Source organism: Enterobacter cloacae complex sp. P18RS, from assembly GCF_014982105.1.
In the GTDB taxonomy this organism is placed as follows: domain Bacteria; phylum Pseudomonadota; class Gammaproteobacteria; order Enterobacterales; family Enterobacteriaceae; genus Enterobacter; species Enterobacter hormaechei_C.
Genome location: NZ_JADCKV010000017.1, coordinates 170,851 through 228,521, shown reverse-complemented (window position 1 = coordinate 228,521; position 57,671 = coordinate 170,851). Strand labels below are relative to the sequence as shown.

Sequence of the window (57,671 nt, the reverse complement as noted above, 5' to 3'; positions counted from 1 at the left end):
CCTCCGTCAGCGTCATTGTGAATGCGTTGCGTCTGAAAAGTGTCAGGCTCGGGAAATAACACTGAGTGAAGGGGCTGTTACGAACAGAAGGAGTCCAGTATGAAAAGTACCACCTATGCGCTTATTGCTGTCGCCGCGATCGCGGCATTTGCCCTCCTGCGCGAACACTGGTCACATGTGGCAGGTTACTGGCCATATCTGTTATTGCTGGTCTGCCCGCTAATGCATCTTTTCCACGGCCACGGAGGGCATGGAGATCATCAACATCAAGGAAGTGAAAACGATAAAAAAAATTAATCCGGCAGACGGGGCCGCGTCGCGGCCCCGTTATCAGTCCAGGTATCGTTCGTAGTCTCTGGCATGCGCAAAGGCATGCTGTTCAAGTTTGTTATCAGCGGGTGCCGCTGCCCGGAACGCCAGTGAGTTAACAGGATTGTTATTGATGACCAGCTCGTAATGCAGATGAGGACCGGATGAACGTCCGCTGTTACCGGATAACGCAATAGCGCCTCCCCGGGTAACCCTGGCCCCTTTAGTAACGAGTATTTTATTGAGGTGGAGATAGCGAGTTTTAACACCGGCTTTTCCTGTTACTTCAACAAAATATCCCATGGTGCTGTTGTATTCGGCCCGGGTGATTTTTCCGTCGATGACGCTGACTATTTTCGTGTTCATGGGCATGGAATAATCAATGCCATTATGGGGACTCACTTTTCCCGATACCGGGTTAAGTCTTGCAGGATTGAAAGGCGAACTGAGTCTTGCTGTGGCCGGTAACGGATAATCGAGACTGCCTTTCCCGGAAGTATCGGAAAGGTTATAGAACTTTTTATCTGATATACGATACGCCGTGTAATTAAATGAACCGGACGTAAATTTATAGGCCACGACACGTGATTTTCCCGCTTTCTTTTGCAGTACGAGTTTTAATGATTCATTTTTTTTCAAATGCCGCAGATTAAACCGGGAAGGCAAGGAGCGCTGAAGAGTAGCGATCTCGTTCGATTCCAGCCCCGAGCGGGTGGCTGAAAGGTAGGCATTTTCTTTTACGACATCGGTAGAATACATTTACTGGAATTCGCCGTTAGCATGAACACTGCGGCGTATGCTAGGGGTTTTCAGGAGGCGTGTCATCTGTCAGTTAATCGGGAGCACCGTTGATGGTCGTCATTTTTGTAACATATCTTGTTTCCCGTTTGCTCCTGAAGCTCTGGGAACTGTATGACCAGCCCGACGGTGATGATTAACGGGACTGAAACAGGTTACGGCAGAGCAATATGGGGCTCATGTCCTGCTACGTAACCCGTCAGTAAAGCCCTGCTGCGCACCTGATGCTAAGCACTAACCCGCCTGCAGTTACCTGGTCGAATACAGCCCGCGAAGCTTTCTTGCCTGCGTCTGATGTGCTTCCGCACCGGCATTATTGACCTGCTCATGCACGAGAGCGGCTTTTTCTCCGGCATTCAGTTCGTTAAAAGAAGAAGACGAGGTCTTTGAATTTGCATCACTGCCGGACAGCATTTTTTTATGTTCCTCAATCATTTTCTGATGCACATAGGACGCGCTGTTGTTCATAAATGAATGAGCAACAATGGCCCTTTCATGTTCATTCATTTCAGAGAATGAGGGCGTGTTGTTTTTATTAACCCTGTCCGGTAAGTTTTCATGCGTCGAGGAGTTCACATGACTGACGGCTGAGGCATTATTAACAAATCGATGTGCTTCATGGGCAATATCACTGGACTGAGCAAAAGCTGCCCCACAAAATAAAGCTGTAAACGCAGTGGTCGTGATTAATATATTCATGTGTAATTACCTTCTGAGGTACATAAAAGATGTCCTTATGATCATATATAAAAAAATCAACCTGTGGGGAAGATGACGTAAATGTAATACAGCCACGTACATTACACGATTGTAATGAATTTGTTTCTTAAGGTGTGCTAGATTCATTTCATTGTAAGTGGATGAACCAGTAATTTAATTTAAATCGGTTCTCGAATTCTGTCAGTAACCATACTTTAAATAAGGGAATGCGCATGCTGTTGAAAACGTCTCGACGAACTTTCCTGAAGGGGTTAACCCTCTCTGGCGTAGCCGGAAGTCTTGGCGTATGGAGTTTCAATGCGCGTTCCAGTCTGAGCCTGCCAGTTGCCGCATCCCTGCAGGGTACTCAGTTTGACCTGACCATTGGTGAAACGGCCGTCAATATCACGGGCAGTGAGCGTCAGGCCAAAACAATCAATGGAGGCCTGCCGGGGCCCGTTCTTCGCTGGAAAGAAGGTGACACCATTACCCTGAAGGTCAAAAACCGTCTTAATGAACAGACGTCCATTCACTGGCACGGCATTATTCTTCCGGCCAATATGGATGGTGTTCCGGGGCTGAGTTTTATGGGCATAGAGCCTGATGATACCTACGTTTACACCTTTAAGGTTAAGCAGAACGGGACTTACTGGTACCACAGCCATTCCGGTCTGCAGGAACAGGAGGGGGTATACGGTGCCATTATCATCGATGCCAGGGAGCCAGAACCGTTTGCTTACGATCGTGAGCATGTGGTCATGTTGTCTGACTGGACCGATGAAAATCCTCACAGCCTGCTGAAAAAATTAAAAAAACAGTCGGATTACTACAATTTCAATAAACCAACCGTTGGCTCTTTTTTCCGCGACGTGAATACCAGGGGGCTGTCAGCCACCATTGCCGATCGGAAAATGTGGGCTGAAATGAAAATGAATCCGACTGACCTCGCGGATGTCAGTGGCTACACCTACACCTATCTCATGAACGGGCAGGCCCCGCTGAAAAACTGGACCGGACTGTTCCGTCCCGGTGAAAAGATACGCTTACGGTTTATCAACGGCTCGGCAATGACCTATTTCGATATCCGTATCCCCGGGCTGAAAATGACGGTCGTGGCTGCAGATGGCCAGTATGTAAACCCGGTTACCGTTGACGAATTCAGGATTGCCGTTGCCGAAACCTATGATGTCATTGTGGAGCCTCAGGGTGAGGCCTATACCATCTTCGCACAATCCATGGACAGGACCGGTTACGCTCGAGGGACACTGGCCACGAGAGAGGGGTTAAGTGCTGCCGTTCCCCCCCTCGATCCCCGTCCTCTGTTGACCATGGAAGATATGGGTATGGGGGGAATGGGACATGATATGGCAGGAATGGACCACAGCCAGATGGGAGGCATGGATAACAGCGGAGAGATGATGTCTATGGACGGTGCTGACCTTCCGGATAGCGGGACATCCTCCGCGCCCATGGATCACAGCAGCATGGCCGGTATGGATCATTCCCGGATGAAGACCTTCCCGCATCCTGACTCACACAGCGATCGACCTTTTGTGTCCTGCCCTGGACCCGTCGGTTGCCGGAAGCGCCTTCATGCGAGGCATCTCCTCACCGATGCGCGTGACTCAAGAAGGGCCTGACGGCTTGTCTCGTTACTGTCCTGTCCGGGTTATCTGTCTGGAGATTCAACTCTGTTTCCTCACAGGAGCTCTGTCATGGTTGATAAAGTTACCGAAGCTGCCGTTGTGGGTGGCGTGGATACACATAAAGATTTGCACGTTGCCGCTGTCGTAGATCAGAACAATAAAGTCCTTGGGACTCAGTATTTCTCCACAACACGACAAGGTTACCGGCAGATGCTGGCATGGATGACCTCGTTTGGGACATTAAAGCGAATTGGTGTTGAGTGCACAGGTACCTATGGTTCCGGTTTGCTTCGTTATTTTCAGAACGCCGGGTTAGAAGTTCTTGAGGTGACTGCTCCAGACCGGATGGAGCGACGCAAACGGGGTAAAAGTGACACAATTGATGCTGAATGTGCCGCTCATGCAGCATTCTCAGGCATCAGGACAGTTACTCCCAAAACGCGTGATGGCATGATTGAGTCCCTGCGGGTATTAAAAACTTGCCGAAAAACAGCAATATCAGCCCGCAGAGTCGCTCTCCAGATTATCCATTCAAATATTATCTCTGCCCCGGATGAATTACGTGAACAGCTCAGAAATATGACGCGCATGCAGCTCATCAGGACCCTGGGTTCCTGGAGACCTGATGCCAGTGAATACCGCAATGTAACCAACGTTTATCGCATTTCATTAAAGTCCCTTGCCCGACGCTATCTCGAGTTACATGACGAAATCGCTGATCTGGATGTCATGATTGCGGCAATTGTCGACGAGTTGGCACCTGAGCTGATTAAACGTAATGCTATCGGATACGAAAGCGCTTCACAGTTGCTGATCACTGCCGGAGACAATCCTCAACGGTTAAGATCAGAATCAGGATTTGCGGCACTGTGTGGTGTCAGCCCGGTCCCCGTTTCTTCTGGAAAAACGAACCGTTACCGACTTAATCGTGGTGGAGATCGTGCTGCAAATAGTGCACTTCACATCATCGCCATCGGACGCTTACGAACTGACGCAAAAACAAAGGAATATGTCGCCAGGCGTGTAGCCGAAGGACATACAAAAATGGAAGCGATACGCTGTCTAAAGCGATATATCTCCCGCGAAGTTTACACGTTACTGCGCAATCAAAACAGGCGGATCAACAGTATCCCGATAACAGCTTGACTCTTAGAAGGGCGTCAGTAAGTTGGCACCCTTACCCTGTATAGGTACTCTCTGTTTTTCGTGGCCTGCCTCGCCCACGAATTTCGCCAGTCATGACTTTGCTCCTGCATTTTATTAACGGAAAAGAATAAGTGATTTTGCGCGGAGGCTTCAATCAGTTTATCCCCGGCGGTGACGAGGTGGCCACCTATGCCGACTGGACAGGGGACTGACTATTGCCATAACGCCATCGCAGGTTGCTTCAGTAAACCTGCTAATCCCGTACAATGGCGAATTCGCTATATCCGCTTCTCGCACTTAGCTGCCATAAATCGGCCAGGCAATCACAGGTCATTTCTGTCTCGCAAAGAAGGTGCCGTTTCTGCTTTGCGTTGACACCCCTAAATATTAGAATTAAAAGGAGAGAGTTACTGGAAAAAGGCAGCGGAGGCAGTGACAATCGTGGCTTGAAGCCACTACTCGATGGATGCGGACATGTAGTTGGCGTCATTCGACAAAACTAGCAAACTTCTAATAGTCACCATTTCTCCCGTCTGGCGGGAGTGCTGTCAAATGCCCCCCTCATCTCTGTGTGGGAAATGAAGGGTGAAGGGGAAATAGATGACAGCGTTATTTCTACGCCCAGAATACTGAATACCTTGTACAGACGATCAATACTGGCGCTAGCAGGGTTTGCTTCCAGGCGGGCATAGGTTTGCTGCGTTACGCCAAGCCTCTCAGACACATCTTTTTGCGTGAAGCCCTTGATTTTGCGAAACCCGATTAGCACAGGTCTGAGCTGGTTCAGCGTTTTTATCGGGAACTGATTATTCATAAGTGACCTGCCTCGCAGACTGAGTAGGGAGTACCGCCCTGTAATACAGCAGGTAAGGTGTATTTTGTGTTATACAGACTATAGGCTGTAAAACCTTTATTGAAAAGATGCTGATGTTCCAGGGGCATGCCGAGCATGGACGATTTTCTGCGGGGCGGTATTTCGCTACGGGGGAGATTGCGTTCGGGCAATGTACCGGTGTAAAAAACGTCAATTTTTCAAAACCGCTGTTATCGGGATAAGCTGAAAACTCCGAAGGCAGACACAGCCACGAATAATGTCAGACTTAAGCTCTGTAGCTGTCTTCTTTTGCCTGTAAATAACGTCTAGTTTGACTCTGATGAAGGCTGTACCAGGCAGAGAACATGTCACTCTCGGGGCCGGATGATAAAATGTGTTCAACTGGCTGGGCAGGGTAATAGCGAAGAACGTTCTCTGAAATTCGATTCAGCTCAGCGTAACGTGCGCTGTAGGTATGTATAATCCATTGCATCAATTTTGCATCCGTATTATTCGCAGATTACACACAAGAAGCTTAACAATGGCTGAAAGAGTGAGCAGGGATATGTAACAAAAACAAGGGCTTCAAGATGAACTGGATAAAACCGGAGCAGAGCAAGCCCTGTTCCGGTTTGTCAGGCTTTGGAATTTCTTCCAGGCCCCTGCAGCTAGTCACAACAAACACATTAATGTTTTCATTGCTTCAATTCAATATTATTGTGTGAAAGGGATTCCATCGAAATCGGCTTATGCATGCTTAAAACTAAACTGCCCCGGCTGCAGTCATTTGGTTGCTGTGGGCTCTGTACTGTGTCTAATAGTGAAAGAATCTTACGTTATAACGAAGGAAATTGCTGAATGACTCTACGATTGCAGACGGAATCACCCGCTGACCAGGATATGTTTAGAGGCAGCAGTCATGAAAAAGTTGCAGAGAATGTGGCTCAGATCATCAGGACACCTGATGTCAATATTATTGGTCTGGAAGGTGAGCTGGGTTCAGGTAAGTCAACAATATTGAAGTTCCTGCAGAAAAAGCTTAAAGATGATTTTACGTTCATTAACTTTGATGCAGAACGTTACCATCATGGCTCAACTAAAAAAGCGCTTATCGATGTCATCCACCACGGGGTCAGCCTACAATGTCCGGGCTCCCGGGATGTGTTGGATAAGTATAAAAATCTGGCTCTGGGTAACATCGTTGAATACGACAAGAGGGTCAGCAGCAGGCTAAGCTGGTTGACCGTCGTTTTTATTTTACTGTCATTGCTTTCCGTGCAGATGCTTCGTTATGTGCTAACAGACCTTAATCAATATTTTACTAACAAGGAGTCATTATTAGGGTGGCTTTTTTATGTTGAGGTGGCCGCGTTTCTTTCTCCTGCCATTATGGTCGCAGGACTGGCATGCCTGCAGAACATGGAATGGTACAGAAAGAAAGGGTATTCGAGTATTGGTGATTTGTTCAAACGCAACAGTACTGACAGGATTGAAGAGACTTGGCTAGTTAATAAGGAGGTCGGAGCTATTGAGCTGGCTGAAGCTCTGCAGGGATTTACCTCCAAAGAGGTCATTTCCCATGGAGATCGCTTCATCCTTATCATTGATAATCTGGACCGAATCAGTGCAGACAAAGTGAAAGAGCTCTGGAGTGATATGGAGCTTATTGCCGGAGCCACTCATGAACACTTCAGGATAGTGGTGCCCTATTCGGCAAGACAGGTTTCAGCCTCACTTTCTGTGGCGGGTTTCAGCGGGCGTGAGTTTATTGCAAAGCGGATTCCTGTAAGTTTTCAGGTTCCTCCTCTTATTTCGGCAGGATGGCAGGAAGCGTTAAGGCAGTACTGGAAAGAAACAGTAAATGAGGATGCAGGGATAGCGTGCCGGGAAGCAACGGTGTTGCTTGAGCGCTGGAAACCCTCTGAGTATCCTCGTATCACACCGCGATTAATGAAGAAGTTTGTTAATGATATTCATATTCTGAACCTTACCGTTCCTGCAACAGAAGATCATCGCCATATTCTTATTGCTCTCTACTTACTGGTGGTCAGATACGGGGAGCGAGATATTAAAGTATTACTTCGCGATCCCAAAGCTAGTCAGACCGAACCCGGTATTGCTCCGGATGATTTTGACGAGATGCTCTCGCTAACTTATCAACAAATATCCCGAATTTTTAATAACGATACAGAAAGATGGAGCGAATTTCTGATGAGCATCCACTATCAGTCCACGGTGGAGCTTGCCAGGAGCGAGTTGCTTGATACGCCTCTTAAAGACGCGATTGGTGCTATAAATATCCCACGGCTTGAAGAACTGACGGCCTTGTGGGGTTTCGCTGAAGCATGGCAGCGAGTGGCACCACATATTCAGATGCGAGACTGGCTGGTTTCTTATAGCCGGATGGATGAGAAGTGTCAGGCTCTCGCCGAACCGCAACTCAAAGTCGCAGTGCAAATGCTGAATCAGAGTTATGCTGTTTCACTCAGAGAAAAGAATGATGAAGGTTTCGTATTGAGTCTGCAGAAACTGATGGCTGACGGGCGGATAAGCCTAGAGCCTTTCGTCGAAAGGCAAATATCGTTTATTGTGAGTAAACTTGATGAAATTCAGGATTCAGAAAAATTGGAGGCTGAATCCACGAAGACGTTGCTGCAGGAAGCTGATTCATACTCTGTTCTGGCCGGTGAATCACTACTGAATAAAATGGAGAATTTTGTAGATGGCGTATTTTATGTGGAATACCTTGTCAATAATGAAGAGACCTTGTCAAACCTGAAAATTGGCACACTAGATATCGGAAATCACGGTCGGGAGGAGATGTTACGCTATGGAGCTGAGCAACCTCAGATAGACCTTTTTAATCCGGGAATTATCCGGCATATCAATATTGCATCGAAGGCGGTACAGAACGTAATTGGAAAGAATGATGGTACAGGTGGGGCTCAGGTTAGCTCTGCAATAATGACGCTTAAAAATCGTCAGGTTGTTGAGGACGTTATCCATTTCAGAAAAATTGTTCTGAGCCCGGACTGGAATAATAATGTTTTAAATCAATATTATCTTAATAATACGGCGACGAGGAATCTCTTCCCTGCGGAATTTGCTGCACAGGCTGTTGCTCACATGGTGCTCCATGGTAACTATGCCGGTATCGAGTCGTACAGTGAACATATTGGTGAGGAACGGTTTGACCTGGCTTTGGCTGCATATCTTCGTTATCTACGTACTGCCGAGAGTATCTTTATAGCACTTAAGGATAAAAATGTTCTGCCGTACATCAAAAATGCTGTTGGCAGGATTGTTGATTTAGGTCTTCTGGTGAATATACCTGTCCTGAGCTTTGTTAAAGGTCAGTATGACGTCATCAAAGAAGCTACAAATGCAACCTCTCTTTTAATATTTGTGCGAGAGCGTCAAAAAGCACTGTCAGAGAAAATAATTGAGTCTGATGTGAATGCTATGGGTCCAGTATTTCTCCATGACGTATATCAGTCAGGTGAGCAGTTTGATATTTTGAAGAAAAAGCTGAACGCCCTGGCATGTGGAGTATTTAGTTCTTCTGAAAGGCTTATTGAGTGTTTTACGGTTCTTCCTGTGAACATGCGCTTTATCCTTGAACAAATGCAACTTCAGGGGCAGCATATCCGGATGGAAGGTAGTGTGGGTATCTTTGCATCATGGTTCCGTGATGCAGAGCCAGACGTTGTCACAAATGCCGAGAACATTCATTTTCTGTGGTCTTGCCTCGACGATACCCAGAGAGAGACTGTACTTGATGAGTTGCACGATGTCTTACTTGAAAGACATATTCGTATTGACAGCCGTATTGCGATTATTACCCGTTTTCATAATGAGTTGTCGTTTATTGAACCTGAGAAGGCCGTTGAACGCAGGGCTATTGCGGCGCTGTTTAGCGCTTCTGTTGATAATGTATTATTGTCTCAATGGCTTGACCGTCAGACGTTTTCATTTTCATCATGGTCTCCGGAGGACGCCCGTACGGCAACGAGTTGTATAATGAATAACTCGGAGATTTTTCCTCTCATCTGCAGGAATTCACAGTATATTAAAAACAGAATGTTACCAGAGAAAGCGGACGTTACAGAAGATAGTGATACGTTTCCGGACTGAGTTCGTTCTTTAAATCCTATACCTGAAGACCACAGCGGTGGTCTTTGGGAGTTTTTTTATTGCCTGATATACATTAAGCATGTTATATCTTGCTAAGAAATAATCATTCAGGGATTAATCATAACTACTGAAGTTATGTTGTGTTCTTTTCTTTTAAAAATAAATTATTCAGATTTATTTTCTATTGATTTAATGAGGTAGGGAATGACAGAAAGTGCTTTGCTTTTGCGAGAGGCATTTAATGAATCGGTTAACTATATGACATGGTCTTTTTATTCACTGATAACTGCTTACGTTTCGATGGCTTTTTATGATAGAGTTGAGGTTAAGACCCGAATAAATAATTATCTGAATAAGTTACTTTTCGTGATTGCTATGTCCGTTTTTATCCCAAATATGTACTTTGTTTCAATGGTGTTCAGTCAGAAGTTAGGCACCGCAGCTGGCGTTGCGTCATTCATTATTGGGCTACTTTTCATGATGTTAAACTTGGCACCTGTAATTACTGGTATCGTACAGCAGCGCAAAGATTGAGTTTTATGAGTATAGTCAGTTGGGTTTTCATCTGTTTTATCAGACTTAGAAAAATGAAATCTTTCAATTCATTGATTTTAAACGCAAAAAAATTTCTAAATGATCAGAATTATAGGGTGCTCGCTCTGTTCGATCACCGAACACGAAGGCCGTATTATTCAGAGCCGTTCCGAAGAGTCGATTGTTAACGAGATCGAAGCGATTCGCGACACGGTGCCGGGCTTTACCGGCGTGATCTCCGATCTGGGAGGTCCAACGGCCAACATGTACATGCTGCGCTGTAAATCGCCGCGCGCCGAGCAGACCTGCCGTCGTCTCTCCTGCGTCTATCCGAGCATTTGCGAGCATATGGACACCAACCACGAGCCGACTATCAATCTTTACCGTCGCGCCCGTGACCTGAAAGGCATCAAGAAGATCCTGATCGCCTCCGGCGTGCGTTACGACATTGCGGTGGAAGATCCGCGCTACATCAAAGAGCTGGCGACGCACCACGTTGGCGGTTATCTGAAGATCGCCCCGGAGCACACCGAAGAAGGCCCGCTGTCCAAAATGATGAAGCCAGGCATGGGCAGCTATGACCGCTTTAAACAGCTGTTTGATACCTATTCAAAACAGGCGGGGAAAGAGCAGTATCTGATCCCATACTTCATCTCCGCACACCCCGGCACCCGTGATGAAGACATGGTGAACCTGGCGCTGTGGCTGAAGCAGCGTCGATTCCGTCTGGATCAGGTGCAGAACTTCTACCCGTCGCCGCTCGCCAACTCGACGACCATGTATTACACCGGCAAAAACCCGCTGAGTAAGATTGGTTATAAGAGCGAAGACGTGGTGGTGCCGAAAGGGGATAAACAGCGCCGTCTGCATAAAGCGCTGCTGCGCTATCACGATCCGAAAAACTGGCCGCTGATCCGTCAGGCGCTGGAAGAGATGGGGAAAAAGCACCTGATCGGCTCGCGTCGTGATTGCCTGGTGCCAGCGCCAACGCTGGAAGAGATGCGCGAAGCGCGCCGCCAGAACCGCAACACGCGCCCGGCGCTGACCAAGCACACGCCTATTGCGCATCAGCGTTCGAACGGTGTTGCGGGAACGAAGAAGAACGTAAAACGTAAGACCGGTTAAACCTGTAACAATGCCCGGTGGCGCTGCGCTTACCGGGCCTACAGGTCTAACCCTCTCCCCTCCGGGGAGAGGGCAGGGTGAGGGGATCACCCGCCAAACTGATCCGGGTCCGGCCCAAGCCGTTTGCCCTGATCCAGCTTCGCAATTTCACCCAGCTCGTCTTTATCCAGGCGGAAATCCCAGACGTCGAAGTTCTCGGCGATACGCGATGGCGTGACCGATTTCGGGATCACCACCAGACCGCTATCCAGATGCCAGCGAATGACGATCTGCGCCGGGGTTTTACCGTACTTATCCGCCAGTTCACGGATGATTTTCTGGTCAAACACCCCTTCGCCGCCCTGAGCCAGCGGGCTCCAGGATTCGGTCTGGATCTTGTGCGTGGCGTTCCATGAATGAAGCTGGCGCTGCTGCATCAGCGGGTGCAGCTCAATCTGGTTAATTACCGGCGCGACGCCCGTTTCATCAATCAGGCGTTGCAGATGATGAACCTGGAAATTACAGACGCCGATGCTTTTTATCAGCCCCTCTTTTTGCAGTTCAATCATTCCCTTCCAGGCATCAACGTAATGGTCGATAGCCGGTACCGGCCAGTGCATGAGATAAAGATCGACGAAATCGAGCTGGAGTTTCTCCAGACTCTCCTGCAACGCTTCGCGGGGACGCTTTTGATCCTCGTTCCACAGCTTGGTGGTGATGAAAAGCTCATCCCGGGGAACGCCGGCGCTGGCAAGCGCTTTCCCCACGCCGTCCTCGTTTTTATAGGCGGCGGCGGTATCGATGGACCGATAGCCGACTTCCAGGGCTTTATGAATGGCGGAGACGACCTCGTCGTTACCGGCTTTCCATACACCTAGCCCCAGCTGGGGCATCACGTTGCCGTCCTGTAGCTTGATTACGGTTTGGTTTGCCATTTTTCCTCCTTCAGGTGCTCATCGCCGGAGGGAACCTCCGACGATGTGATGTGCATTAAGTCTGGACGAAATGTCAAAAAACGAAAGTCAGGATCCTAAAAACGCTTAGCGTGCCGCTTCGTAAATACGACGGCTGACGTCCAGGGTGATGTCGCCATGCTCGCCGATCTGCGTCATACCGTGTGCTTCCAGTTTCGCCAGCAGGGCAGGGATGGAACTGCCGTCCAGGCCATAGCCAGAGAGACGCGTTGGCACGCCCAGGCTTTCAAAGAAGTGACGGGTGGCTTCAATCGCGGCATCGATACGCGCATCGTCGGAACCGTCGGTGATGTTCCACACGCGTTCGGCATACTGGAGCAGTTTGGCGCGTTTAGCGTCACGTTTTTCGTTCCACAGCGCAGGCAGAACCACCGCCAGCGTCTGGGCGTGATCCAGGCCGTGCATCGCCGTCAGCTCGTGGCCGAGCATATGGGTAGCCCAGTCCTGCGGCACGCCTGCGCCGATCAGGCCGTTCAGCGCCTGGGTGGCAGCCCACATCACGTTGGCACGCACGTCGTAATTTTCAGGCTCTTTCAGCGCTTTTGGACCTTCTTCAATCAGCGTCAGCAGAATGCCTTCCGCGAAACGATCCTGAATTTTGGCGTTTACCGGGTAAGTAACGTACTGCTCAACGGTGTGAACAAAGGCGTCGACCACGCCGTTCGCCACCTGACGTGCAGGCAGGGTATAGGTGTAAACCGGATCGAGGATCGCGAACACGGGCTGAACGTGTTCGTTCATAAAGGCCTGCTTGTCACCGGTGGTTTTACGGGAGATGACCGCGCCTTTGTTGGACTCTGATCCGGTGGCCGGCAGCGTCAGCACGGAGCCCATCGGGATCGCACTGCTGATGTCGCTGCCGCCCGTTTCCAGAATATGCCACGGGTCGATGCCGTCAGCGTAATGGGCCGCCGCCGCGATGAATTTGGTGCCGTCCAGCACGGAGCCGCCGCCCACCGCCAGCAGGAAGGTGATTTGCTCCTCACGGGCGATTTTTACCGCGTTCATCAGCGTTTCATAAGACGGGTTAGGCTCGATACCGCCGAACTCGCGCACGTCCAGACCTTCCAGAGCGCTGTACACCTGATCCAGTACGCCGGTTTTTTTCACGCTGCCGCCGCCGTAGGTAATCAGGACGCGGGCGTCAGCGGGGATTTGCGCGCGCAGGTCGGCGATGGCGTCTTTACCAAACAGAATGCGGGTTGGGGTATGAAGATTAAAGTTGTTCATGGCTTGTTCCCTGTAGTGGGTAAAAAATCGTGGTGGCGCAGAAGGCAACCTGATGCTGCTCATTGTGGCGGGCAGGCGCTATCCTCTCAATGCACATTCCTGCCGATGTCTTGCCCATTTCTACAGCGCGCTGGAGAAACGGTAAGAAAATGCGCACACTGTCAGCGTCGGAAACCGTACCCGGAGTAACTGAAAATGAACCGTGATGCCATCTGCCGCCAGCTAACGTCGCAGATTAAAAGAATGATAGATAACGGAAATGATTCGGCTGAGCTGCTGCCGGATATCCGATTGCTGTACGGTACCCAGCCCGGGACGCGCACCCCGGTGATGTATCAGCCCGGCATCGTGTTTCTCTTTTCTGGCCATAAGATTGGCTATATCAATGAGCGCGTGTTCCGTTACGACACCAATGAATATCTGCTTCTGACAGTACCTTTACCCTTCGAATGTGAAACTTTCGCGACAGAGGAGGTACCGCTGGCCGGGATCCGCGTCAACGTCGACATCCTCCAGTTGCAGGAGCTGCTGATGGAGATTGGGGAGGACGAACTTTTCCGGCCGTCAATGGCGGCAAGCGGTATCAACTCCGCGACCCTGTCGGAGGAAATTCTCTGCGCGATTGAACGCCTGTTAGACGTGATGGAAAGGCCGCTGGATGCGCGTATTCTCGGAAAACAGATTATCCGCGAAATTCTTTACCATGTGCTGCTGGGACCGGGCGGCGGGGCGCTGCTGGCGCTGGTAAGCCGGCAAACGCACTTCAGCCTGATTAGCCGCGTGCTGAAGCGCATCGAGAGCCAGTACACGGAAAACCTCAGCGTTGACCAGCTGGCGGCGGAAGCCAATATGAGCGTCTCGGCGTTTCACCATAACTTTAAATCTGTCACCAGCACGTCACCGTTGCAGTACCTCAAAACCTACCGTCTGCATAAGGCGCGGATGCTGATGATCCACGATGGCATGAAGGCCAGCGCCGCGGCGATGCGGGTCGGGTATGAAAGCGCGTCGCAGTTTAGTCGGGAGTTTAAGCGCTACTTCGGCGTCACGCCGGGGGAAGATGCGTCACGTATAAGAACCATGCAGGGAGCCTGAGGGGAAACGGAGGCCGGGTAAGCGGTAGCGCCACCCGGCTTTTATTTATGCGCTGCAATACTTTTTCTTAATCACCACCGCAATGGTACCCACCAGCCCTGCAACCAGCAGGAAAATCGGCAGGATCATCAGGAAGGTCATCACCTGGTCTTCATGGCGCTTAACAAAGGGGATCATATTCAGCGCGTAGCCGAGCGTGGTGACCACGCCTACCCAGAGCAGGGCGCTCAGCCAGTTGAAGAACTGGAAGCGGCGGTTAGAGAGGCCTGAAATACCCGCCATGGTAGGCAACAGGGTACGAACAAACGCCAGAAAACGCCCGGCAAGTAACGCCAGCAGGCCGTGACGGTCAAACATGCAGGTCGCGCGCTGGTGATATTTATGCGGCAGCTGCGCCAGCCAGCCTTTCACCACGCGAGTGTTTCCAAGCCAGCGCCCTTGCAGGTAGCTCAGCCAACAGCCGAGACTGGCCGCAGAGGTGAGGATCACCATTGTCGGTGCGAAGTCCATCACGCCCTTGCCGATTAACGCCCCTGCGAGCAGGAGCAGGCTGTCACCGGGTAAAAATGAGGCTGGCAGTAATCCATTTTCCAGAAACAGCGTCGCGAACATCACGAAATAGACAATCCCGACGACATGCGGGTCCGCCAGCGCGGCAAAATCGTGTTGCCAGAGCGCCGTGATGATATTTTGAATAACAGCCATGGACTTTCCTGTGGAACAGCAGATATAACGCTATTGTACTCCCAATTTTGCCTGTCGGGGTTGATCGCAGGCGCATCTCATACAGACTTTTCTGCTTGCGGTGTTCAGAATAGCGTCCGGGGAGTACATTTCAGCCAGCACTTTACACGATGCGCTCAAATCCTGCCGATAAATCCGCAATTAAATCGTCCACATTTTCCAGCCCGATATGCAGGCGGATTAAGGTCCCCTCGAAGTCCACCTCGCCGCCTGGGCGCAGGGCCGCAATCTGCTCCGGCTGGTTGGGCAGGATCAGCGATTCAAACCCACCCCATGAATAGGCCATGCTGAAGAGGGTAAAGTTATCCAGATAGCTTGCCAGTTCGGCGTCATTCAGGCGCTTTTTAAGAACAAATGAGAACAACCCGCTGCTGCCCGTAAAGTCACGTTGCCAGTATTCGTGGCCCTTGCTGCCCGGCAGCGCCGGATGGTTAACGCGCTCCACCTGCGGATGCAGCGCCAGCCACTGTGCAATTTGCAGGCTGCTTTCGTGATGCTGACGCAAACGTACGCCGAGCGTACGGATGCCCCGGCTGGTCATGTAGGCGGTATCGGCATCCACCATCTGGCCCATCAGGTAGGCGTTTTCACGCAATTGATCCCAGCAGCGGGCGTTAGACACCGCCGTACCGATCATGCCGTCGGAATGGCCAATCAGGTATTTGGTCGCCGCCTGAATGGAGATATCGATGTCAAATTCCAGGGCTTTAAACAGCACACCTGCCGCCCAGGTGTTGTCGAGCATGATGATCGCTTCCGGCGCTATGCTGCGCACCGCCTTCACGATGGCCGGGACGTCATGCACTTCCATGGTGATGGAGCCGGGAGATTCCAGGAACACAACGCGCGTGTTGGGCTGAATAAGCCCGGCAATACCGGCTCCAATCAGCGGATCGAACCAGCTGGTGGTGACGCCGAGCTTGCTGAGTATTTTGGTGCAGAAGTCCTGGCTTGGCTCGTAGGCGGTATTGGTCATCAGGACGTGGTCACCCTGTTCCACAAACGCCAGAATAGTATTGGCGACCGCCGCCGCGCCGCACGGGAACAGCGCGCAGCCCGCGCCGCCCTCCAGTTCGCACATGGCTTCCTGCAACGAGAAATGGGTTAACGTGCCACGACGACCGTAAAACAGCCCGCCCTTCGCGCGATTACGCGTAGCGATTTTTTTATCTTCAACGGTATCAAACACCAGCGAGGAGGCGCGCTGGATCACGCTGTTGACCGAGCCCTGCGTGTATTTCTTACTGCGTCCTGCCTGCACCAGCGTGGTCTCAAGCTGCTTTTTAGTCATGTTCGCTAACCCTTTTTTTATACGTCTGGACGTCCAGACTACCACGATTGTCAGAATGTGCATCCGGATGCTTATCGAATAAGCAGAAAATATTATCAAAAATTCGCATAAGAAATTTTTACTGCGTAAGCGCAAGGAAAGTGAGCGAAAATTACGGCACTATGTAAATACTAATGAGAACTACTATCAATTCGACGACGTTTTGATATTATTACGTTCAGATTTTGTGATTTGCGTCCTGGAGATACAGAGTGGGTAATAATTTGATGCAGACGGATCTCTCCGTTTGGGGCATGTATCAACATGCTGACATCGTAGTTAAGATTGTGATGATCGGCCTGATTCTGGCGTCCGTGATCACCTGGGCTATCTTCTTCAGCAAGAGCGCCGAACTTCTTTCACAAAAACGCCGCCTCAAGCGTGAGCAGAAGCAGCTGGCGGAAGCCCGCTCTCTGGATCAGGCTTCTGATATCACCTCATCCTTCCATGCGAAAAGCCTGACTACCCTGTTAGTGAACGAAGCGCAGAACGAGCTGGAACTCTCCGCAGGCAGTGAAGATAACGAAGGCATTAAAGAGCGTACCGGCTTCCGTCTGGAGCGTCGCGTTGCGGCCGTGGGTCGTCATATGGGCCGCGGTAACGGCTACCTGGCGACTATCGGCGCCATCTCCCCGTTCGTCGGCCTGTTCGGTACCGTCTGGGGCATCATGAACAGCTTTATCGGTATCGCCCAGACGCAGACCACTAACCTTGCGGTCGTCGCGCCGGGTATCGCAGAAGCGCTGCTGGCCACGGCTATCGGTCTGGTTGCCGCTATCCCGGCGGTTGTTATCTATAACATCTTCGCGCGCATGATTGGCAGTTACAAAGCCACACTGGGTGACGTTGCCGCGCAGGTTCTGCTGCTGCAAAGCCGCGATCTGGACCTGAACGCCAGCGCCGTTAAACCGGTACATGCGGCGTCCAAACTGCGCGTAGGTTGATTGTATGGCAATGCGTCTTAATGAAAATCTGGACGATAATGGTGAAATGCATGAGATCAACGTGACGCCGTTTATCGACGTCATGCTGGTTCTGCTGATTATCTTTATGGTTGCCGCACCGCTGGCGACGGTGGACGTGAAGGTGAATCTGCCTGCGTCCTCCAGCCAGCCGCAGCCGCGTCCGGAAAAGCCTATCTACCTGTCCGTGAAGGCCGATAAGTCCATGTTCCTGGGCAACGACCCGGTGACGGATGCCTCGGTTATTCCGGCGCTGGACCAGCTGACCGGCGGCAAGAAAGACACCACCGTCTTCTTCCGCGCGGATAAAACCGTCGATTATGAAACCATGATGAAGGTAATGGACACGCTGCATCAGGCGGGATACCTGAAGATTGGTCTGGTCGGCGAAGAGAAAGCGGCCGCGAAGTAAAACGAAGGCTTTTGCAGCCTTCCCTGCCGGGTGGCGGCGTCGCCTTACCCGGCCTGCATTCCGCAACAATCATTGTTGACTCACACTGAAGGCGCCGTCGGCGCCTCTTCATCAAGCGCTACACAGGTCACGTTTGAAGTTCGGTAATGACCTTCCGAGAGTTTACGGGTCAGGCGCAGGGTGGCTGTCTCGCGTGCCAGCAGGTACTGATAGTTCGCCTCCAGTCGCCCGAGGATCTTCTCTTTAAGCTCAGGGCGCTGTTCAATAATGGCGTTCATCACCGCGCCGTAAATCTCCTCCTTGGCCTGCAAGGCGTAAATCTCCCGACGATTCTGCCATTTCAGGCGCACCAGCGTGGCCGGAATCGAAACCAAATCCTGCGTAATTCGCGTCATCTCGTCATTTTTTATCTTTTTCAGGGCGTCGAGATTCTGCTTTAAGATAAATTCATCGCTTTTCTTATCATCTAAAGTCAAATAAACGTTATTACCGCTGTCATCATTCACGTTAATCTTCCCCCAGGTTATAAAAAATGGGATTGTTTTTTTCACGCGTAATTAAATTAAGCCAAATTTCATTGCCGGCCTCATTTATTTGCTGCGTTTTCTCGGTCATTATTTGACTGAGCCTCTGGGCGTCTATTTCCCCTTCGGCCTGTAAATCATTCAGCAGATGAACTAAGGCTTCAATCTTGATGGCGCGAAATAAACGCTCTTTTAAATGGCGATCGTGCTCTTCCAGCACCATATTACGGGATTTGCCGGTGCGTGAAACACCAATTAATATGTCGGCTTCATAGTCGGAGAGTTTTCTTTTTCCTTGAGTGAAATTCGCCTCTTTATCTGCTTCCGTCGAAGGCTGTTCCACAGGCGTAATGTGGTACTTTGCCGGGACAAGATTGTCGGGCAGCATTTTAATTTCCTTTAATTTCAAAAAAGGTGGGGGTGGAAAAAGGGTGAGATTCGTTGACAATAACATGAGGCAATTTTAAAATCAAAAAAAATGGAGCCTACCCATGAACAGCATTTTCTTTACGGTCATAACGTTACTATTACTGACCGCTGGCGTGCTTTTATTGATGCAAGAGTTAAATAAAACGAAAGCGTCAAAAGACGTCAGTGAACCGCCGCAGCCTGAATTGATGTCGAAAGAGGAGGGGGAAGATCATTTCTCCGTATTGATGAACGCCGTGACGCCGGTCTGGTACTGGCGGGTAAATCACGAATATATCGATTTTCTCCATGCGACAATTAAGCGAATGAAAATGGCTGAAATTAATGATACGCCCGGCCTGTTCGACGCGCAGCGCCGTTGTAGCGACCTTAATTCGGCGGTTTATAAATATTACGACAATATCAAAAAGCGCTGTCTGAATGGCGAGAAGGTGTCGTACTCCGATTTAGACGTATTAAATCTGCGCCAGTGTTTTCGCGAGTTTAGCCTGGAAGCCTACCCGGAACTGGTCGCGCTGGTCTGGCCGGAGTATGCGCGTCCGGATGTGGATCCCAACGAGGTATAGTTGAGATATACTGAGCGCTGGTTTCGTTTGCAGACAGGATTTTATGGAACGCTTCTTTGAAAACGCAATGTATGCCTCTCGCTGGCTGCTCGCACCCGTCTATTTTGGTCTCTCCCTGGCGCTGGTCGCCCTGACGATCAAGTTCTTCCAGGAGATATTTCATGTCCTGCCAAACATTTTCTCCGTGGCAGAAGCCGATTTGATTCTGGTTCTGCTGTCGCTGGTGGATATGACGCTGGTGGGGGGGTTACTGGTGATGGTGATGTTCTCCGGTTATGAGAATTTCGTCTCTCAGCTTGATATCGCCGAGCACAAAGAAAAGCTCAACTGGCTGGGGAAAATGGATGCCTCATCGCTGAAGAATAAAGTCGCGGCGTCGATTGTGGCGATTTCGTCTATACACCTGTTACGCGTCTTTATGGACGCGAAAAACGTCCCGGATAATAAGCTGATGTGGTATGTGATTATCCACCTGACGTTTGTGCTGTCGGCGTTTGTGATGGGGTATCTGGATAAGATCAGTAAGAAATAAATTCACCATGCCCCTCACCCTAACCCTCTCCCACAGGGAGAGGGAATATCAATCTCCCTCTCCCTGTGGGAGAGGGCCGGGGTGAGGGCAGCAGGCCGCACTATTTATTTATCCGACGACGCCTGCCACAAATTCAGCTCACCATCCGCAACGTGCTGGTCAATCCGCGTCAGTTCATCTTCGCTAAAGCGCAGGTTATTCAGCGCCTGAACGTTCTCTTCCAGCTGCTCCGGGCGGCTCGCGCCAATCAGCACCGACGTTACACGCTCATCTTTCAACAGCCAGCTTAGCGCCATCTGCGCCATCGTCTGCCCGCGCGCGTGCGCCATCTCGTTCAGCAAACGAAGGCTGCTCAGGTTGGCTTCCGTCAGCATTTTCTCCGTCAGGCCGCGCACTTTTTTCCCTTCGCGTTGCATACGTGAACCGTCCGGAATACCGTTCAGGTATTTTCCGGTGAGCAGGCCCTGTGCCAGCGGGGTAAAGGCGATACAGCCCGTTCCGTTTTTCTCCAGCGCGTCCAGCAGGCCGGTCTTGTCGACCCAGCGGTTAAGCAGGTTGTAAGACGGCTGGTGGATCAAAAGCGGGATCTTCCACTCGCGCAGCAATTCGGCCATTACCGCCGTGCGTTCCGTGGAGTAGGACGAAATGCCGACGTACAGCGCTTTTCCGCTCTGCACCGCGTGCGCCAGCGCGGAGGCGGTCTCTTCCATCGGCGTGTTTTCGTCTACGCGGTGAGAATAGAAAATATCCACATACTCCACACCCATGCGTTTCAGGCTCTGGTCGAGGCTGGCGAGCAGGTATTTACGTGAACCGCCCGAACCATAAGGCCCTGGCCACATGTCGTAGCCCGCTTTGGTGGAGATGATCAGCTCGTCACGATACCCGGCAAAATCCTCCCGCAGCAGACGGCCAAAATTCTCTTCAGCGCTGCCTGGTGGGGGGCCGTAGTTGTTGGCAAGGTCAAAGTGGGTAATACCGAGATCGAAGGCCTTACGCAGCAGCGCGCGCTGGGAATCGAGCGGCTGAACGTGACCGAAGCTGTGCCACTGGCCCAGCGACAGTGCCGGTAAGCGCAGGCCGCTTTTGCCGCAGTATCGGTACTGCATGTTTTCGTATCGGCCGGTGTAAGGGTGCCAGGACATGATGTCTCCTTTCTTGTCGGTGAATTTTCGAAACAACGTTTTCATTCTATGCCGACTCGATAACAAAAAAGTATATTTTCTGCGGTATCTGCCGATAAAGAGGGTAGTACTCGCCTCTGGGCGAATTCACCCTCACGGCAAGGAATACTCAATGAAGATGCTTCGTAATTTCACCATCCGTTTCGTCATGCTGACGATACTGGGGATCTTTTGTGTCATGTGGGCAGGCGTGGGGCTTTACAGCACCTGGTCTCTGTCTCGTGTTTCTGATGGTAATGATGTTGACCGCCAGCTGGTCCGGCAAATGACGGTGCTGAGCCAGGGCAACGATCAGTATTTCCGTTTCGTCACCCGCCTGAGCCGGGCGATGGAAGTTAAAGCGGCGGGCGGCACGCCGGACCTGGCTCCTGCTCAGCAGGCGCTGGATAACATGAGTAAAAAGCTGGCAGAGATGAAAGCTATCTCTCCGGGCCCGATGGATGAAAAGGTGTCTGCGCAGGTGATTTCCACCTGGCAGGCGCTGCTCGATCGGGGCGTGACGCCGCAGATGGCGCAGGCGAAGCAGGCGACGCTCGAAGGCTATCGTCAGCATGCCAACAACGTCACGCCGCCGCTAAGCCGTGCATTCGGGGCAGCGGCTGAGAACTTTAACAACACCGCGGCGAAGGCGCTCGACAGCACGCGCGTGGTGGTCGACGGCCTCACCAGCATGACCCGGACGGTGATTATCACCGCCACGATCGTGGGTCTGTTGATCCTACTGTTCACCGACCGCTACCTGGTGGCGATACTGGTAAAACCGCTGGATCGTATCCGTCAGCAGTTCCGCCAGATTGCGCAGGGCGATCTCAGCCAGCCGATTGAATCCTTTGGCCGCAACTGCGTGGGGCAACTGGTGCCGCTGCTGAGCGCCATGCAGGACAGCCTGCGGGAAGCGGTCAGCACGATTCGTTCCGGCAGCGAGAATATCTGGCGCGGGGCAACGGAGATCTCCAGCGGGAATAACGATCTCTCTTCGCGTACCGAAGAGCAGGCCGCCGCGCTGGAAGAGACCGCGGCCAGCATGGAGCAGCTAACCGCAACGGTGAAGCTGAACGCCGAAAGCGCGCGCCAGGCCAGCCAGCTTGCGGATGTCGCCTCCAGTACGGCCAGCCGCGGCGGCTCGCTGGTGGAAGATGTGGTCACAACCATGAGCGGCATTTCGGACAGCTCGAAAAAAATCGCTGAAATCACTACCGTCATCAACAGCATCGCCTTCCAGACCAACATTCTGGCGCTGAACGCCGCGGTGGAAGCGGCCCGGGCCGGGGAGCAGGGGCGGGGCTTTGCGGTCGTGGCGGGTGAGGTGCGTAATCTGGCCAGCCGCAGCGCGAATGCGGCAAAAGAGATCGAAGGGCTGATTGCAGATTCCGTTGCCCGCGTGGAGCATGGGGCGCAGCTGGTGAACGATACCGGCACCACGATGGAAGCGATCCTGCGCGACGTGACGGAAGTGACCGTCATTATGAAGCAGATCGCCACCGCGTCAGAGGAGCAGAGCAAAGGTATTTCTCAGGTCGGCGTTGCCATCACGCAGATGGACGGCGTGACCCAGCAGAACGCCTCGCTGGTGGAGCAGGTTTCCGCCGCCGCCGCCGCACTTGAACGGCAGACCGAAGAACTCCAGCGCTCAGTGCAGAAATTCCGTCTCACCGCGTAACCTCTCGTGTCAGGCCGTCTCTGGCGGCCTGACGTTTATCGCTCTGAATAATCTGTGTCACCTGCGACAGCTGACCAATTTTCACTTCACTTGCCCGCATAAATTTACTTTTGTCGATCAGCAGCAGCGACTGGCTGGCGCGGTTTAACAGCAGCGCCTTAAAGCCCGCGTTGTGCTCGGACGGATCCCAAAGGACGCCATGCTCATCGACCCCTTCACACGAGAAGATGAACAGATCGATCTCCAGCCCTTTTAGCTGCGTCACCAGCGCCGGGTTAACATAGCAGCGATACTTACGCTCAAGCGTTCCGCCGGAGCAGATAAGCGTGATCCGCTCGCGCTTTGCCATCTCGTGGCAGATAGGCAGACTGTTGGTAAATACGGTGAGGTCGATGTCCGGCAACTGGCGCGCCAGATGAAAGCAGGTTGAGCTGGCGTCGAGGGCGATGGTCATCCCTTCGCTGATCCAGCCCAGCGCGTGGCGGGCAATATCGGCTTTGTCGGCATAATGGCTTTTCAGGCGTGCGCCAAAGGGTTCACCGCTGTCGCGGCTGTCCGGATGAATCAGACGCGCGCGCCCGTGCTGGCGCAGCAGCTTCCCCTGCTGCTGCAACGACTTCAGATCCCGGCGGATGGTCTCTTTGCTGACGGAGAGCTTTTCAGCCAGCACATCGGTAGTCAGCCAGTCGCTTTTACTCAGCAAGGTGATAAGACTCTGCTGTCGGGTCGCTTTTAGCGTCTGGTCTGACATACGAGGCTCCTTGCGCACGCGTGCTGACGCATTTTTCTCATCGCGGAAGAAGGGCGGCGAACCGCCCGGTCATGGATCAACCCTGACGTTTATCTTCCGTCTGGGTATCGAAGTCGCTTGCTGAATGACGCTCATGTAACTGCTCGTTCAGCTCGCCGTTGGTACGGTTAACAATGCGCCCGCGTTTAACGGCCGGACGATTCGCCACATCTTTTGCCCAGCGCTGCACGTTGGTGTACTTCCCGGCATCCAGGAACTCGGCGGCGTTATACACGCTGCCCAGCGCCACGCAGCCAAACCATGGCCAGACTGCCATATCCGCAATGGTATATTCCTCACCCGCTACGTAACGACCGCGCGCCAGCTGTTTGTCCAGCACGTCGAACAGGCGTTTAGCTTCCATGGTGAAGCGATCGATAGCGTACTCAATCTTCACCGGTGCGTAGTTATAGAAGTGGCCAAAACCGCCGCCGAGGAACGGGGCCGCGCCCTGTAACCAGAACAGCCAGTTCAGGGTTTCCGTTCGTCCTGCCGGATCTTTTGGCAGGAAGTGACCAAATTTCTCGGCCAGGTAGAGCAGGATATTGCCGGATTCAAAGACGCGCGTCGGCGGGGTGGTCGAGTGGTCACGCAGGGCCGGGATCTTCGAGTTCGGGTTCACGTCGACAAAACCGCTGGAGAACTGATCGCCCTCACCAATGCGGATTAACCATGCGTCGTATTCCGCGCCCGTCACGCCCAGCGCCAGCAGCTCTTCCAGCATGATGGTAACTTTCTGTCCATTCGGCGTACCGAGAGAGTACAGCTGGAGCGGGTGCGCGCCCACAGGTAGCTCTTTCTCGTGCGTCGCGCCCGAGACGGGACGGTTGATATTGGCGAACGCGCCGCCGTTATTCTGTTTCCATTCCCACACTTTCGGTGGCTGATAGGTGTTATCTGACATGTTGGCCTGCCTTTTTGGTGTTGTGTTGAGGCAGTGTAGCAGGAGATGCAGGAACCGTTTAACGATGCGAGCGTAATGGGCAGGGCGGGTGTATGATAACGCCACCTCTGTCAGTTAATTACAACGTGCAGACGACGACAACCCAACAAAAAAATTGCCGCCTGCCTGTTTTAGGTTGGACACATGCGTAAAGGAACGTTAAGCAGTGACGCACCCTTCGGGACGTTATTAGGTTATGCGCCGGGTGGCGTGGCGATTTACTCTTCAAATTACGGCAGTCTCGATCCGCGTCACTACCCGGAAGACGCGGAATTCCGCAGCTATATCGGCAACGAATACATGGGCCATAAATGGCAGTGCGTTGAGTTTGCGCGCCGTTTCCTGTTTCTCAATCACGGGTTTGTTTTTACCGACGTCGGGATGGCGTGGGAGATCTTCTCCCTGCGTTTTTTGCGCCAGGTGGTAAACGACAATATTTTGCCGCTACAGGCCTTTGCTAATGGCTCAAAACGCGCGCCGCAGGCCGGTGCGCTGCTCATCTGGCAAAAGGGCGGTGAGTTTCATGAAACCGGCCACGTCGCCGTCATTACCCAGCTGCTGGATGACAGAGTGCGCATTGCCGAGCAGAACGTTATTCACTCCCCGCTGCCGATGGGGCAGCAGTGGACGCGCGAGCTGCGTCTGAGCGTGGAGGACGGTTGCTATACGCTTCATGACACGTTCAACGATACCGAGATCCTCGGCTGGATGATCCAGACGGAGGAGACGGAACACAGTATTCCTCAGCCGGAGATCAACGGTGAACTGCTGAAAATCAGCGGCGCGCGATTGAAGAACAACCGTCAGTTCGACGGAAAATGGCTCAATGAAAACGACGCCCTGCAACAGGCGTACGTTCGCGCCAATGGCCACGTTATCAACAACGATCCCTGCCAGTACTTCACCATTACCGAAAGCGCCGAGCAGGAGCTGATCAAAGCCACCAACGAACTGCACCTGATGTACCTTCATGCCACCGACAAGGTGCTGAAAGACGACAGCTTACTCGCGCTTTTCGACATCCCGAAAATTCTCTGGCCGCGTCTGCGTCTTTCATGGCAGTGGCGTCGTCATCATATGATCACCGGTCGTATGGATTTCTGCATGGATGAGCGCGGCATCAAGGTTTACGAGTACAACGCGGATTCCGCCTCCTGCCATACCGAGGGCGGGCTCATTCTTGAAGAGTGGGTGAAAAACGGCTATCGCGGCACCGGCCACAATCCGGCGGAAGGCTTGCTGGAGGAGCTGACCGGCGCATGGAAGCACAGCCACGCGCGGCCGTTCGTCCATATCATGCAGGACAACGATATCGAAGAGGATTACCACGCGCTCTTTATTCAGCGCTCGCTGATCCAGGCCGGGTTTGAAACCAAAATCCTGCATGGACTGGGGGCGCTGAGCTGGGATACCGCCGGGCAACTGATTGATGATGAAGGCCGTCACGTCAACTGCGTATGGAAAACCTGGGCGTGGGAAACGGCGATTGAGCAGATCCGCGAGGTGAGCGAAACCGAGTACGCCGCCGTGCCTATCCGCACCGGTCACCCGCAAGGTGAAGTGCGCCTGATTGACGTCCTGCTGCGCCCGGAAGTGCTGGTCTTTGAACCGCTGTGGACGGTGATCCCTGGTAACAAGGCGATCCTGCCGGTGCTGTGGCAACTGTTCCCGAACCACCGTTACCTGCTGGATACCGATTTTGAGGTCAACGATCTGCTCAAACGGACCGGTTATGCCGTTAAACCGATCGCCGGACGCTGCGGGAGCAATATCGATCTGATCGGCGCCCAGGACGAACTGCTGGACCAGTCCAGCGGCAAGTTTGTCGACCGTAAAAACATCTACCAGCAGCTATGGTGCCTGCCGAAAGTTGACGGCAGATACATTCAGGTCTGCACCTTTACCGTGGGCGGGAACTATGGCGGAACCTGTCTGCGCGGGGATGACTCGCTGGTGGTGAAGAAAGAGAGCGATATTGAACCGCTGATTGTGGTGAAAGATAAATAACGTCTCCCTGTTATAAAAACGCCCCCGCAGGGCATGTTGCGGGGGCGTTTCATTACTGCTCTTCCTCTTCCTGCTGCTCGCTGATCTTCAAATCAATGATCCGGCCAATCTGGTCATGGTAAACCGTCAGCAGGTTGTACTGGCTCATCTCGGACATAATTTGCGGCGTGACGTTAAAACTTTGGGCAAGCTCGTCATGGCGCAACATTTCCGGATGACGCCGCCTCACATGCGCGCGGCGGCGATTGTACTGATACCACAGGATCAGCAGCCAGCCGTTGAACGCCGCAATCAGCAGATAGACCAGCACCGTATTAAAAGAGGCGATAATCACGCTCCAGCGGTGATCGCCCTCCTCGGTTAACTGCATCCACAGCCTGGCGTACAGGAAAAACAGGAATCCTCCCCAGGCTATCAGCGTTAATGCGGCATCGAAAAGACGCGGTGCCAGCCGATGTTCAGTCAAAATTAACGTATTCTCGTTCATTGAATGCTCCCTTTACCCCGGTCCGGACTGATCCAGCGCGCGCGGGCGCGTTTACGTTTAAGCATGACTTTCGGAAATGCCACAAGGGTGGTAAACAGGCCAATCATCCAGTACACCATCGGGAACCAGATTACCCAGAACAGCGAGCCTGCCACTTTCCGCTCGTAGCGCCGCTCGATATACAAACTGACGAGGAATTGCAGCAGGCACATCACACCCAGCAGCAGCCCGGTAAACGCCGGGGGAAACAGGCTCGCAACGGCCAGGTTCGCGGGAAGAGGGATAATATGGCTGAGAATGAACAACACCACGGTTGCCCCATAGGCAAACGCCCACAGCGTTGATAGCGCGTACTCAAGAAACAGGGGCCACATGCGATGATGCTCCCAGCGGGCCATCTTGCGCAGGTTAACCAGAAACACCTCTGCCCCCCCCTGCGCCCAGCGCAGACGCTGTTTCCACAGCCCCTTTAGCGTCTCCGGCATCAGGATCCAGCACAGTGCCCGCGGCTCGAAAAAGATATCCCAGTGGCGAAGCTGAAGCTTCCAGCTTATGTCGATATCCTCTGTGATCATGTCCGGGCTCCAGTACCCGACATCCGCCAGCGCCTGTCGGCGAAAGGCGGCGATGACGCCGGAGACGGTAAAGACCCGGCCATAGATCCGCTGCGTTCGCTTGATAAGGCCAATAATGGAAGAAAACTCGCCCACCTGAATGCGGCCAATCAGCGTTGAGCGCGTGCGAATACGCGGATTCCCGGTGACGGCCCCAACGTGGGGATACTGAATCAGCGGTGCCACCAGATACGCCGCGGTGTCGCGGTCGAGCAGGGCGTCGCCGTCAATGCAGACCAGCAAATCGCCCCGGGCCGCCGCAGCGCCAGCCTTGAGCGCCACGGCTTTCCCCTGGTTCTCCGCGAGATTAATCACCCGCAGGCGCGGTTGCTCTCGCGCCAGCTGTTGCAGTACCTCCGCCGTGTTATCAGAAGAACCGTCATTGATGGCGATAACTTCCACATTCCAGTACCGCTGACCCAGCGCGGCGCTAATGGTCTCCCGTGCGTTGCGTTCCTCATTGAAGCAGGGAATAAGAATCGAGATTAACGGCTCACCGGCTAAGGCGGGGGCGGGTGTTGCGTTATCCCACGACCAGTGCCGTTCAAGCTGAAACCAGAAATAGAGGCCGCCGGTTACCCAGAGCACGGACATAAAAAGCGGCCAGAAAAAGACAAAGTCCAGAATCAGTTCGCCGGTAAACAGCGCGGCTACGCCTAACGGCAACCCGAATACCAGACACAAAATAGAGAAGGCGATAATGCGATCAGTCATTGTCAGGATACCAGTACGAAGAAAATTCAGGTCTGATACGTGAAATATCAGGTTGGTTGTTGAGGAAGTCGTCGGGGTAATAACCGTAATTTTTGATGCCGTTCAGCTGGAGCACCCGCATCCACTCCATCAGACGTTCATCGGCTACGGCACGCTGCGGTTTCTGTGCCCAGTCCCTGGCCTGTAGCTCAAAAATCGTTTTATTCAGCGCGCCGGGGCGTGCGGCGACGGCTTTGACTAAACGCGTCAGCCAGGCATTGCTCTCTTCTGCCGGGACGGACTCCATCAGCGGCATTGCCATCGGCACCGTCCAGTCGTAGGCCGCCAGAAAATCATCGAGATTTTGCGCAAACCATGCCTCGCTTTCCGGCTCGAGAATGGGCAACGCGAACATGTTCCGCGCGGTTTTGATCTGCGGGCCACGGATGTTTTTCACCGCCTGGCTCAGGGTGCGGGTAAAGCCGATAAGTCGCTGACTCTTCTGTCGGGTCGTGTCCTGTCCGGCATCGTCAACGTCCGTCAGCACCGCGTCGTCATGAAATAAGATGCCATTGAAGCTGGCATAGCGGGCCAGATCTTCATAGATCTCCGTCACCTGCTGGCGAACCTGCGGACTCCAGGGGGAGAGCCTGATATAGGGCTCGGCGGCCACGGTCAACTCTCCCGTTTGACGATCCCGGCGCTGCACGCGCGGCAAGGCTGGACTGAGATCGAAAGAGAGAACCGGCATCCACGCGAAGACTTTCACTCCCGCGCGGGTTTGTAGCTGCCAGGCGACAAAATTAAAGAGATCGGCCCGGACCGGGAGCCGACGGTTGGGGAAATAGAGCGCATCGATCCTGCCGTCGCCCCGCGGATCCGAAAACGCCTGGAGAAACACATGGCTGATTTTCATGTCGTAGACCCGCTGGACGAGTTTGTTGATGTTTTTCGTCTGCTGGGCCGGATCGGGATCGTAGACGTAATCGAGATCGACATGCATGACGCGCACCGGGTCAAACTCCTGAACGCGGCTAATTGTGTTGGCAAAGGTTTTTATCGACGGATTTCCGGCGATCAGCAGGCGCGGGATATTGCCGAGGTCGCGCACGTTTCCCAGCCCGTCCTCCAGGGTAAAGGCCAACTGATAGCCCTGTTTCTGGGCGATAGCGAGCGACGTACCGTTGGCAGCCCCATAGGGCCACACCCAGGCACGCGGCGCTTTTCCCGTCACCTGGGTGATTTTATCGGTGACTTTGCGTACGTCTGCGGCGATCCGCTGGTTGAAGTGTTCATCGGTTTCGTAATGCCCCGTCGCGTTATCATAAAAACGGCTGGCGATGGCGGGTTCACGGCTTCCCTGCGGGTTGGCCGGAATACCGTAATGCGAGGCCCAGGTATGCGAGCCAATCTCAACCAGCGGGGACTGGCTGAGCTCGCGAACCATATCCCAGGTGGCAAAGCGATCGCGAGGCGTCATCAGGCCGCCGAAGTTAACTTTTTGATTTTCCGGCGTATCCACCCAGCTGCCCACCGGCGCCCACAGCGCAGGAACGTTCCAGGCCTGAAGCAGGGGCCAGACCCGGGTGTAAAAGCTGCTGTAGCCGTCATCAAAGCTGAGCAAAAAGGCTTTCGGCGGCAGCGCTTTTTTCCCTTCATGCGCATCCAGAATGTCCTGCACGCTGATGGCGTGATAGCCGTTGTGCAAAAGCCAGCTTATCTGCTCGTTTAACGCGCTGGTGCGAACGGAGAGGTAGCGCTGATCGGCGGCATCATCTTCGACGTCGTGGTAGGCCAGGACCAGAAACTGATTCTCCGGCCAGGGTTTGCTGGCCTCCAGCTGCGGCCTCTCTTCAGGGGCCATAAAGGAGAGCGGCTGTGCGCAGAGGCTCGCACTGAGGCAGAGCCAGCCGATGACGATCAGGCTTACAGAAAAACGTGTGTTCAGCATATTCATCCTTAAAAGCGTAAAGTCGCATCTAACGTGACGGAGAGATTGCTCTCGCGTTTGCCGTCGTAAGGGCGCTTATCCCAGTTCAGCATCACGCCAGTATCGACAACGTTGTTCCACTGGATGCGTTGCCCGTAACCCATCAGGGTAATGGCGCCAGGTGACTGATTTTTCTGCCAGTAGCTGCCGCCGCCTGCCACGAACTGCTGGCTCCAGAGGGTGTCGTAGTGGCGGTACATCTCATGGTCAACGGACAGGGCAGCCGTCACGGACAGATCCCGTGCCGGGTTGTAATAGAGCGTATTCCGCAGGCTGTTTTTACTGGCGGCGATCCCCGGTTCGAGATCCAGCGTCAGGGTCGGGGTCTGCCAGAGACGCTCTTTCCCAGAGAGGGTGTATTCCTGACGGCGGTTGTGGTCTGAGAAGCGGCTGACGGCGGCGTTGAACTGGTATTCACGTCGCTCGTTTTGATACCAGCGCCCCCCCCCTTCACCCCGGTTGGCGCTGATCCCATTGCGTAATGCCCGTAAGGGTGTGGCGCGTGACAAGCGTTCGAGGTTACCGCTGACCTGCCAGTGATCACTCAGGCTGTAGGTTGTTGAGAGCCGTGCGCCCGGCCTGTTTGTACCGTGATAGCGGTTGCTGGAGAGCTCGGCTTCGAGCGTGAGGTCACGGGGGCGCCACTCAACGCCGCCCAGCAGGTGGCGGCTGATGCCTTTACCTTCGTCGAAATTCCCCTGAGCATAGCGGGCGCCGGCAAACAGCCGCCAGTTATCCGCCACGGGCGGGCCATAGAGCGTGGCGTCCCAGTTCATGTCGTGGCTACCGCTGACGGGGTTATCTGAGTGCAATCCTTTACCCGCGTTCAGACGCAGCTCAGACATATGGTGGACCGCTCTGAGTCTGTCCAGGCGACGGGCGCTGCGATCGGCGGGGGCGCGAGCAATTACGTCAGCAGCCAGTAAATCCATCTGGCGCCACTCCTGAAGGTCCATTGCGACGTAAGCCTGCTGTTTTTCAAGCTCCAGATTCGCGGGTTCAAGCGCCTCTGCTCGTTTAAGCTTTTGCTCGGCCGCGCGCGGCAGGCCTCTGGCCTGAAGCAGGGCGGCATAATCAATCTGTAACCCCTGATTTCCCGGCGCCGTTGATGCCAGACGATACGACAGCTTTTCGGCCTCCGGCAGGGCGTTGGTCGCCAGCAAATAGTTAAGTTTGAGAGACTGTCCGGTGAGCCACCGATCGTTCGGCTGAGCGGTCGGGGATCCGAAATCGTAGCGGGTCCAGGGAACGCTGCGGGTCTCGCGCTCAACGTAGTGGCGGGCGGTCTGATACTGCCCCGTATCCAGCCAGGCGTAGAAAAGCGCATGCTCCTCATCCTGCGGATCGGAGGCGTAGTGTGGATAGCGTTGCACAAGCGAGAAGGCGGCGACGGTGTTTTTCTCCTGCAAATATGCCGAGATCACCCAGCCGATGGCCCAGTCCGGTACCGGATGCTGTGCGGCCGTCAGCGCCTCATATTCGCTAATGACCTGCCGGTAATTACCCTGCGCATACAGGGCGCCAAGCCGATCGATACGTGCAAGGACGACGTCTTCAGCCGCCTGCGGTTCGTTTTGCCAGCGGGAAAGCAGGGCGTGATAGCGATCTAACGCGTTTTGTGCCAGCCGCAGGCGCTCTTTCTCCGTTCTGCCAGGCACATCCGCCAGGCGTACCCTTTCAGCCGCGGCGTTACGCTCAAGGCGGCGGCGCTCCGCGGGAGACATCGCCGCGCTTTGCGACAGCCAGAGTGCAGGCGTGCTTACCCGGTTTTCCGTTAACGCATCGATCGTCTCGCGAAGAAGGGCATTATTCCCGGGAGCGGCGTTCAGTGCGCGCATGTCCGCCAGCAGCCGGTCCCCGTTTTTTCCCTGGCGCATCCAGACATAGGAGAGCGTCTCAAGGTGCGCGGGAGAAGGATCGTCCTTAACCAGCTGCCGGGCTTCCGAAAGCGCGAGGCGATCTCTGCGGGCATCGGCCAGGGTCTTAACATAGCCGATGCGGTAATCGTCGTTATCCGGCGCAAGGCTGAGCGCCTCTTTCCACAGCGATAAGGCGGATGGCCAGGCTTTTTGGTTTCTTCTGGACCGGGCGACGGCAGCGATGGCGCGAGCGGGCAGCGGCATATAAATACCATAACGCTGCCAGACCCGGATAACCTCATCATCGCGTCCTGCCCAGGAGGCTACCTGTAACCAGTCCGCAACCTGTCCGGGTGTTAAAGCATGCTGTTGCTCATAGCGCTGTAGGTAATCAAGAAACAGAGCGTAATTACCGTTACGTGCCTGTTGTATCTGATGCTCATAAACGGATTCATCAGCCTGAACCAGAACAGGAAAGAGTAAAAGCAGGAGCAATAATATTGTGGTGCGATAAAAGAATAACGTAGTGAAGCTAAGCGATCTTTCCATATCTATTTGCCATTTGTTTATCGTGAATCCATTGCATAACACGGCCGCCTTTTAACTCTGTGTTAAAGGGCATAAAGGAGAACATTAAATCTGAATGATGCTACGTTATGGGGTACTTACTTAAAGGTAATTATGAGCCCTCATCTCAGTGGTCTGATTGGGCTTAATGTACACCCGATATGTTGGGGGATAAATAAGTTGAAAAGCGGCTGGGAGGTTTTGAGATAATTCTGGAAGAAGTAAGTTTTTTAGATAATTCAGTGCAGGATTGTTCTTTTTAACTGATTGATGTTAAATGTTTTTTCTTTTGCTGCTTCCTGTTTTTTTATATTAGAAATGAAGTTCTGCTGAGTTAATTAAAGTACTTTCTGGTGCATGTTTGGGAAGTTTCATGACAAAAATTCTTAATGTTCAGAGAAGTGACTTTTCTGAAATTCTTTTTTATTTATAATTAACGCCAGGCATTGAGTGATAGTCTACAAAAAGTCTAGCTCACCAATGTCATATTGAGGGATGATCAAAGCCAGAAAACATTTGCCGTTAATGTAAAACGCTATAAACGAAAGCGTTCTTGTTTCTTAAGAGGCGGGCTTGCTTTAATCTAAAAGGGATGGTTAGTGGCGACTACAATAGTGTTAGTGACTCAGGATTGTTTCCTTGTCAGGGGGATGCGGCTATTTTTCCCGGATATAATTTGCCTCAGTTCGATAGACAGAAACATATTTGATACCGACGCAAATGAATATACTGTACTGATTGATAGCCGTACGCCGCTCCGTTTATATGATTACCTGATACGCCATCCGGCCAGAACGAGAAAAACGATCTGCTGCGTTATGCTGGATATGCGTCCTCGAGAGGAGGATCTTCTCAGTATGAAGCTGTTTATGAACACGTCGCTTACGGCTCCGGATATGGCGTCGTTATTCAATCTGGTGCTTGATATGAAAGGCAGGCGTCTGACAACCAAATGGCTGCTTAACTTACGGCTGAGTCGACACGAAGCGATAATGATCAGGTTGCTGAAGGCAGGGAGGTCAATGGAAGAGATTGCAGATAAGCTGAATATGTCGGTTAAAAGCCTCTATCGCAAGCGAACGGTGCTGTCGGAGCGGTTAGGAGCAGGTAACTTCAACGAGGCGTGTTTGTTTATCTTTAAAAACAAACTGCTGGACGTGGTTGGGAACGATCCCTAGCTTCGTCAGAAGCCAAAAGCAGAAACCCGCCACGAGGGCGGGTTCTTTTAATGGAAATAATTCAGAACGACCAGCGCAGATTGGCGTTAACAGAGTTGACGCGGGTATCCGCACCATATTGTCCCTGGTAACCCACATCCAGCGTCGCAGCACGCGACAGCTGTACGCTCACGCCGATATCACCGACCATCACATCCTCATCCACGGCCTGTCCCTGAGTAATGAACGCGTCGCTGCCCGCAAACGCCATGCGCGAAGAGGTATTCTTATCGCCATAGGCGTGCTGCCAGCCCAACGAACCGTAGAGGTTAACGTGCTTCGGCAACTCGGTCACACCGCGCAACCCGAGTGTCGTATAGAAGGTGTTCATCGTTTCGTTACGGACGCTCAGCGCAGCGGCACCGCCGTCTTCCCTGAAGCTGTCGGTATGCAGCCGGATGTACGATAAATTGACGAACGGCTCAATATTCCTGTCTGGCTGGCCGAAACGGTAGCCCGCTTCGGTGAACGCCAGCAGGGAGTTCGCGTCGTAATCTGACTTCAGCCGATCCGAGAAGCCGCTGAAATCAACATTGCGCTCGCCTTCGATCTTGTGCCAGGTGTAACCCAGCGCGCCGCGAAGGGAGAACGCATCCTGTTGACCCGCCGCATACAGACCAAGGTGATAGTTGTCGGTATCCGTTGAGGAGCGACGGCTGTCGACGTCATAATCACCCCGGCTGTAGCCGAAGTAGCCGCCGACACGCACGTTATGGTCCGCCAGTTTGCGATCTGCCCCCAGCAGGAAGCCGGTGGTGTTGCCGTCCAGCTTGCCCACGTTACCGTCGCCGCTGTTTCGGCTCCAGGAGCTGAAGGTCTGGCCCCAGACGCCATTGTTTTGCGGCTCCGGCTGCTGCACCAGCGACATGGCTAACGGTGGTATCGGCAGGCTGTCGTTATCAAACGCGCGCTGCATCCGCTGGTTTAACACGTTAAACACCTGCGTGCTGCCAGCGATCAGGTTGGACTGCATTGACGGATAAACTTCACCAGAAAGCTGGTTGAACGCCTCGCGCGCTTCCGGTGCGCTTAGCAGAAGCAGCGAGTTATACAGCGCCAGCGACGGGCCGCTTTGCGTCAGCGTGGAGAGCGCGCCAGCGGTATTCCACTGGTTGCTGCTTTGGGCCACGGTCTGGAAAATGCCCGGCTTGCCGCTGCCCGGGTTTTCACCGCCAGGATTCTCACCGCCCGGGTTTTCACCACCAGGATTTTCGCCTCCGGGGTTTTCACCGCCAGGATTCTCACCGCCAGGGTTTTCGCCTCCGGGGTTTTCTCCTCCAGGATTCTCGCCACCGGTCTCTTTCTGCGCGATGGTCAGATCGACGGCATTGGTGCTTTGCTTAAGCGCCACGTCGAGGAATGCGGATTTGGAGATCGCTCCGGCGAACTCACCGTCGATTCCCCCGTCGGAGGTCAAAATGCGGTAGCTTTGGCCCGTTTTATAGCTGGTTTGCGGATCCAGCGCGGTGACCTGTACCTTAGCCTGATTGCTGATGGTGGTTTTGCCCGATACCAGTAGCTGGTCGCTGCGGCCATCTCCTGCGATATCGACGTCATAGAAGGATTCGCCGATAAAGTTCAGATAGCGTTTCAGCGTCAACGTACCGATATTGCCGTCGCCGGGCGAGATATGTCCGCCGGACAGGATCTCGGTCTGGCCCAGCGTCCCGTTGCCGCCCAGCGTTCCGCCGGACTTGATTGACGCGGCGCTGCTGTAACCCACCCCGTTGCTGACGTCTGAACCCGCCGTCGCATTGAGGATCAACGTGCCGCCGTTCTCCGCGCTAAGGGTCTGGACGTCAAAGATATCGTCTTCTGGCTGGGTATTAATATTGCTGGCAAGGATGACTTTACCGCCCCGCGCGGTTACGTTCGCCTTGAGTGCCGAAAGATCGCCGTTCAGCGTCGTCTGCCCGGAGGTGTTGATCACATCACCTTCACCGCTCATCGTGTTGCTGAAGAGGTAATTTCCGTCGGTATGGTTGAAGTAGACATAGCTGCCGAACAGTCCGCCACGAAGGCTGATTGCCGTCTTCGCATCGAGGGTACCTGCGCCGCCCGCCGTGCCAAGCGTTGGCTCAGTTAAACCCGTGCCGGTGTCCATATTGCCGCGGCTGCCGATGATGAGCGCACCCCGGTTCGAGCCGGAACCCGATGTCCCCACGATCAGCGCATTGCTGCCAGCGGAAAATGAACCGCCGTCAATCACAGACAGCACGCCATTGCCGTAATCGCCCACGCTCACGCTGCTGCCGCTGGTAAAGCGCGAGTCCTTGCCTGCAATAACCAGTTCGGCAGTTTTCCCTGCGCCGGAGACGCCCGCCACCTGCACGCCGCCAACGTTAACCGTTCCGCCGTTCAGCACATCCAGGTCGCCATATAGCGTCAACGTACGGCCAACGTTCCACTGTGACCCGCTCCCCGTGACGGTGGCTTTCGGGCTCAGCGTGTCGGTTTCACCCGGCCCGGTACCGTTGCCGATGCGCGCATCGTAAGCGGTGCTGAGCGACGCGCCGTCTTCAATCGCAAGCGTGGAGCGTGCGCCCAGATCGGTGCCTACACTGAGAAAATTACTGGTCACACGAGAGCCGGCACCCGTGGCGATTAGGTGGCTGTCGTAGCCGCGGGTGGTGCCGACAACGATCTCCTTTGCGCTCGCCAGCGCGCCCTCTTCGACTCGCAGGGTGCCGAGGCCAAGATTCAGGTCGCCGCGAAGGACGTACCGATCGTTCACCGCGTTAAGCTCAGCGTCTGGCCCACGGACCGTGACCACGCTTTCATAAATTTTGCCGTCGAACAGCCGACCGATATTGATGTTATAGGCGGTGATTTTGCCATTATCGATCAGCAGGTTTCCGCGTTGGTTACGTCCAACATAAACATCTCCGGTGTAACCCAGCGTTTCGGTAATACGCGACTCGCCATCAAAAAAGGCATCGGCTGCACGCGCGACATCGGCAGGTAAAAAAAGTAACAGCGGCGCGGAAAATAGAGCGAGGTAAAGTCTGGAAAGCGGTGTCTTAACCGCTAAAGAATGTGATGTAGAGTTATTCACGGGCTATCTCCGTACTCATTAGCATGATGTCAGGAACATCGTTTTTATATGAAAACTCAGATACGTCAGATAACGTAAAAGGCGTTATTTCAGTACGCCTTTTAATGCGGTGCTAATTATTTATGTGTGACAACTGGTGTACAGGTTGGCGCGCTCAGCGTCGGTGCAGATCCTAAAATTCCCGGCATCATCATCGATGAACAATCGAAAATACGCCCTTTTTCTGTCGTGGCGCGATAAGAGAGTTTTTGTCCTCCCAGTGCGTCCGGCTGGGCGCCATTAACGTTGGATACGGTTATTTCATCCGATGAGCCCAGTCCCAGCATTTTAGCGGTCTCCGCCTGTAGGAGTGGAATAGCCTGATCGGTTTTCAACGTGGAACAACCGGCTAGCATCAACGTAACGGTTAAAACGATGAGTGGTTTTTTCATAAATTATCCTTGATATCCAACCAGTTAATTTCACTGATTGTATTTATGTTTTCTTTTACCCAAATCAGCGAATAATATATTTCTCTTTCCTAATCGAAAAAACCCTCCTAAAGTAGGGTGGGTAGATAATAATTCATCTGTACTCTAAGATATGCGAAGGTAAAAGGAGGCTCCTTTGGGACAGAATTATGCGTTAGTCGTTGATGACCATCCATTGGTAGCAAGCGGCATCGCCAATTTTCTGATTACACATTGCCATTTTAAGCAGGCGTGTGTGGTGACGAATGAGGATGATTGCTACCGCCAAATTAGGGATCATGGCCCGCCACGTTTGCTGGTAATCGATTTTTGGCTCTCTTCCGGAACGGCCCTGAAATTACTCAAAGAAGTAAAGCAACTTTACCCACAGGTACGACTCCTGGTGGTCAGCGGGGATGACAATAATGATATCTGGCGCAAAGTTAATGCCGCCGGGGGACACGGTTTTGTATTGAAAAGCGAGCCACCTGAGATGTTCTCGCGGGCCGTTTTCGCACTCACTGATAATCAGACATGGTTTCCTGAGGGAAACGAAATTTCCGTTAAGACGAATAATGAGAAGTTAAGTAAATTTAACTTAACGCCGCGACAAATAGACGTATTAAATATGATTATGCGCGGCCTGCCAAATAAACGCATCGCCGCCCAGCTTTCAATTTCTGAGCCCACGGTCAAAGAACACATCAGCAATATATTGAAAAAGATAGGCGTTAACAGCCGGGTCGAAGCCATCACGCTTCTGCATGGCAAGCAGGAACCGTCGGAATGAGGTTTTTTCAGAGCTTACAAAATGATGGTATCTCTCCTCCGGCGCAGATCCGTTTGCTAAACAACACCTTTCTGCGGCTGGTATTTAGCTTTAGTGCAGTGCCCTTTGTTGGTATTCCTTTCGCCATCTGGATTTATATGCTTGGGGACGACCTCGGCCCAACGATTATCTGGATAATTATTTATCTGCTATGTGCCGTGGCGATACGAATATTGCACCGACGCTATCAGCGTGAAGCGAAAGAAAACGGTGAAAGGGACGTTCTGCGACGCTGGCTTCCGCGTATTAATAATATTGCCTTTATTCACGGGCTGGGAATTTCATCACTCTATTTAATTACGCCACAGACGCAGAATTTTGACTTTTTCCTGTTACTTAATATCAGCATTGCCGCCATCGTCGCCGCCAATGCGACGCATCTGACGCCTGTCATCAGTACCTTTACGCGTTTTTTCTTCGCCTCCTGGGGGGTGCTGAACCTCGGTATTATCTGGCGGCTGGATGAGTTGATGTTCATCGTGCTCATGCTGAATCTGCTTTACGGCTTCGCGATTTACCGCCATGCGTTAACTTCCCATGCGTTCTTTATTCAGCAAGCGCTGCTTGAGGAAAAAAGCTCACGCCTTGCGGAACAGTTTCGTCAGGCCAAAGAGGACGCGGAGCAGGCACTGCTGGATAAAAATCAGTTTCTGACCACCGCCAGTCACGATCTGCGCCAGCCCGTACACGCAATGGGCTTTCTGATCGAAGCCATCCTCCACCGAAACCGGGACGACAGCCTGACGCCGCAACTCCTTGACCTTCAGCAGAGCGTTCGCTCGGTGCATTTAATGCTCAATTCTCTGCTCGATCTGAGCAAAATAGAATCCGGGAATGTCCTCTCTGCCCCGACCAAAGTGGATATCGGTGCTCTGCTCGACTCGGTCATCACGCTGTTTCGTGAAGAGGCCAACAGCCGCGCGCTTAGGCTGTGTATCCGGCGGCCTAAACGCCGTATCGACGTGATGGGCGATCCGCTGCTGGTGCGACAGTCCCTGATTAACCTGATTCAAAACGCCCTTCGCTACACGCTCCAGGGCGGGGTGCTGGTCGCCATCCGACCGCGCGGTGACGAGTGTATGGTGGAGGTGTGGGACACGGGAGTCGGTATCGCCGATGAAGAGAAGGGCAAAATCTTCTCACCTTACTACCGCCCCGAGCTGGCATGGAAGATCGACAGCGCCGGACACGGGCTGGGACTGGCCGTCGTTGCCCGTTGTGCCAAGCTGATGAAGGTGAAATACGGGATGCAATCCATTGAAGGGAAAGGCTCACGCTTCTGGATGCGCTTTACCCAATATGCTGGCGAAGACATCGCGCTGGATGCCCCGCCAGCCGCTGATAACACCGCCACGCCGGTACGCTATGCGCCGCTGCACGGTTCCTGCCTGGTCGTTGATGACGACCCGCTGGTGACGTCTGCCTGGGAGAGCCTGATGAGCGTCTGGGGAATCGACGTACGCTGTGCGGCCTCGGCTGAAGAAGCGTTTGCCATAATCGACGACGGCTTTACGCCGTTCGCCGTGCTGTGCGACCAGCGCCTGCGATCGGGCGAAAGCGGCTTCGACATACTGAAAGCGCTTTTTGACCGTCTGCCGGATATGAGCGGCGCGATAGTCAGCGGCGAATTTAATTCACCGGTTCTGCTGGAGGCGGAGCAGGAGGGATACCTGGTGCTCCGCAAGCCTCTGGAGCCGGCTAAACTGCATGCGCTGCTGACGCAGTGGTCGGGATGTCATTAAGGGAATGCAGAAGTGTCGATTCTGGCGGGTTCAGAATGCAAAAACGGACCTCCGTGGAGGTCCGTTAATATAAATTTGGTGCCCGGACTCGGGAACATATCCACGATTAACATGCTGTTTATTATTGGTTTTGTTGATATTTCTCGCAAACAGCGCCCCCACGAAGGCCCCATAAAAAATCACTTTGGTTTTGTGAGGGTTATCACGAAAAATCATTATTTAGCGAATTAGGCTTCGTTATGTGTGGAGTTAGGTCCACACATAACGGTCTGAGGTCCACATATAGTGGATGGAACTCCACACATAACGCCCGGAACTCCACGCATAGCGGCGCTAAAAAATCCATGCTGCATTGCGCAGGCAAACTCTATCCCCCTTCGCATTGAACATCTTTCAAACTTACATTTGATATGTTGGAATAACGGTTTTTGAGATAATTAGAAACGGTGCTCTTTCTAATCTATGGATTATATTAATATTTTTGCTATACTTTTGAGATATCTCCATACACCAGTTGAGATAACTAAACATCATGGCTCAATTCAATCATTTTGAACTCTCACTTCTGAACCCCAGCTTTGACTCCCCTTTGGTCGACGCGTTGACGGAGCTGGAGCTACTCCGGCACCTGCGGCTGGAAACCGACGTTCATCCTATCCTGTTTGCGCAGTTGAAGGCCGTATTCCACATGCTGGAGAGTCTTGGTTCTGCAAGAATTGAGGGAAACCACACCACGCTTGCCGACTATGTTGAAAGCAAGGTTGAAGGAACGCAGAGTTCGACGGATCAGCTCAAAGAAATCAACAATATTGAAGCCGCGATGGAGTACATCGACGGATATCTGAGCAACGGCGATGAGATAACGGAATATTTTATCCGCGAGTTGCATAGTCTGGCGGTAGCCGGATTGCAACAGGAAGGCGACAGAACGCCCGGTGCATATCGGCAACATAACGTCAGCATCGCTCAGTCTGAACATTTGCCGCCGGACCACATCCGCGTCCCTGATTATATGGCGGAACTGACCTCCTTTATTAACCGCGCCGATAAGCCAAAGTATGACTTGATGAAGATTGCGCTGGTACATCATCGTTTCGGCTGGATACATCCCTTTGGCAACGGTAATGGCAGAACGGTCAGATTGCTGACCTATGCGTTGCTTATCAAGTATGGTTTTAACGTTCAGACAGGTGGTCGGGTTCTCAATCCGACAACCGTATTCTGTAACGATCGGGAACGCTATTACGCCATGCTTTCGTTAGCCGATAAGGGAACAGAGCAGGGGCTGGAAGAATGGTGCTTATATGTGCTTTCGGGGATCTCCTCTGAGCTGAAGAAAGTCGATCAACTGACGAACCACGCTTTCCTGAGCGAAAAGATCCTGTATCCGGCCATCGATTTTTCGTCGGAAAGAGGGTTGATAAATCCGCTGGAATCAAAGGTTCTGAAACGTGCGGTTGAACTGGGGACGATAAAAGCGGGCGATCTACGTGCTGTGTTGCCTGATCTGAAACCGACGCAGGTGACTTACCAGCTTGGTAAACTAATTGAACGGGGACTGCTCCAGCCTGTAGAAGAAGGGGCGCGTACCTATACGGCGAAATTTTCTAATTCGTATCTGATACGTGGAGTGATTAAGGTTCTGCGGGAAGAAGGGTTTATTCCTGATTTGTGATATCAAAAATATATTAGTGGATTATTTACACTTTTATATGGTTATTTTTGATGAAACATAGCAGCTATTAATATAGCTGCTATACATCTGATTTTTTTTGGGGGAAATTTAACTTTAATTAGAAGCTTCATTTGCCATAGTTGAGTTGGCCCCGAGTGATTCTTTTGTTTTAACGTCATTTATTAGTTTGTTCATATAGCTAATATCAAGAAAATGGCCCTGTGCAAATGAACTGAAAATTGAAAAAATAAATGAAATAAATCCTTGAGGGTATATACGGTCATCAACAATAAGCTTAGTAAATGTTACTAAACGTTCCTCTGCGGTACGTCCATCGGAAGCATTAACGACACCTTGGCAACAAGTATTGAATAATACAATTATAGCGTTATCCAGAGATAATGGTCTTCTTTTCTTATAATGGTTGATATAAACTGAAAATAATGGCAAAGAGACAGCATGAGTAAACAATGAACATAAGCTATTAAAGTTATTAAATGGATTGGCGTGTATTTGAAATATTTTAGTCACTAAAGTGACATGTTGTTCATCATCTGAATTTGCCAATGCAATACAATCCTTGTAGCTTATATACATAGGAAGATAAGTTTCTACATGACATTGGAAATTTTTTAACCTTATAGGTAGCGGTAGATGCTCTAAGAGATGGGATGTAAACACTATCGAATTTACTATCTTTATTTCAGAGTCTAAAGACTTTGTCAGGGCACTAAAGGAGTCATCAATAATAAAATATGGTGTTTTTGTGAACAGAACATATTTCATTGTAGAATAGACAGATGCGTCTAAAAACTCTTTTACATTTAATAAAGTATCTGGCGTATCCGCTACCGGAACTGAGTGAACTTCGCAGTAGTCAAGTAAGTTATTCAGGGAGTCACGAATGGATGCTGTTGAACTTTGAATGTCTTCTGCCGTTATCCTAAAAAGATGATCATCGCGCACACCGATAGATAGATAAGAAGGATTTTCAACTTCAGTTAACCAATTATCAATGCAAGTTTTAGTCTCATTTGTGATTATTAGTTTGGATCTACTTTTGCGTAATGTTATGTCTGAATGCGTTAAAGCGAAATAAATGATACCATGAATATCAGTAATAAATTGTTCTGGATGATCGACTTCACCCTCGGGTAATGATAAAGATTTATTGACTCTCTGAGAGGTTAGTAGCTTCAAAATAGATTTTACAGGTTTTCCTTTTTCAAGTTCATTAGCTTTAAGATATAAAGGCACATTCTGACAATTAATAATATGTTCTTCTCTTGATTGATGATCATATTGCGAAAATTCGTCTTTTATTTTTTGAAACATTAACTCTGGGTCTGAAGGAACTTCTATCTTTTTTATCGGGAAGTTAATGTCTGGTTTTTCAGAGACAACATTTAGTGCATATCTGAAAATAACATGATAAGGATTTAATTCTTCTATTATTTTTACTCTATCCATGACATAAACATCTTCCTCATCTATAGCTAAATTAGCAAGAAGATCTCCATATTCAGTGTGAGCAGATAATAAGGCACCTTGTTCTTTATCAGGTGTTATATCAAGAATAACTTTCTCTTCTTCCACTCCATTACGGATCAGTTTTATAGCTCTTATAACTTTATCTGGATATTGCGTGTTTAATTCATTAGCTTTTTTAGCTTGATAACCTGTTAAAGATGAAAAATGTGTTTGTAAAAGAATAGATGCAAATTTTTGTGGCGAGCTAATAAATTTCTCTGAAATTATTTTTTCTGAAAAATGAGGATCTACTTTATTTGAGATAAGTCTCAATAATGACAAAGTATGAGTATCGAAAGATGAGAAAACAGTTTTCGGTATTCTTTCTAGAATAGTAATGGCTGTAGCTGGAGCAGTTTTTAAGGTACAACGAATCAGTAGAAGCCAAGGGTATGAATTATCATCATTTTTCTTAATAGCCTCTTCTAGGGCTATTATTGCCTGAGGCCAACTGTTATATGCAATATCTATTCTGGCCTGAAGGAGCCATGTGTAGTGATCCCATAATGTTTTATCTATCCTGCTCAGGCATTCTGTTAATGTAGTTAGCTTTTCTGCACGAATAAGTGACTCAAAATAGGCTATAACTAAGCGTGACGGCCATAAATTTTCAGGTAAACGAGGTTCGAGAAGATCACAGCTCTCTTTAGCAAGATCTAACCAGAGTAGATCATCACATAAATTAACTAAGCCATTGCCGGAAAGAGATGTTTTATCTTTATGTGCTAATGGAATGAAAATAGCAAGATCTTCTTTGATTCTATTTTTATTAATGTGATCATTACTATCATTTAATAATAGTTTAGCTTTTAACGAGATGAGTTGATAGTTGAAAGGCAAGTTTTTAATATAATTATCTTGTTTTAAATCAGTATTCAGAATAAGCTGCTTTATATTTTCCTTAATATAAGTTCCTTTTGCAGCGGCCTCTAATAATACAATCAGAGAGCCTGATGTTAACTCATCATCTTCTTTAATATCACGTAAAGTGAGAGGAGCTGTTTCATCGAAAGAGAATAGCATATCAACAAAGTCAGTAACAGATTGGTTAATGGCTGATATTTTATCCTTATATTTAGCTATTGTTTGAATAAGTTGATAATGATTTGCTTTAACAAGCATAACTAAATTACTTAAAGAATAAAGCAACCATTTGTTCTCTGGATATGCTTCTAAGAATGTGATTGTGTCATTTATGCAGCTAATTACTTGATCATAGACATCTTTATCCAGAGATAGTAAATCTATATTGTGATATTTTTCTGCAAGTTCCAGTACGGTAATATAATTAAGCAGAATAGAGTTTATAGGTGTTGGTGCTCTTTCAACTAAGATCGTTGCAAAATTTTTTGCTGATATTTGATTTTTTACCCGGCTGGCACCTATAGATATTGCATAAAGTTCATCTACACTAACGAGAGGCTGGTTCTCATTCCAGAAATCGTTAATTTCATCTTCAGTTGCAAGGCACTGAAGATAAAACATGTGTGAGTATTTTTTCTTTGGAGACTGTGAGTATATGGCTATAGCATTTTCATGATTGTTATTTTTAAACTCTATAAGCATAATAACAGAAAAAACAACGTCTCTTAGTTTATCTGATAAATCATCTTCTTTGGCAAGAGTATACAGTTCATCAATTCCAGAGGTGAAAGCATTTTCTGATGCAAGAATTGCTGTATTTAATACATCTACAAATTTTCTGGCGACAGGTGTGGCAGGTAATTTTTTTATAGCGTCTATAATGGTCTTGGCCGTGGCTATATCGCTGTTACGTATCTTTCTAAATATGTCCTCTGCAATAGGGAATAGGTTTTCGGGGGTAAGTTCTGATGGGTATGTTATTTTATTACCAAGGACAATGTCACCAGAACCGTAATGTGAAGAGCGCAATTCATTATTCATTTCTGATGACCTTACTTTTAGTTATTGATGATTTTATTACCATGCACGATATCGCCGCTACCATGATGAGTACTAACATGGTTAATAGTCTGCGGTGCAGTTTTAATCTCCATTAATAGCCTCAATAACTCAGGATCGTTATCAATTCTGGTTTTTATTGCTTTTCCACTTAAATCATCATTTATGCCCAGTTGAGTAATTTTATCCGCCATTATTTGCGCAGTATTATCGTCAATCAGCCAGTTTCTAAGATTATCTTTTAACCAGACCGCACTAATCGTTACGCCAGATTTTAATCCGTCATAAAGTAATCCCGACAAAATGGTACTTGTTAGAAAATCCATAGTCATTTCTCTTTCTCTATAGTTAATCATATAGATAACTATACATGAAGTGTATCTTCGAGTACCAGAGCCTGACCGTACAGAAAGTATGGATGAGATGAGTTCTTGCTGCTGCTAACTAAACGCGGTATCGTTTGCGAGCACCCGCAAATTCAGGTGCCGCGATTGGTCTCCTGAAGATATTCCTTACTGGCGACATATGACGCGCTTTATGTCGTTCATCCGACTACATCTCAATGGTGGGCCGGGCGGAGGCGTCGCAAAACGCGCCGGTGTCCAGTAAGGCCGGTAAGACCAACTCAGTTCGGTGCCACCACTCGTAAGGTTGGTCTCTGCGGTGGTGGTTAAAACAATCACTTATTGGAGGCTGCCATTATGGCTAAAATCCCCGCTCAAACAAATTCGTTACTTGCCGTCCCTTCAACGCTGTTACGGACTTCACCGTCCTCGCCAGCTACTGCGAAAAGTTCGCCTAAACCCTGATTGAAAGTAAAGATCTGACATTAAAAATGGCGCTTAGCGGCAGACTCAACGCTTGTCTAATGCTGCTCCAGCACACGCCGTTTGAACCTTTCCTTCCCCATCTTGTTGTAAGCCTGACCGTTGCTACCCTCTCGGCAAACGTCCCCAATTGGGCCTGAATACACAGAGCTTTGTCACCACAGCCTTGCCCTGACGCAGATGCTGGCGGAGCAGAGGTTTTCCTAAGAAACAGAGAAATTCCTTAACTGGCTGCTGTATGACCTGATCAACTACTTCGCGGCGGAAATGAAAGCCTCACGCTGACTACGTACCGCCGATGGTTAGAAGTTTATGATGGGGAGGCGGCATGATCATAATGCAACCAGACAGGTATTCCGCCGGTATTATCGCGGCACTGAAAAAGCGCGGAATGTCGCTTTCTGCCGTTTCTCGAAACTTAGGGCTGGCATCATCCACTCTGGTAAACGCGTTTACCCGTAGCTTGCCCAAAGCTGAATGGCTGATCGCCGAAGCGCTAGGCGTTGTGCCAGAGCAAATCTAGCCCTTCCGTTACCGTAAGTCTGAAAATGACTAAATCGTCTCTCCCGATCTTCTAATGGCTTTGCTTTTAGACGATCGGGAGAAGACAAGCGAAACGCTGCAGTCCTGGCTCGTAAAATTCTTTTATAAAGAAAGAACCGTTTTTCCTTTCTTTACCATTGGTACTGGTATAGTTTCCCTCCTGCTCCAAGCTGTTATTGACAGCGCTCAACGCTTCGCGACATGAATGAAGCGCCTGCTATCAGCGATTTGCTGTATGAAGCCGTGGGATATTACGCCGAAGCGCTATAAGCTCCGCGTTGTCTAAGAACAAAAGAGGGGAAGCATTGAACAACTGGACTAGTCAAAAAAGCAAAAACCCGCCTTTTGGGCGGGTTCTTTAAATAGTGGTGCCCGGACTCGGAATCGAACCAAGGACACGGGGATTTTCAATCCCCTGCTCTACCGACTGAGCTATCCGGGCAACGGGGCGCATTAAACCCGATCCTCCCTCCGGCGTCAACGAAATTTGTTGCTTTCGGTGCAGACTGCACACTCTCTCACCATTTCGTCGCAAACTTAAGCGAAAAAGCGCGTCCAGAGCGCGGAAAGCGGCATCGCGAGCAGCAGGGCAGGGAGCATGTTCACCACTGCAAACATCTTAATGCCACAGATGCGCAGCCCTGTCGCCAGCAGCAACAGGCCGCCGACGGCGGTAAAGTCTGCCATCATCGCTGGCGTTGTCAGCGGCAGGATCAGCGTGGCGCAGGTGGCCAGCGCCAGCTGAATAAGCAACATCGGCACACAAATCGCGGCGACGGCGATGCCGAGGGTGGTGGCAAAAATGGTGGCAGTAAAGAAATCCAGAAACGCTTTCGCAATCAATATGCTGGGATCGCCGGTCATCCCTTCCTGCATCGAACCGAATATCCCCGTGCCGCTGGCGCAGAACAGAATAATGATCGCAACGTAGTTCTGAATAAACGACTCGTGCGTGCCGTGCTTTGCCTTGCCCGGTCGGGCAATCAGATTTTTGGCTTTGCCTACCGCGTGATTAATACCTTTTTCCAGATAGCAAAACTCGCCGATGAGCGCGCCGAGCAGCGTCGCCAGTACCATCACCGGCAGGTTGGTGCATTTCACCACTAAAAGGATACCAATCCCTAACGACGCCAGGCCAAAAATAGAAGGCATGGAGACGCGAATACGCTCCGGCAGGCGCTGACTTAATACTGCCCCAAGTACACCGCCCAGCAATACGGCTCCCGCATTGATAAAGGGTCCAATTACCACGTTTAACTCCTGTTATTTAAGCACTGGCATTGCATGATTATGGCACGTTCGTCCCAGATTACGCTTAGCTTTGGGAGGCGTAACGCATACTGATTCCTTCTTGCACCTGAAAATAAAAGGTGACATGATTGCGCGAATTTTCTCCTTCCTGTCTCGCCGTTCGGTGAGGGTATTTGCGCCTATGAAAACCATGAAAATTGCCGTCAGCCGTGAGCTGGTATCCAAAGTTTCTACGCATCGCGAAAAAGTTATGCTGGATAACACCGATTTCACCGATGTGGCGGCAGTCGTCATTACGGTTGTTGAAAGCTACAGCGGCATTCTCGCATTGCTGAAGCGTACGGGCTTTCAGTTACCGGTATTTTTGTTCTCAACAGAGCCAGGAGAGGTGCCAGAGGGTGTCACGGCGATCATCTCGGGTAAAGCACAGGAATTGCTGGAACTGGAATCTGCCGCCTGCCGGTATGAAGAGAACCTGCTGCCACCCTTTTTTGACACCCTGAGCCAGTATGTGGCGATGGGAAACAGCACCTTTGCCTGTCCGGGTCACCAGCACGGTGCCTTTTTCAAAAAACACCCGGCGGGGCGGCAGTTCTATGATTTCTTCGGTGAGAACGTTTTTCGCGCCGACATGTGCAACGCCGACGTTAAGCTGGGCGATCTGCTGATCCACGAAGGCTCCGCCAAGCACGCGCAAAAGTTCGCGGCGAAAGTATTCAACGCGGACAAAACCTACTTTGTGCTGAACGGCACGTCGGCGGCCAACAAGGTGGTGACCAACGCGCTGCTGACCCGTGGCGACCTGGTACTGTTCGACCGCAACAACCATAAGTCCAACCATCATGGGGCGCTGATCCAGGCCGGGGCAACGCCTGTCTATCTTGAGGCAGCCCGTAATCCGTTTGGTTTTATCGGCGGGATTGATGAGCACTGCTTTGATGAGGCCTGGCTGCGGGAACTGATCCGTGACGTCGCGCCGCAGAAAGCCGCCGAGGCGCGCCCGTTCCGTCTGGCGATCATTCAGCTCGGCACCTACGATGGCACGATCTACAACGCCCGTCAGGTGATCGACAAGATCGGTCACCTTTGCGACTACATCCTCTTTGACTCCGCCTGGGTCGGCTACGAGCAATTTATCCCGATGATGGCGGAAACGTCTCCGCTTCTGCTGGAATTGAACGAGAACGATCCGGGAATTTTCGTGACCCAGTCGGTCCACAAGCAGCAGGCCGGGTTCTCGCAAACGTCGCAGATCCATAAAAAGGATAACCATATTCGCGGTCAGTCGCGCTTCTGCCCGCACAAGCGGTTGAACAATGCGTTCATGCTGCATGCCTCCACCAGCCCGTTTTACCCGCTGTTTGCTGCGCTGGACGTGAACGCCAAGATCCACGAAGGCGAGAGCGGACGCAGGCTGTGGGCGGAGTGCGTCGAGCTGGGCATTGAAGCACGCAAGGCCATCATCGCCAACTGCAATATGATCAAACCGTTTATCCCGCCGGTGGTGGCGGGGCGGCCATGGCAGGATCACCCCACACAGGCTATCGCCAGCGAGCGTCGCTTCTTTAGTTTTGAACCGGGTGCAAAATGGCACGGTTTTGAAGGCTATGCCCGCGAGCAGTATTTCGTCGATCCGTGCAAGCTGCTGCTGACCACGCCGGGCATTGATGCTGAAACAGGTCACTATACCGATTTCGGCATTCCGGCGACCATTCTCGCCCACTACCTGCGCGAGAACGGCATTGTGCCGGAGAAGTGCGATCTCAACTCCATCCTGTTCCTGCTGACGCCAGCCGAGAGCGCGGAGAAGCTAATGCAGCTGGTGGCAATGCTGGGGCAGTTTGAACAGCATATTGAAGACGATACGCCGCTCGCGGATGTGCTTCCGACCATCTGTCAGAAATACCCGGTGCGTTACCGCGACTACACGATCCGTCAGCTGTGCCAGGAGATGCACGATCTCTACGTCAGCTTTAACGTGAAGGATTTACAGAAGGCGATGTTCCGTCAGGAGAGCCTGCCTGCCGTGGTGATGAACCCGCAGGATGCCAACCAGGAGTACATTCGCGGGAACGTCGAACTGGTGCATATTCGTGACGCCGAAGGACGCATTGCCGCCGAAGGTGCGCTGCCATACCCGCCGGGCGTGCTGTGTGTGGTGCCCGGGGAAGTCTGGGGTGGAGCAGTACAGCGCTATTTCCTGGCGCTGGAAGAGGGCATTAATATGCTGCCGGGTTTCTCGCCAGAGTTGCAGGGCGTTTACAGCGAGAAAGATGCGGACGGGATTAAGCGGCTGTATGGATACGTATTGAATGTCTGAACGTAGGCCGGGTAAGCGTTAGCGCCACCCGGCGAGTACCCGGCGGCGCAAGCTTACCGGGCCTACAATACTGCGTCAGGCTTCTGCGCGGCGGTACATCCTTCTCGGATGCCCAATCTTCCCGTACAGCATCTCCACCGTCAGAAAACCCACCTCCACGCAGTGTTCCAGATAGCGCCGGGTGGTGGTTTTACTCAGGCCCGTCTCGCTCACCACCTCATCCACCGTAAAACAGTGCGCCGCCTTGTTGTTAAACAGCATTTGCACCCGCGCCAGCGTGTTCTCCTCTATCCCTTTGCTGCCGTTGTCCAGGCGATAGTTTTTCGCCTGCAATTGGTAGAGTGAATCTACGTTCTGCTGGTCGACGATCTTCCAGACGCGCTGCTGTTCGGCAAACTGCACAAAACGTTCCAGCGACTGGCTCAGGCGCTTCCAGGAAACCGGCTTGAGGATGTAGTCGAACGCGCCGTTACGAATTGCCTGGCTACAGGTGTCCATATCGCTGGCGGCGGTGATGAAAATCACCGAGCAGTTGGCGCGGGTGAGCATCGGGTTGCTGATAAGGGTGATGCCTTTGCCGTCCGGCAGGTAGTTATCCAGCAGCATCAGCTTCGGCTGTTTGCTCTCCAGTTGTACCTGCGCGTCGGCCAGCGACGCGGCAATCCCCACCAGCCTCAGGCGCGGATGTTTACCGATAAGCTCCGCGTGCAGTTGCGCCAGTTCGTTCTCGTCTTCAACAATCAGTACGTCGATAAGTTCATGTTGCATAGTCGGTATCTTCCAGTTCCTGTACGGGGTGCCGGGCCGTTCCCGTGGCGGGAATAAACAGTGAGAAAATGGCACCGCGTGGGGTGTTATCGGCAACTTCAATTGCACCGCCAGCCTGTGTGACATAGCTTTCAATCAGATACAGGCCAATACCATGATCGCCGCGCGTTTTGGTGGTGATGCCGCGCTCAAAGATCCGGTCGCGGATCTCCGGTGTGATGCCGACGCCCTGGTCGGCGACTTCAATAATCAGTTCCTGCTCGTTCAGCTTTATCAGCACGTCCACCGGGGCATGCGGGAGCGGTGCACGCTGGGTCGCTTCAATGGCGTTATCCAGCAAGTTCCCGATGATCGAGATAAGTTCCGATTCGAGCAGCGGCAGGAACGGTTTATCCACCCGGCAGGCCGGGTCGAAACTCAGCTCAACGCCTTTTTCACGCGCGCGGGCGGCCTTTCCAAGCAGCAAACCACACAGCGTCGGAGAGCTAAAGCGGGACGAGATAAAGTCCAGCAGCTCCTGAGCGTGTTCCGACTGCGCCTGTATGTAGCGAATCGCTTCGTCATAACGGCCCATATGCAGCAGGCCGGACAGCGTAGTCATGCGGTTCAGCTGTTCATGGCGCATGATGCGCAGGTTATCAACGTAGCGCTTCACCTGGCTGAGCTGGGCGCTGAGCGAGTCGATCTCGTTGCGATCGCGAAAGGTGATCACCCAGCCCTGCAACGCATCTTCCAGCATGATCCGCACCCGGCTGGCAATGACCGTGAGATCGTTAAAGCGACAGATCTCATCGTGGGTGTCTTTCGCAAGCATGGTTTGCGCGTTGAAGAACGGGACGGGCGCGATCACCTGGCTGATGAGTTGACCCCGCAGTTCGCGGGCGGGCTGACGTAAGCCTAATAATTTACGCGCCGCCTGGTTAATCACCTCAATGCGAAGATCGTCGTCGATGGCAATCACCCCTTCATAAATGGATTCCATCATCGCCTTTTGCTGGCGCACCAGCAGGCCGATTTCGCGCGGCTCCAGAGAGAATATCTGCTTCTTGATGCTGCGGGTGAAGAACCAGGAGAAAATAAACAGGGCGATAAGCAGCAGCACGGCGGCAATCAGGATATTAACCACCTTGCTGACGGTGATGGTGTCCAGATAGCTCGTGAGATAGCCTACCGAAACAATCCCCACCACCTGCCCGGCATCATTAAAAATGGGCGCTTTGCTGCGCAGCGAAATGCCTAACCCGCCCTTGCGGATGGTGATGGTGCTTTTGCCGTGTAATACCTCGTCGTTATCTCCGCCAACCAGCGTTTTGCCTACCCGGTCGGCAAACACGGAGTGGAAAAGATGCAGCCCTTTATTGTCACCAATCACAATAAAACTGGCGTCGCTGCGGGCGGCTATTTTCTGCATAAAGTCATGGATACCCAGGATATCCTTTTGTTCGACTTCTTTTCGCAGGGTAGGAATAAGCGCAATTTCTTCGGCCTGTATTTTTGCGCGCGCGCTCATTTCCTGATAAAGCTGCCTGCCGACATCGACATAATAATATCCGCCCAGTAATGCGAACAGCACTGAGAAAAAGGCGACCAGCGAAATAAACAGCTTGATCTGAAACGATACTTTCATAACTATCACGCGAGATATCAACAGGTCGGCTGAATATATCATCTTTTAAGGCCAGGATGCCCGCTTTGCCGAAAACTTGTGATCCCTTGCACAGCGCAGCCTGTAAAAGATTTTTCCGAAAGTCTCATCCTCTTAAGGTTAAATGAATAAATGTTATTTCTTTGTTCAGTTAAGAAAAGAAACCATAAAAACCACGGCAATAAATAAGGCGTAAATCACATTAAATAAAAGAAACCATTAAAACCATAGCGTCCATTAAAACTTCGCTTTTAATATGCCATCCCTCACATAAAGTAAGCCTTTGTGACTCTAAGCTGAACGCACAAAATAACTAAGGGGCTTATTATGAGCACAACTGACGATTCATTCTCTGTTACCCACGACCCGATTGATATTCAGCGGCCATCGCTCAAAGAGCGCTGGTGGCATATTATGGATACCTGGAAAATCGGCATTATTCCTCTGCCGCTGTTCGTTCTGGCGGGCGCGCTGATTGCGATTGATTGCCTGGGCGGAAAACTGCCGAGCGACATTGTGGTCATGGTGGCCACGCTGGCCTTCTTCGGCTTTGCCTGCGGTGAGTTCGGCAAACGCCTGCCGATTGTCGGCAAGCTCGGTGCGGCGGCAATTTGCGCCACCTTTATCCCTTCCGCGCTGGTTTACTATGGCCTGCTGCCGGACGTGGTGGTTGAGTCCACCACGAAGTTCTACAAATCCACCAACATTCTCTACCTCTATATCTGCTGCATTATCGTCGGCAGCATCATGAGCATGAACCGCACCGTGCTGATCCAGGGCTTCCTGCGCATCTTCTTCCCGATGCTGTGCGGTGAAATCGTCGGCATGATTGTCGGCATGGGTGTTGGGCTGGCGCTGGGCCTCGAGCCGTTCCAGATCTTCTTCTTTATCATTCTGCCGATCATGGCGGGCGGCGTCGGGGAAGGGGCGATCCCGCTCTCTATCGGCTATGCCACCCTGCTGCATATGGATCAGGGCGTGGCGCTCGGCCGCGTGCTGCCGATGGTGATGCTCGGCGGCCTGACGGCGATCATTATCTCCGGTTGCCTCAACCAGCTCGGGAAACGCTACCCGCACCTGACCGGTGAAGGCCAGCTGATGCCGAATCGCGCCAACGCTGATGCCACTGTTTCCCAACCTGCGTTCTCCGGCAAAGCGGACGTGACGACCATCGCCTCGGGTGCGCTGCTGGCGGTGCTGCTGTACATGCTGGGCATGCTCGGTCACAAGCTGATTGGTCTGCCAGCGCCGGTGGGCATGTTGTTTATGGCGGTGCTGGTGAAGCTCTGCAACGGCGCCTCTCCGCGTCTGCTGGAGGGTTCCCAGGTGGTGTACAAATTCTTCCAGACCTCCGTGACCTACCCAATCCTCTTCGCTGTCGGCGTGGCGATTACCCCATGGCATGAACTGGTGGCGGCGTTCACCGTCAGCAACCTGCTGGTGATTGTCAGCACCGTTTCCGCGCTGGTGGCGACCGGATTCTTCGTTGGCAAAAAGATTGGTATGCACCCGATTGATGTCGCCATCGTCTCCTGCTGTCAGAGCGGGCAGGGTGGCACCGGTGACGTGGCGATCCTGACCGCAGGCAACCGCATGAGCCTGATGCCATTCGCCCAGATTGCTACCCGTATCGGCGGCGCGATTAACGTCTCTGTCTCACTGCTGATTCTGGGCAACTTCCTCGTTTAAGTTTTCAGGAAAGAACAATGAAACTCGCAAGCTTTTTATACCAGGGAAAACGCAGCTACGGCATCGTACAGGCCGAAGGCGTGATTGATTTGGGCCGCCGCCTGGGCGACCGCTATGGCGACCTTAAAGCGCTGTTGCAGGGGAACGGGCTGGCGCAGGCCACCCGTTTTCTGAACGACGCGGTGGATGTACCGCTGAACGCCATCACCTTCTTACCGGTGATTGTCCAGCCGGAAAAAATCCTCTGCGTGGGCATGAACTATGCCGACAAGCGCAAGGAGTTTGACCAGCACAACCCGGCCCCGACGCTGTTTGTCCGCTTCCCGGATTCACAGACCGGCCACAACGAGCCGGTGCTGAAGCCGCGCCACTCCAGCGAGTTCGACTACGAAGGCGAGCTGGCGGTGATCATCGGCAAAGGCGGGGAGAACATCAGCCGCGACGACGCCCTGCGCCACGTGGCGGGCTACAGCTGTTACATGGACGGCTCCGCCCGCGACTGGCAGCACACCTGGTTCACCGCCGGGAAAAACTGGCGCCAGACCGGGGCGTTCGGCCCGTGGATGGCGACGGCGGATGAGATCCCGGACCCGCACAGCCTGGCGATCCGCACCTGGCTGAACGGCCGCATGGTGCAGGAGGACAACACCAGCAGCATGATCCACAAGGTGGCGGAGCTGATCGAGTATATCAGCACCTTCACCCGTCTCAGCCCGGGCGACGTGATCATCACCGGCTCGCCTGGTGGCGTGGGTAAAAAGCGCAACCCGCCGCTGTTTATGAAGGAGGGGGATCGCATTGAGGTGGAGATCGAGCATATCGGTCATCTGAGCAACGTGATCGTGGAAGCGCCAGCCGTCGGGCTCGCGGCAGCGCACTGAGTAAGGCGGCAGCATGCAATCGCAACCCATTGATTTTCGGCACACCGTTGTGGCGAAACACCCGGAACGCTTAAGCCAGATCCGCTACCTGTTGGCAGACAGCGGCCTTGGCCTGGACAACGACATCACGCTGTTTGTCGAAGCCTGGTCCGGCGCGCAGCTGGTGGGTTGCGCCGGGCTGGCTGCCAACGTCATCAAATGCGTGGCGGTCAACGAGCAGCTTCGTGGGGAAAACCTCAGCGCGCGTCTGCTTGCAGAGGTGGAAAACGCGGCGCTGGAGCGCGGCCATTTTCACCTCTTCCTCTGCACCCGTCCGTGCAATAAGGAGCGCTTTGGCCGCAGCGGTTTCTGGCCGATTGCCCAGAGCGGGAACAACGCGGTGCTAATGGAGAACACTCCGCAGGGGATCGCGCGCTACTGCCGTTCCCTGCGCGCGAAGCGCCGGTGTGGGGAAAAAACGGGCGCGATCGTGATGAACGCCAATCCCTTCACCCTCGGCCATCGTCATCTGGTGGAGCAGGCGGCGACGCAGTGCGATGCCCTGCATCTGTTTGTGGTGCGTGAAGACGCCTCGTTCTTCCCGTTCAGCGCGCGCCTCGAGATGGTGCGTGCGGGCGTGGCGCATCTGCCGAACGTGGTGGTGCATGAAGGCTCGCAGTACATCATCTCCCGCGCCACCTTCCCGGCCTACTTCCTGAAGGAGACCGGCAAAGTGCAGCAGGCGTGGAGCGAGATCGACGTGCTGATCTTCCGGGACTATATCGCCCCGGCGCTGGGCATCACACACCGCTTCATCGGCTCGGAGCCGTTCTGCGACATCACGCGGCAGTACAACCAGACGCTGCACGACCTTCTGGCCTCGCATATTGAGGTGGTGGAGATGCCGCGCATCAAGGCCACCGGCAACGCCATTTCGGCCTCGGAAGTGCGCCGTTTACTCAAGACACAGCAGTTTTCCCGGATCCGGGAGATTGTCCCGGACTCCACCTTCGCGCACCTCGAAGCACATTATCGTGCGAGTGCGGAAGTCGCATAACTATCAGGAATTTATCATGAATATTGTAAGGGAGGCGCTGGCCGGAACGCAGGAGTCCAGCGACCTGATGGTGAAAATCGCCCCCGCTCACGGTGAGCTGGAGATTGTCATCCACAGTGAAGTGATTAAGCAGTTTGGCGAGCAAATACGCCAGGTGGTCAACGACACATTGCGCGCCATGAACGTGCACCAGGGATTAATCATTATTGAAGACAAAGGGGCGCTGGACTGTGTGATCCGCGCTCGCCTGCAAAGCGCGCTTCTGCGTGCCGCCGATGAACAGGCCATCAACTGGGGGGCGCTGAAATGAGCAAACTCCGCCGCAGTATGCTGTTCCTGCCAGGCGCCAATGCCGCCATGCTCTCTACCGCCTTTATCTACCGCCCCGACTCCATCATGTTTGACCTTGAGGACGCCGTGGCCCTGCGCGAGAAAGACACCGCACGCATGCTGGTGTTCCACGCGTTGCAGCACCCAATGTATCAGGATATCGAAACCGTGGTGCGCATTAACCCGCTGAGCACGCCGTTTGGCCTGCTGGATCTGGAGGCCGCCGTGCGCGCGGGCGTGGACGTTATTCGTCTGCCGAAAACCGACACGCCGGACGACATCTACGAGCTGGAAGGCCACCTCGAGCGCATTGAGCAGGCGTGCGGGCGTGATGTGGGTTCCACCCGCGTGATGGCGGCGATTGAATCGGCCATTGGCGTCATCAACGCCGTGGCGATTGCCCGCAGCTCCCCGCGCCTGATCGGCATCGCGCTGGCCGCCTTTGACTACGTGATGGACATGCAGACCGAGCGCGGCGACGGCACCGAGCTGTTCTATGCCCGCTGCGCCGTGCTGCACGCCGCACGCGCCGCCGGTATCGACGCCTTCGACGTGGTGTGGTCCGACGTTAACGACGAAGCCGGGTTCCTGCGCGAGGTCGACCTGATCCGCAAGATGGGCTTCAACGGCAAATCGCTGATTAACCCGCGCCAGATAGACCTGCTGCACAACGCCTACGCCCCGACTCAGGAAGAGGTGGATCACGCCAAAAGGGTGATTGAGGCGGCAGAAGAGGGCGAGCGTAACGGCCTGGGCGTGGTGTCGCTCAACGGCAAAATGGTGGATGCACCGATTATTAACCACGCGCAGGTGGTGCTGGAGCGCGCGGCGGCCTCTGGCGTGCGTCGGTAAGGATGACATAATGAATCAGACAGAACTTCTCCATGTAAATTTCCCCCATCTGCGGGATCTGAAACCCTTTGATACCACCCACAGCGCGACGCCGTGGCTGGCGGACAGCGAGGCGAAGCACAGCCGCAAGCTCTGCGCCTCAATTGAAGAGGCGGTTAAGCGCAGCGGCTTGCAGGACGGGATGACCATCTCCTTCCACCATGCCTTTCGCGAAGGCGACCGGGTGATCAACACCGTCGTGGCGCTGCTGGCGCGGATGGGCTTCAAAAATCTGACCCTGGCTTCCAGCTCGCTGATGACCTGCAATGACGCGCTGATCGAGCATATCGAGAG

At 52.3% G+C, this 57,671-nt stretch carries 47 protein-coding genes, 1 tRNA gene and 3 pseudogenes (2 of these 51 only partly in view); 27 read left to right on the top strand and 24 right to left on the bottom strand.

From position 1 onward, the window contains the following. Positions 1 to 59, top strand: partial view of an Ag(+)-translocating P-type ATPase SilP gene (gene silP / locus INF61_RS14605; protein ID WP_023295437.1) — the end only. The gene continues 2,389 nt to the left of window position 1, outside the view; the window shows 59 of its 2,448 coding nt (coding positions 2,390-2,448); the start codon falls outside the window, past its left edge; the stop codon is at positions 57 to 59. A 40-nt stretch (positions 60 to 99) separates the two neighbouring features. After that, positions 100 to 297: a DUF2933 domain-containing protein gene (locus tag INF61_RS14600; RefSeq protein WP_000843497.1), complete on the top strand. Its 198-nt coding sequence runs from the start codon at positions 100 to 102 to the stop codon at positions 295 to 297. A 33-nt stretch (positions 298 to 330) separates the two neighbouring features. On the opposite strand, the gene INF61_RS14595 is transcribed toward INF61_RS14600, so the two are convergent. Beyond that, positions 331 to 1,068, bottom strand: coding sequence for a peptidoglycan DD-metalloendopeptidase family protein (locus INF61_RS14595; protein WP_000287501.1), 738 nt, complete (start codon positions 1,066 to 1,068; stop codon positions 331 to 333). Positions 1,069 to 1,356: 288 nt separating this feature from the next. Then, on the bottom strand, positions 1,357 to 1,806 hold the full coding sequence (locus INF61_RS14590) for a hypothetical protein (protein ID WP_016151365.1): 450 nt from the start codon (positions 1,804 to 1,806) through the stop codon (positions 1,357 to 1,359). A gap of 233 nt (positions 1,807 to 2,039) precedes the next feature. Here INF61_RS14590 and pcoA point away from each other — a divergent pair. Both pcoA and INF61_RS14580 read left to right on the top strand, forming a co-directional pair. Then, positions 2,040 to 3,362 (top strand): annotated as a pseudogene (gene pcoA / locus INF61_RS14585) (multicopper oxidase PcoA); the annotation flags it as partial. Between the two features lie 159 nt (positions 3,363 to 3,521). After that, the gene (locus tag INF61_RS14580) at positions 3,522 to 4,598 is read left to right on the top strand and encodes an IS110 family transposase (RefSeq protein WP_000227969.1); all 1,077 of its coding nucleotides are present in this window, start codon (positions 3,522 to 3,524) and stop codon (positions 4,596 to 4,598) included. Positions 4,599 to 5,115: 517 nt separating this feature from the next. On the opposite strand, the gene INF61_RS14575 is transcribed toward INF61_RS14580, so the two are convergent. Further along, on the bottom strand, positions 5,116 to 5,412 hold the full coding sequence (locus INF61_RS14575; protein ID WP_017384073.1) for a helix-turn-helix transcriptional regulator: 297 nt from the start codon (positions 5,410 to 5,412) through the stop codon (positions 5,116 to 5,118). Between the two features lie 858 nt (positions 5,413 to 6,270). On the opposite strand from INF61_RS14575, the gene INF61_RS14570 reads away from it, so the two are divergent. From INF61_RS14570 to INF61_RS14560, 3 genes and pseudogenes are all read left to right on the top strand, one after another. Continuing rightward, positions 6,271 to 9,546, top strand: coding sequence for a P-loop NTPase fold protein (locus INF61_RS14570; RefSeq protein WP_021242119.1), 3,276 nt, complete (start codon positions 6,271 to 6,273; stop codon positions 9,544 to 9,546). 204 nt (positions 9,547 to 9,750) lie between these two features. Next, complete coding sequence (locus INF61_RS14565; RefSeq protein WP_023295435.1) at positions 9,751 to 10,080, top strand: hypothetical protein; 330 nt, start codon at positions 9,751 to 9,753, stop codon at positions 10,078 to 10,080. Between the two features lie 114 nt (positions 10,081 to 10,194). Beyond that, positions 10,195 to 11,205, top strand: a pseudogene (locus INF61_RS14560) (radical SAM protein); the annotation flags it as partial. Between the two features lie 86 nt (positions 11,206 to 11,291). On the opposite strand, the gene dkgA reads toward INF61_RS14560, so the two are convergent. Together dkgA and yqhD are read right to left on the bottom strand one after the other, a co-directional pair. Next, positions 11,292 to 12,119, bottom strand: coding sequence for a 2,5-didehydrogluconate reductase DkgA (dkgA, locus tag INF61_RS14555; protein WP_047741518.1), 828 nt, complete (start codon positions 12,117 to 12,119; stop codon positions 11,292 to 11,294). 105 nt (positions 12,120 to 12,224) lie between these two features. Continuing rightward, positions 12,225 to 13,388, bottom strand: coding sequence for an alcohol dehydrogenase (gene yqhD, locus INF61_RS14550; protein ID WP_023304422.1), 1,164 nt, complete (start codon positions 13,386 to 13,388; stop codon positions 12,225 to 12,227). Positions 13,389 to 13,583: 195 nt separating this feature from the next. On the opposite strand from yqhD, the gene INF61_RS14545 reads away from it, so the two are divergent. Continuing rightward, on the top strand, positions 13,584 to 14,483 hold the full coding sequence (locus tag INF61_RS14545; RefSeq protein WP_033487660.1) for an AraC family transcriptional regulator: 900 nt from the start codon (positions 13,584 to 13,586) through the stop codon (positions 14,481 to 14,483). A 45-nt stretch (positions 14,484 to 14,528) separates the two neighbouring features. On the opposite strand, the gene yghB is transcribed toward INF61_RS14545, so the two are convergent. Together yghB and metC are read right to left on the bottom strand one after the other, a co-directional pair. Then, a complete protein-coding gene (yghB, locus tag INF61_RS14540) occupies positions 14,529 to 15,188 on the bottom strand; it encodes a DedA family general envelope maintenance protein YghB (RefSeq protein WP_015571869.1) in 660 nt (219 codons plus the stop codon). A 142-nt stretch (positions 15,189 to 15,330) separates the two neighbouring features. Continuing rightward, on the bottom strand, positions 15,331 to 16,518 hold the full coding sequence (gene metC, locus INF61_RS14535) for a cystathionine beta-lyase (protein ID WP_033487659.1): 1,188 nt from the start codon (positions 16,516 to 16,518) through the stop codon (positions 15,331 to 15,333). Positions 16,519 to 16,769: 251 nt separating this feature from the next. On the opposite strand from metC, the gene exbB reads away from it, so the two are divergent. Then, positions 16,770 to 17,501: a tol-pal system-associated acyl-CoA thioesterase gene (gene exbB / locus INF61_RS14530; protein ID WP_003862482.1), complete on the top strand. Its 732-nt coding sequence runs from the start codon at positions 16,770 to 16,772 to the stop codon at positions 17,499 to 17,501. Between the two features lie 4 nt (positions 17,502 to 17,505). Next, positions 17,506 to 17,931 (top strand): TonB system transport protein ExbD, encoded by a 426-nt coding sequence (gene exbD / locus INF61_RS14525; RefSeq protein ID WP_001251472.1) that lies wholly within the window; start codon positions 17,506 to 17,508, stop codon positions 17,929 to 17,931. A gap of 80 nt (positions 17,932 to 18,011) precedes the next feature. On the opposite strand, the gene INF61_RS14520 is transcribed toward exbD, so the two are convergent. Together INF61_RS14520 and INF61_RS14515 are read right to left on the bottom strand one after the other, a co-directional pair. Then, positions 18,012 to 18,437, bottom strand: a complete 426-nt coding sequence (locus INF61_RS14520; RefSeq protein WP_017382748.1) for a hypothetical protein — start codon at positions 18,435 to 18,437, stop codon at positions 18,012 to 18,014. A gap of 1 nt (position 18,438) precedes the next feature. Continuing rightward, positions 18,439 to 18,843 (bottom strand): hypothetical protein, encoded by a 405-nt coding sequence (locus tag INF61_RS14515; protein ID WP_032655029.1) that lies wholly within the window; start codon positions 18,841 to 18,843, stop codon positions 18,439 to 18,441. 103 nt (positions 18,844 to 18,946) lie between these two features. Between INF61_RS14515 and INF61_RS14510 the strand changes: the two genes are divergently transcribed. Both INF61_RS14510 and INF61_RS14505 read left to right on the top strand, forming a co-directional pair. Next, positions 18,947 to 19,450 carry an ESA_00282 family adhesion-associated protein gene (locus tag INF61_RS14510; RefSeq protein WP_023295431.1) on the top strand — a complete coding sequence of 168 codons (504 nt, stop codon included), beginning with the start codon at positions 18,947 to 18,949 and terminating at the stop codon, positions 19,448 to 19,450. Positions 19,451 to 19,493: 43 nt separating this feature from the next. Next, the gene (locus tag INF61_RS14505) at positions 19,494 to 19,982 is read left to right on the top strand and encodes a TIGR00645 family protein (protein ID WP_006811956.1); all 489 of its coding nucleotides are present in this window, start codon (positions 19,494 to 19,496) and stop codon (positions 19,980 to 19,982) included. A 104-nt stretch (positions 19,983 to 20,086) separates the two neighbouring features. On the opposite strand, the gene INF61_RS14500 is transcribed toward INF61_RS14505, so the two are convergent. Then, on the bottom strand, positions 20,087 to 21,127 hold the full coding sequence (locus INF61_RS14500) for an aldo/keto reductase (RefSeq protein ID WP_193547872.1): 1,041 nt from the start codon (positions 21,125 to 21,127) through the stop codon (positions 20,087 to 20,089). A gap of 151 nt (positions 21,128 to 21,278) precedes the next feature. Here INF61_RS14500 and INF61_RS14495 point away from each other — a divergent pair, with 151 nt between their 5' ends. Then, a complete protein-coding gene (locus INF61_RS14495) occupies positions 21,279 to 22,826 on the top strand; it encodes a methyl-accepting chemotaxis protein (RefSeq protein WP_069596013.1) in 1,548 nt (515 codons plus the stop codon). Here the strand turns inward: INF61_RS14495 and fucR are convergent. Both fucR and yghU read right to left on the bottom strand, forming a co-directional pair. Further along, positions 22,816 to 23,577, bottom strand: coding sequence for an L-fucose operon activator (gene fucR, locus INF61_RS14490; protein WP_015571863.1), 762 nt, complete (start codon positions 23,575 to 23,577; stop codon positions 22,816 to 22,818). The two genes, INF61_RS14495 and fucR, sit on opposite strands and share 11 nt — an antisense overlap. Before the next feature lie 76 nt (positions 23,578 to 23,653). Further along, positions 23,654 to 24,520: a glutathione-dependent disulfide-bond oxidoreductase gene (gene yghU / locus INF61_RS14485; protein WP_003862465.1), complete on the bottom strand. Its 867-nt coding sequence runs from the start codon at positions 24,518 to 24,520 to the stop codon at positions 23,654 to 23,656. A gap of 183 nt (positions 24,521 to 24,703) precedes the next feature. Between yghU and gss the strand changes: the two genes are divergently transcribed. After that, positions 24,704 to 26,566: a bifunctional glutathionylspermidine amidase/synthase gene (gene gss / locus INF61_RS14480; protein ID WP_193547871.1), complete on the top strand. Its 1,863-nt coding sequence runs from the start codon at positions 24,704 to 24,706 to the stop codon at positions 26,564 to 26,566. Between the two features lie 52 nt (positions 26,567 to 26,618). On the opposite strand, the gene pgaD is transcribed toward gss, so the two are convergent. The 4 genes from pgaD to pgaA are packed head-to-tail and all read right to left on the bottom strand — an operon-like array spanning position 26,619 to position 32,758. Then, the gene (gene pgaD, locus INF61_RS14475; RefSeq protein WP_015571861.1) at positions 26,619 to 27,053 is read right to left on the bottom strand and encodes a poly-beta-1,6-N-acetyl-D-glucosamine biosynthesis protein PgaD; all 435 of its coding nucleotides are present in this window, start codon (positions 27,051 to 27,053) and stop codon (positions 26,619 to 26,621) included. Next, on the bottom strand, positions 27,050 to 28,381 hold the full coding sequence (gene pgaC, locus INF61_RS14470; RefSeq protein WP_015571860.1) for a poly-beta-1,6-N-acetyl-D-glucosamine synthase: 1,332 nt from the start codon (positions 28,379 to 28,381) through the stop codon (positions 27,050 to 27,052). Before pgaC ends, pgaD begins: the two co-directional genes overlap by 4 nt. Then, positions 28,374 to 30,311 (bottom strand): poly-beta-1,6-N-acetyl-D-glucosamine N-deacetylase PgaB, encoded by a 1,938-nt coding sequence (gene pgaB / locus INF61_RS14465; protein WP_058700566.1) that lies wholly within the window; start codon positions 30,309 to 30,311, stop codon positions 28,374 to 28,376. Before pgaB ends, pgaC begins: the two co-directional genes overlap by 8 nt. A gap of 8 nt (positions 30,312 to 30,319) precedes the next feature. Beyond that, positions 30,320 to 32,758, bottom strand: a complete 2,439-nt coding sequence (gene pgaA, locus INF61_RS14460) for a poly-beta-1,6 N-acetyl-D-glucosamine export porin PgaA (RefSeq protein WP_193547870.1) — start codon at positions 32,756 to 32,758, stop codon at positions 30,320 to 30,322. A gap of 668 nt (positions 32,759 to 33,426) precedes the next feature. On the opposite strand from pgaA, the gene INF61_RS23130 reads away from it, so the two are divergent. Continuing rightward, positions 33,427 to 33,954, top strand: coding sequence for a LuxR C-terminal-related transcriptional regulator (locus tag INF61_RS23130; protein WP_045324834.1), 528 nt, complete (start codon positions 33,427 to 33,429; stop codon positions 33,952 to 33,954). 61 nt (positions 33,955 to 34,015) lie between these two features. Here the strand turns inward: INF61_RS23130 and INF61_RS14450 are convergent, their stop codons facing one another. Next, positions 34,016 to 37,048 carry an autotransporter domain-containing protein gene (locus tag INF61_RS14450; RefSeq protein ID WP_045343986.1) on the bottom strand — a complete coding sequence of 1,011 codons (3,033 nt, stop codon included), beginning with the start codon at positions 37,046 to 37,048 and terminating at the stop codon, positions 34,016 to 34,018. Between the two features lie 116 nt (positions 37,049 to 37,164). Beyond that, complete coding sequence (locus INF61_RS14445; RefSeq protein ID WP_017382737.1) at positions 37,165 to 37,479, bottom strand: lipoprotein; 315 nt, start codon at positions 37,477 to 37,479, stop codon at positions 37,165 to 37,167. Between the two features lie 175 nt (positions 37,480 to 37,654). Here INF61_RS14445 and INF61_RS14440 point away from each other — a divergent pair, with 175 nt between their 5' ends. From INF61_RS14440 to INF61_RS14430, 3 genes are all read left to right on the top strand, one after another. Continuing rightward, a complete protein-coding gene (locus INF61_RS14440; RefSeq protein ID WP_017382736.1) occupies positions 37,655 to 38,287 on the top strand; it encodes a response regulator transcription factor in 633 nt (210 codons plus the stop codon). After that, positions 38,284 to 40,068 (top strand): hybrid sensor histidine kinase/response regulator, encoded by a 1,785-nt coding sequence (locus INF61_RS14435; RefSeq protein ID WP_047741523.1) that lies wholly within the window; start codon positions 38,284 to 38,286, stop codon positions 40,066 to 40,068. Before INF61_RS14440 ends, INF61_RS14435 begins: the two co-directional genes overlap by 4 nt. 532 nt (positions 40,069 to 40,600) lie before the next feature. Next, positions 40,601 to 41,743: a Fic family protein gene (locus tag INF61_RS14430; protein WP_047741524.1), complete on the top strand. Its 1,143-nt coding sequence runs from the start codon at positions 40,601 to 40,603 to the stop codon at positions 41,741 to 41,743. Positions 41,744 to 41,857: 114 nt separating this feature from the next. On the opposite strand, the gene INF61_RS14425 is transcribed toward INF61_RS14430, so the two are convergent. Both INF61_RS14425 and INF61_RS14420 read right to left on the bottom strand, forming a co-directional pair. Further along, a complete protein-coding gene (locus tag INF61_RS14425; RefSeq protein WP_047741525.1) occupies positions 41,858 to 45,178 on the bottom strand; it encodes a hypothetical protein in 3,321 nt (1,106 codons plus the stop codon). Positions 45,179 to 45,195: 17 nt separating this feature from the next. Continuing rightward, on the bottom strand, positions 45,196 to 45,528 hold the full coding sequence (locus INF61_RS14420; RefSeq protein ID WP_227413496.1) for a hypothetical protein: 333 nt from the start codon (positions 45,526 to 45,528) through the stop codon (positions 45,196 to 45,198). Positions 45,529 to 45,897: 369 nt separating this feature from the next. Here INF61_RS14420 and INF61_RS22920 point away from each other — a divergent pair. Both INF61_RS22920 and INF61_RS14410 read left to right on the top strand, forming a co-directional pair. Further along, positions 45,898 to 46,308, top strand: a pseudogene (locus INF61_RS22920) (hypothetical protein). Between the two features lie 43 nt (positions 46,309 to 46,351). After that, a complete protein-coding gene (locus INF61_RS14410; RefSeq protein ID WP_154123116.1) occupies positions 46,352 to 46,546 on the top strand; it encodes a helix-turn-helix domain-containing protein in 195 nt (64 codons plus the stop codon). Between the two features lie 386 nt (positions 46,547 to 46,932). On the opposite strand, the gene INF61_RS14405 is transcribed toward INF61_RS14410, so the two are convergent. Continuing rightward, positions 46,933 to 47,008: transfer RNA gene (locus INF61_RS14405), tRNA-Phe, on the bottom strand. Between the two features lie 95 nt (positions 47,009 to 47,103). Further along, positions 47,104 to 47,817, bottom strand: coding sequence for a DUF554 domain-containing protein (locus tag INF61_RS14400; RefSeq protein ID WP_047741526.1), 714 nt, complete (start codon positions 47,815 to 47,817; stop codon positions 47,104 to 47,106). Positions 47,818 to 47,998: 181 nt separating this feature from the next. Between INF61_RS14400 and INF61_RS14395 the strand changes: the two genes are divergently transcribed. Then, complete coding sequence (locus tag INF61_RS14395; RefSeq protein WP_045906879.1) at positions 47,999 to 50,137, top strand: ornithine decarboxylase; 2,139 nt, start codon at positions 47,999 to 48,001, stop codon at positions 50,135 to 50,137. A 75-nt stretch (positions 50,138 to 50,212) separates the two neighbouring features. Here the strand turns inward: INF61_RS14395 and INF61_RS14390 are convergent, their stop codons facing one another. Both INF61_RS14390 and INF61_RS14385 read right to left on the bottom strand, forming a co-directional pair. Beyond that, complete coding sequence (locus INF61_RS14390) at positions 50,213 to 50,905, bottom strand: response regulator (protein WP_015571854.1); 693 nt, start codon at positions 50,903 to 50,905, stop codon at positions 50,213 to 50,215. Next, positions 50,895 to 52,532 (bottom strand): sensor histidine kinase, encoded by a 1,638-nt coding sequence (locus tag INF61_RS14385; protein ID WP_015571853.1) that lies wholly within the window; start codon positions 52,530 to 52,532, stop codon positions 50,895 to 50,897. Before INF61_RS14385 ends, INF61_RS14390 begins: the two co-directional genes overlap by 11 nt. 345 nt (positions 52,533 to 52,877) lie before the next feature. Between INF61_RS14385 and INF61_RS14380 the strand changes: the two genes are divergently transcribed. The 6 genes in view from INF61_RS14380 to citF are tightly spaced (at most 17 nt apart) and all read left to right on the top strand, a layout consistent with a single transcriptional unit that may run on beyond the window. After that, positions 52,878 to 54,239 carry a 2-hydroxycarboxylate transporter family protein gene (locus INF61_RS14380; protein WP_015571852.1) on the top strand — a complete coding sequence of 454 codons (1,362 nt, stop codon included), beginning with the start codon at positions 52,878 to 52,880 and terminating at the stop codon, positions 54,237 to 54,239. 17 nt (positions 54,240 to 54,256) lie between these two features. Beyond that, complete coding sequence (locus INF61_RS14375) at positions 54,257 to 55,120, top strand: fumarylacetoacetate hydrolase family protein (RefSeq protein WP_015571851.1); 864 nt, start codon at positions 54,257 to 54,259, stop codon at positions 55,118 to 55,120. A gap of 13 nt (positions 55,121 to 55,133) precedes the next feature. After that, positions 55,134 to 56,156, top strand: coding sequence for a [citrate (pro-3S)-lyase] ligase (citC, locus tag INF61_RS14370; protein ID WP_032671991.1), 1,023 nt, complete (start codon positions 55,134 to 55,136; stop codon positions 56,154 to 56,156). A 16-nt stretch (positions 56,157 to 56,172) separates the two neighbouring features. Further along, positions 56,173 to 56,466 carry a citrate lyase acyl carrier protein gene (gene citD / locus INF61_RS14365; RefSeq protein WP_017382935.1) on the top strand — a complete coding sequence of 98 codons (294 nt, stop codon included), beginning with the start codon at positions 56,173 to 56,175 and terminating at the stop codon, positions 56,464 to 56,466. Then, the gene (gene citE / locus INF61_RS14360; protein ID WP_126495350.1) at positions 56,463 to 57,338 is read left to right on the top strand and encodes a citrate (pro-3S)-lyase subunit beta; all 876 of its coding nucleotides are present in this window, start codon (positions 56,463 to 56,465) and stop codon (positions 57,336 to 57,338) included. Before citD ends, citE begins: the two co-directional genes overlap by 4 nt. Before the next feature lie 10 nt (positions 57,339 to 57,348). After that, a protein-coding gene (gene citF / locus INF61_RS14355) for a citrate lyase subunit alpha (protein WP_163371320.1) crosses the window boundary here: on the top strand, positions 57,349 to 57,671 show its beginning. It continues 1,201 nt past the right edge of the window; the window shows 323 of its 1,524 coding nt (coding positions 1-323); it begins with the start codon at positions 57,349 to 57,351; its stop codon lies beyond the right edge, outside the window.

Coding starts and splice junctions, on each gene's coding strand:
- INF61_RS14580 (WP_000227969.1), top strand. CDS start 3,522: ATGGTTGATAAAGTTACCGAAGCTGCCGTTGTGGGTGGCGTGGATACA.
- yghB (WP_015571869.1), bottom strand. CDS start 15,188: ATGGCTGTTATTCAAAATATCATCACGGCGCTCTGGCAACACGATTTT.
- pgaC (WP_015571860.1), bottom strand. CDS start 28,381: ATGACTGATCGCATTATCGCCTTCTCTATTTTGTGTCTGGTATTCGGG.
- citE (WP_126495350.1), top strand. CDS start 56,463: ATGAGCAAACTCCGCCGCAGTATGCTGTTCCTGCCAGGCGCCAATGCC.
- pgaA (WP_193547870.1), bottom strand. CDS start 32,758: ATGGAAAGATCGCTTAGCTTCACTACGTTATTCTTTTATCGCACCACA.
- INF61_RS14595 (WP_000287501.1), bottom strand. CDS start 1,068: ATGTATTCTACCGATGTCGTAAAAGAAAATGCCTACCTTTCAGCCACC.
- INF61_RS14515 (WP_032655029.1), bottom strand. CDS start 18,843: ATGCTGCCCGACAATCTTGTCCCGGCAAAGTACCACATTACGCCTGTG.
- yghU (WP_003862465.1), bottom strand. CDS start 24,520: ATGTCAGATAACACCTATCAGCCACCGAAAGTGTGGGAATGGAAACAG.
- citD (WP_017382935.1), top strand. CDS start 56,173: ATGAATATTGTAAGGGAGGCGCTGGCCGGAACGCAGGAGTCCAGCGAC.
- INF61_RS14410 (WP_154123116.1), top strand. CDS start 46,352: ATGATCATAATGCAACCAGACAGGTATTCCGCCGGTATTATCGCGGCA.
- INF61_RS14565 (WP_023295435.1), top strand. CDS start 9,751: ATGACAGAAAGTGCTTTGCTTTTGCGAGAGGCATTTAATGAATCGGTT.
- INF61_RS14545 (WP_033487660.1), top strand. CDS start 13,584: ATGAACCGTGATGCCATCTGCCGCCAGCTAACGTCGCAGATTAAAAGA.
- INF61_RS14575 (WP_017384073.1), bottom strand. CDS start 5,412: ATGAATAATCAGTTCCCGATAAAAACGCTGAACCAGCTCAGACCTGTG.
- INF61_RS14505 (WP_006811956.1), top strand. CDS start 19,494: ATGGAACGCTTCTTTGAAAACGCAATGTATGCCTCTCGCTGGCTGCTC.
- INF61_RS14510 (WP_023295431.1), top strand. CDS start 18,947: ATGAACAGCATTTTCTTTACGGTCATAACGTTACTATTACTGACCGCT.
- gss (WP_193547871.1), top strand. CDS start 24,704: ATGCGTAAAGGAACGTTAAGCAGTGACGCACCCTTCGGGACGTTATTA.
- INF61_RS14600 (WP_000843497.1), top strand. CDS start 100: ATGAAAAGTACCACCTATGCGCTTATTGCTGTCGCCGCGATCGCGGCA.
- INF61_RS14445 (WP_017382737.1), bottom strand. CDS start 37,479: ATGAAAAAACCACTCATCGTTTTAACCGTTACGTTGATGCTAGCCGGT.
- INF61_RS14495 (WP_069596013.1), top strand. CDS start 21,279: ATGAAGATGCTTCGTAATTTCACCATCCGTTTCGTCATGCTGACGATA.
- INF61_RS14375 (WP_015571851.1), top strand. CDS start 54,257: ATGAAACTCGCAAGCTTTTTATACCAGGGAAAACGCAGCTACGGCATC.
- INF61_RS14420 (WP_227413496.1), bottom strand. CDS start 45,528: ATGACTATGGATTTTCTAACAAGTACCATTTTGTCGGGATTACTTTAT.
- INF61_RS14570 (WP_021242119.1), top strand. CDS start 6,271: ATGACTCTACGATTGCAGACGGAATCACCCGCTGACCAGGATATGTTT.
- metC (WP_033487659.1), bottom strand. CDS start 16,518: ATGACTAAAAAGCAGCTTGAGACCACGCTGGTGCAGGCAGGACGCAGT.
- INF61_RS14590 (WP_016151365.1), bottom strand. CDS start 1,806: ATGAATATATTAATCACGACCACTGCGTTTACAGCTTTATTTTGTGGG.
- exbD (WP_001251472.1), top strand. CDS start 17,506: ATGGCAATGCGTCTTAATGAAAATCTGGACGATAATGGTGAAATGCAT.
- INF61_RS14435 (WP_047741523.1), top strand. CDS start 38,284: ATGAGGTTTTTTCAGAGCTTACAAAATGATGGTATCTCTCCTCCGGCG.
- INF61_RS14425 (WP_047741525.1), bottom strand. CDS start 45,178: ATGAATAATGAATTGCGCTCTTCACATTACGGTTCTGGTGACATTGTC.
- INF61_RS14385 (WP_015571853.1), bottom strand. CDS start 52,532: ATGAAAGTATCGTTTCAGATCAAGCTGTTTATTTCGCTGGTCGCCTTT.
- dkgA (WP_047741518.1), bottom strand. CDS start 12,119: ATGGCAAACCAAACCGTAATCAAGCTACAGGACGGCAACGTGATGCCC.
- fucR (WP_015571863.1), bottom strand. CDS start 23,577: ATGTCAGACCAGACGCTAAAAGCGACCCGACAGCAGAGTCTTATCACC.
- yqhD (WP_023304422.1), bottom strand. CDS start 13,388: ATGAACAACTTTAATCTTCATACCCCAACCCGCATTCTGTTTGGTAAA.
- pgaD (WP_015571861.1), bottom strand. CDS start 27,053: ATGAACGAGAATACGTTAATTTTGACTGAACATCGGCTGGCACCGCGT.
- INF61_RS23130 (WP_045324834.1), top strand. CDS start 33,427: ATGCGGCTATTTTTCCCGGATATAATTTGCCTCAGTTCGATAGACAGA.
- INF61_RS14430 (WP_047741524.1), top strand. CDS start 40,601: ATGGCTCAATTCAATCATTTTGAACTCTCACTTCTGAACCCCAGCTTT.
- INF61_RS14395 (WP_045906879.1), top strand. CDS start 47,999: ATGAAAACCATGAAAATTGCCGTCAGCCGTGAGCTGGTATCCAAAGTT.
- INF61_RS14380 (WP_015571852.1), top strand. CDS start 52,878: ATGAGCACAACTGACGATTCATTCTCTGTTACCCACGACCCGATTGAT.
- citC (WP_032671991.1), top strand. CDS start 55,134: ATGCAATCGCAACCCATTGATTTTCGGCACACCGTTGTGGCGAAACAC.
- pgaB (WP_058700566.1), bottom strand. CDS start 30,311: ATGCTGAACACACGTTTTTCTGTAAGCCTGATCGTCATCGGCTGGCTC.
- INF61_RS14390 (WP_015571854.1), bottom strand. CDS start 50,905: ATGCAACATGAACTTATCGACGTACTGATTGTTGAAGACGAGAACGAA.
- INF61_RS14500 (WP_193547872.1), bottom strand. CDS start 21,127: ATGTCCTGGCACCCTTACACCGGCCGATACGAAAACATGCAGTACCGA.